Below are 57,671 nucleotides of genomic sequence, written 5' to 3'. Positions count from 1 at the left end.
GATACCAACGCCAATTACTCCAACAGCCATTGATAAAGAGAAGAGACATATTACCCTGGCTTATTTTGAAGAAAAGAGTACGGTGGATTATATCGGCGTCGTTCAGGGTGTGCCTGTTTGTTTTGATGCAAAGGAGTGTGCGGCGGATACCTTTGCGCTCCAGAATGTCCATGAACATCAGGTGAACTTTATGAAGGACTTTGAAGAACAGGGAGGGATTGCTTTCCTGTTGATTTATTATTCTAAGAGAAATCTATATTATTACCTGCCTTTTAAACGGCTGACTGAATTCTGGGAAAGGGCTAGAAGCGGCGGCAGGAAGAGCTTCCGATTTGAAGAGCTGGATATGGAGAATGAGATATCCTGTAAAAACAATATCTTTATCCATTACATTGAAAATATTGCAAAGGATATGGAAGACAGGGATGAAGCAGCAGCGGGGATGGACAGCAGCAGCGGGGCTGGGCAGCAGCAGAGGGATAGCAGCTGTTAGAAAGTCAATTGACAGGAGTATGTTACTGTTAACAGCATGGCCGCGCAGTGTCTGTTATAGATCATATCTTTACCTTCTTACCAGAACACCAGAGAAAAGTAAATTGTCGGTTAGCAGTTGACAGGGTGTAACGATTGTAATATAATAGTAAACATTACCATGGTAGCGAATTATCACGTTACTATAATAAAGCGACTGTATATAAGATTCATCTTTTAAGTGAGAGAATAATCCCTTATAAGATCGGAGGTAACTATGATAGAAAAATTACTACATACGCCGGAAGGTGTAAGGGATATTTATAATGCGGAATGCGAAAGAAAGCTCCAGTTACAAAACCGTCTCCACCATGTTATGGAGCTTCATGGCTTTAAGGATATACAGACCCCAACTTTTGAATTCTTTGATATTTTCAGTAAGGAGCGGGGAACTGTTGCAGCCAGGGATATGTATAAATTCTTTGACCGTGATGGCAACACTTTAGTCTTAAGACCGGATATTACCCCCTCCATTGCCAGATGTGCGGCCAAGTATTATAAAGATGAGATATTTCCCATTAGGTTATGTTATATGGGAAGCACCTTTATCAATAACAGCAGTTACCAGGGCAAGCTAAAGGAAGCTACCCAGTTAGGTGCGGAACTAATGAATGACGATTCTGTTGATGCCGATGCACAGATGCTGGCACTTACCATAGAATGTCTGTTAGAAGCCGGATTAAAAGAATTTCAGGTGGAAATCGGAGAAGCAGATTTTTTCAGGGGTTTGGTAGAAGAGGCTGGTTTTGATGAGGAAGAAGAGACTCAGTTAAGAATCCTTATTGAAAAGAAAAATATGTTTGGGGTAGAAGAAATTATCTTAAGTAAGAATATCAGCGATGAGTTAAAAACCGTTTTTCTGACTCTGCCGGAATTATTCGGTTCCTCCGACAAGCTGACAAAAGCCAAGGAATTAACGAAAAATATCAGGGCTCTTAAGGCGATAGAACGTCTGGAACAGCTATATACCATCCTGACGGCATATGGACTGGAGAAATATATCACCTTTGATCTTGGCATGTTAAGCAAATATAACTACTATACCGGGATTATATTCCGAGCTTATACCTATGGAACCGGTGATACCATAGCCAACGGCGGTCGTTATGATAATCTGGTAGGGCAATTTGGTAAAGATGCACCGGCAATTGGTCTGGCTATTTTAGTGGATCAGCTGATGCTTGCGTTGTCCAGACAGAAAATTGAAATCAAACAGGAAACGGTGAACACCCTGATACTATACAAACATAATCTGCTTGAGAATGCAGTGGTACTTGCAGGTCACTTTAGGAGTCAGGGGATGAATATTGAATTACTATGCATTAAGGAAGAAATACCCCTCTCTGAATATATTTCTTATTCCAGGCGTAATGGAAACGGGGGGATTTTATATTATGAAACGCCCTCTTTAATTAAAGTAATCAATGCCACAAGCGGAGAAATTAATGAAGCAAGAATTCAGGATTTTATGAGCTAGTTCACCTTGGAGGATTCTATGAGATATTTAACTTTTGCCCTGGCTAAGGGCAGGCTGGCAAAAAAGACACTGGAAATATTGGAACAGATAGGCTTTTCCTGTGAAGAAATGAAGGATCCCAATTCCAGAAAGCTTATCTTTGTCAATGAAGAACAGAAAATTAAAATATTCCTGGCAAAAGCCAATGATGTTCCCACCTATGTGGAATATGGTGCTGCCGATATCGGTGTAGTAGGGCGGGATACCATACTAGAGGAAGGTCGTAAATTATATGAAGTCATTGACTTAGGTCTTGGCAGGTGCCGAATGTGTGTAGCTGGACCCAAAGAAGCAAAGGAGCTCTTACAACACGGTGAACTTATAAGAGTAGCCACCAAATACCCAAATATAGCCAAGGATTATTTTTATAATAAAAAGCACCAGACCGTTGAAATTATTAAATTAAACGGTTCCATTGAATTAGCTCCTATCGTAGGACTTTCAGAAGTAATCGTAGATATTGTGGAAACTGGTTCCACCTTAAGAGAGAATGGTCTTGAGGTATTGGAGGAAATATGCCAGCTCTCAGCCAGAATGGTGGTAAACCAGGTCAGCATGAAGATGGAGCATGAGCGGATTACCAAGTTAATCAGTGCATTAAGGGAAGTTTTAACTACCAAGGAGGTGTAACAGTATGAAGATAGTGAAACTGGAAGCAGAATCGAAGAAAGACATACTTAAGAATTTATTAAAGAGAAGTCCGAACCAGTATGAGGCTTATGCAGAAACCGTGAATCAGATTATTGAAGATGTCAGAGTTAGAAAAGACCAGGCATTATTTGACTATACAAAACGTTTTGACCAGGCAGATTTAACTGCTGATACCATACGGGTTACAGAAGAAGAAATAAAGGAAGCTTATTCCTTAATAGACCCTTCGGTATTAGCTGTCATCAAAAAAGCAGCCGCCAATATCGAAACGTATCATGCCAAACAGAAACAATACAGTTGGTTTGACAGTGATCCTAGTGGCATTATCTTAGGTCAGAAAGTAACTCCCATTGGCGCTGTGGGTGTATATGTACCTGGTGGCAAAGCAGCTTACCCTTCTTCGGTATTAATGAATGTGATTCCGGCTAAGGTAGCAGGTGTAGAACGGATTGCCATGGTAACACCGCCGGATAAGGACGGAAAAATATATTGCGGTACCCTGGTTGCAGCAAAGGAAGCAGGAGTCACAGAAATTTATAAAGTCGGCGGAGCTCAGGCAATTGCTGCCCTGGCCCATGGAACTGATTGTATTAATAAGGTAGATAAAATTGTGGGACCGGGTAATATCTATGTCGCACTGGCAAAAAAAGCGGTGTATGGTCATGTAAGCATTGACTCTATCGCAGGACCCAGTGAGATACTTGTGATTGCCGATGAAACTGCCAATCCACGTTATGTGGCTGCAGATTTACTGTCCCAGGCAGAGCATGACGAACTGGCTTCTGCGATTTTAATTACTACCAGCAGGGAAGTAGCAGAACAGGTATCAACCAATGTAGATCAGTTTACAAAACAATTATCAAGAAAAGATATCATAAACAAGTCTCTTGATAACTATGGATACATCCTCTTAGCCGATAGCCTTACAGAGGCGGTGGAAACTGCCAATGAAATTGCTTCTGAGCATCTGGAAATCATTACAAAGGACCCGTTTTCCGTAATGACTAAAATTAAGAATGCCGGTGCTATTTTTTTGGGAGAATACAGCAGCGAACCTTTGGGTGACTATTTTGCAGGACCCAATCATGTCCTTCCGACCAACGGAACTGCTAAATTCTTTTCCCCTCTTAGTGTGGATGACTTTATTAAAAAATCAAGTATCATATCCTATTCAAGAGAAGCGCTTGAACCAATTTATCCGGATATTGTAAAATTTGCAAATGCGGAGGGTTTAACTGCCCATGCGAACTCAATTGCAGTCCGGTTTGAAGATTAGAAAGGGGGATATGAATTTGGCTAGAAACGCAGAAATTCAAAGAAAAACCAACGAAACCGGAATTGCACTTCAACTGGATTTAGACGGCACAGGAGTTGCGGATATCAATACCGGCATCGGTTTTTTTGACCATATGTTATACAGCTTTGCAAAACATGGTTTTTTTGATATGAAACTAAATGTATCCGGTGATTTATACGTGGACGGACATCATACTGTAGAGGATACGGGAATTGTATTAGGGAAGGCGATCAAGGAGGCTTTGGGAGATAAAAAAGGGATTAAACGGTACGGCAGTTCTTTTCTTCCTATGGATGAAACCTTGGTCTTATGTGCGATTGATTTGTCCGGCAGACCATATTTCGTATATGATGTGAATTTAACCACCGACCGCGTGGGATACTTAGACACGGAAATGGTGAAAGAATTTTTCTATGCAGTAAGTTATGCCTGCGGAATGAATCTGCATATAAAGCTGATTCACGGAACGAATAATCATCATATTATAGAAGCAATCTTTAAGGCATTTGCAAGAGCGTTGGATGAAGGATGCGGATATGATCCCAGAATATCAGATGTCCTGTCTACAAAAGGTACGGTAGACTAAGAATAAAGTGTTTGGAGGCAAAGCATTGTATAAAAAAATAATTCCATATATAAATTGTGAAAATGAACTAACGGCTAATATTGTTGCAGAAGCGGTCAAATATGAAATCGGCGGTGCCGATGAGTTATTTGTATATAATTATTCTGCGGATGAAGTATCCAGGGAAGAATTCCTAAGCGCAGTAAAAGAGGTGACCAAGCAGATTGATATTCCTGTATATATCGGCTGTTATGTGGAGCGGTTTGAAGATGTAAAAAAAGCATTATACACCGGTGCTTCTTTTGTTATGTTAAAATACTCCATGCTTAAGCAGCACCAGGTCATAAAAGAAGCTTCCGAGCGGTTTGGAAAAGATACCATTATTCTGGAACTGGATAATTATAAAGATATTTATAATCAGGAATTTATAAACTCCCTGTCAGAACTTGGGGTATATGCTTTACTGCTAAAACATGTGGAATTAACGGATGACTTACGTTATGCCATGGATGCCCAATCCATGTCTATCATTATACGGGACAGTTTATCTAATAATGATACATCCTCATTATTACAGCCGGACAAGGTAATAGGCATAGCTACCAGTTACTTTAAAGATAAGGATATATTTAAGGCAAAGCAGTCTTTAAAGGCACAGAATATAGAAGTTAATACGTTTGACAGCAGTATCAGTTTCCAGGAGTTTAAGTTAAACAGTGATGGTATGATACCGGTGGTGGTTCAGGAATATAAGACCAACGAAGTTTTAATGGTTGCCTATATGAATGAAGAAGCCTTTCAGAAAACTATTGAAACCGGGAAGATGACCTATTACAGCAGAAGCCGTCAGACATTATGGACCAAAGGTGAAACCTCCGGTCATTATCAATATGTAAAAGCCTTACTCTTAGACTGTGACAAAGACACCATATTAGCCAAGGTATTGCAGTTAGGACCGGCCTGCCACACGGGAAGTCCATCCTGTTTTTATACTGAACTGGTGAAAAAGGAATATGATGATACCAATCCGCTGACAGTCTTTAATGAAGTGTTCCGAGTTATTTTAGACCGGAAGAAAAATCCCAAAGACGGTTCTTATACCAATTATCTTTTTGATAAAGGAATCGATAAGATTCTAAAAAAATGCGGTGAAGAAGCAACGGAAATGATTATTGCCGCTAAGAATCCGGATTCGGAAGAGTTAAAATATGAAATCTCAGACTTCCTTTATCATATGATGGTGCTGATGGCTGAATGCAATCTGGACTGGTCAGATGTCGTAAAGGAGCTTGCTCATAGAAGATAACAGTTTACTTGCATGTATGCTTAAATCTAAAAATGGAAAATATTTTAAGTAAATAGCTTGCATTATATAGTAAACGGTGCTATAATAAACTAATGTAAGTAAGATACAGGAATGAATAGGAGTGGACGAAAGTCCACTCTTTATATTTGTGCAGGTGTATTGTGCAGGAAACTGCGATACAGGAAAATAAACTGTGTGTAAAAATCTGGAGTACTGCTGCACATGGTTAACAGCGGCAAGTCCATGGAGGTTATATGTCTAAGAAAGAAGAATACGAACAAAAAACTGAGAAACTATTAGAACCAATCATTCAACAAAACAATTTTGAGCTGGTAGATGTGGAATATGTGAAAGAAGGCGGTAACTGGTATCTTCGTGCTTATATCGATAAAGAGGGCGGTATAACCGTAGATGACTGTGAGATTGTGAACAGGGCATTAAGTGATTTGCTGGATGAGCATGATTTTATACCGGAATCCTATATCTTAGAAGTCAGTTCACCAGGTTTAGGCAGACAGTTAAAAAAAGAAAAAGATTATGCCAGAAGCATAAACAAAGAAGTGGAAATCAAACTGTATAAACCCATCAATAAACAAAAGGAAATCATAGGGTTTTTAACGGGTTATGATGCTGTAAATTTTACCATTCAACTAGAAGACGAAAGTACTATGGATATACCTCGTGCCGATGTGGCACTGATTCGTTTGGCTTTTGATTTTTAAATACAAACTTAAGGGATTGGATTCAAGAACAATTATGAGGAGGATCAGCAGAAAATGAATAACAACAAAGAGTTAATTGACGCATTAAATCAGATTGAAAGAGAAAAAGATATCAGCAAGGATATTTTACTGGAAGCAATGGAAAATTCCCTGGTTGCCGCTTGTAAAAACCACTTTGGCAAAGCAGATAATATCAGGGTGAATATAAACAGGGATACCGGTGCCGTTGGCGTATTTGCCGAGAGGGAAATCGTTGAAACAGTTACAGATCCCGTAACCCAGATCAGTGTTGTGGAAGCCAGATTAAAATATCCGAAAAATGATATCGGCGATATCGTTAATGTGGAAGTAACTCCGAAGAATTTTGGACGTATTGCTGCCCAGAAGGCAAAACAGGTAGTAGTACAAAAAATCAGGGAGGAAGAAAGAAAAGTTTTATTTAATCAGTATTACAGCAAGGAAAAAGATGTGGTTACCGGTATTGTGCAGCGTTACGTAGGCAATAATGTAAGTATCAATTTAGGTAAGGTAGATGCAGTGCTTACTGAGAATGAACAAGTAAAAACAGAGCATTTCAGACCGACGGATCGTATAAAATTATACGTACTGGAAGTTAAGGACACCACCAAGGGACCAAGAATTACTGTATCCAGAACACATCCGGAACTTGTGAAACGGTTATTTGAAGCAGAAGTAACGGAAGTAAAGGATGGAACTGTTGAAATCAAGAGTATTTCCAGAGAAGCCGGTTCCAGAACCAAAATGGCCGTATACTCCAATAACCCTGATGTAGATCCGGTAGGAGCCTGCGTCGGTATGAATGGTGCCAGGGTCAATGCAATCGTGAATGAATTACGAGGTGAAAAAATTGACATTATCAACTGGAGCGATGATCCTGCAATTCTGATTGAAAATGCATTAAGTCCTGCCAAGGTAGTATCTGTGTATGTGGAAGAGGGAGAAAAGAGCGCCAGAGTAATCGTTCCGGATTATCAGCTATCTCTTGCAATCGGCAAGGAAGGACAGAATGCCAGATTAGCAGCCAGACTTACCGGATTTAAAATAGATATTAAGAGCGAGTCACAAGCCGAAGGGTACGGATGGGAGTAGGTAATACATGAGTGTTGTAAAGAAAGTGCCCCAAAGACAGTGTATCGGCTGCGGGGAGATGAAAAATAAAAAAGATATGATCAGAGTTATAAAAACGCCGGAAGAGAATATAATTATAGACGCAACCGGCAAGAAAAACGGCAGGGGAGCATATCTGTGCAAATCAGTGGAATGTTTTCAGAAAGCCGTGAAAAGCCGAGGACTGGAACGATCTTTAAAGGTAAGTATTCCTCGCGAAGTCTATGAAGAATTAGAAAAGGAGCTGAGTGGACTTGAATTATGAAAAGGATAATAACGGGGCCAGTCCTATTGCCCAAAAAAAAGTATTTTCTTATATCGGAATAGCCGCTAAGGCAGGTTTTCTTACCAGTGGTGAATTCATGGCGGAAAAGGCTGTAAAGGATGGAAAAGCCAAGCTGGTAATTGTAGCTGAGGATGCATCAGATAATACAAAAAAAATGTTTACCAATATGTGTACTTACTATAAAGTGCCGATTTACTTTTTTGGTGAAAAAACAAAACTCGGTCATGCAATAGGAAAAGAATTCAGAGCATCTCTGGTTCTGCTTGATAAAGGCTTGGCTGATATGGTAGAAAAGCAACTGAACTCAATCAACAAGGATGAATGTATGAACCCATACATGGAATCGTAATTAGTGGAGGTAGTAAGTATGGCAAAAATTAAAATATATGAGTTAGCAAAAGAAATAGATAAACACAGTAAGGATATCATAACGTATCTGAATGAAAAGGGTGTGGAGGTAAAAAGCCATATGAGCAGTATTGATGACAGTGCTGTTAATCTGGTTAAAAATCATTTCTCACCCAAGGCAAGGCCTGCTGAAAGACCGGCTCAGAACCAGCCGAATACCGTAACCGAAGGAAGTGTAAGACAGTCTTCATCTTCTCAGGATTTGACGTCTGTGCGTTCCCAAGCCGTCCATGAGGGTACAGCAGAAGGACAGAATAACAGACCTGCTGGTACCGGTTATTCCTCTCAGAGTAACCAGGGTAACATAAGACCTAATCAGAATTATTCTTCCGATCAAAGACAGTCGGGACAGAATAATCAGAGCCGTCCATATAATAACCAGAATAACAGACCTTATAACAATCGATATCAGGGTGATCAGCAGGGTCAGAGAAACTCTGGTGATAATGGAGTGAGAACACCAGGTCAGGGTGGACAGCATTCTTCCGGACAGAATCGTCCTTATGTTCAAAACAATAATCAGGGACAGAACCGTCCCTATGGACAGAACAATCAGGGTCAGAACGGTCAGAACCGTTCTTATGGTCAGAGTGGAAATTATTCACAGCAGAATCGTTCTAATACGCAGGGTGGCAGCTATTCCTCAGAAGGTGGTCAGGGACAGAACCGTCCCTATGGACAGAATAATGGACAGGGACAGAACCGCCCCTATGGACAGAACAATGGACAGGGACAGAACCGCCCCTATGGACAGAACAATGGACAGGGACAGAATCGCCCCTATGGACAGAACAATGGACAGGGACAAAACCGCCCTTATGGACAGAACAACGGACAGGGACAGAATCGCCCTTATGGACAGAATAACAGCCAGGGACAGAACCGTCCGTATGGTCAGAATAATAATCAAGGTCAGAACCGTCCGTATGGTCAGAATAATCAGAGTGGTGGGCAGGGAAGAACCGGTGGTTACAACAATAATGGCGACAGACCGAATCAAAATTCCAGGCCATATAATTCACAAGGCGGCAGACCTGGTCAGTCTAGCGGATACAATAACTACAACAGATCCGGCAGTCAGGGATCCTCAGAAGGCGGTTATCAGAACAGAAATTATGGTTCTGGCTACGGCGGCATGAATAAAGATGACTATATTAAAGACGGTGATGCAAAAAAACGCACTCCGGGCAGATCAGACAACAGAGCAGGTGAAGCAAAGAAATTTGATGCACCAATTGGAATGTCCAGAAGTGATTCAGCAAGTAATAGAAACAGCAGAGCCAATAAAAATGTTAAAAACAATAAACCGGGCTATAACCATAAACAAATCGATGGTGACGGCTTAGAGGAAATCAAAGTACCGAAAAAAGGACAGTTCATTAAACCAAAGCCGGTTCAGGTCCAGGAAGCCAAACAAGATGATGTAAAAACGATTACACTTCCAGATATATTAACCATTAAAGAATTGGCTGACAAAATGAAATTACCCGCCTCTGCATTAGTGAAAAAGCTGTTCTTAGCAGGTAAAATGGTATCGATCAATCAGGAGATTACCTTTGAAGAAGCAGAAGAGATTGCGATTGAATTTGAAATCATCGCAGAACATGAGATAAAGATTGATGTTATAGAGGAGTTATTAAAGGAGAAAGACGAAGACGAAGAAAAATTAGAAAAGCGTCCTCCGGTTGTCTGTGTTATGGGTCATGTTGACCATGGCAAAACCTCCCTTCTGGATGCCATTCGAGAGACTAATGTAACTTCTCATGAAGCTGGTGGTATTACTCAGCATATCGGTGCATATGTGGTTGAAGTTAACGGTGAAAAGATTACCTTCTTAGATACGCCTGGTCACGAAGCATTTACTTCCATGAGAATGAGAGGGGCCCAGTCTACGGATATTGCTATTTTAGTGGTAGCAGCAGATGATGGTGTTATGCCCCAGACCGTAGAAGCCATCAGCCATGCAAAAGCTGCCGGAATCCAGATAATAGTAGCAATTAATAAAATAGATAAACCAAGTGCCAACATCGAACGTGTAAAGCAGGAATTAACAGAATATGAGTTAGTTGCCGAAGACTGGGGTGGTGATACGGTATTTGTACCGGTATCGGCCCATACCAGGGAAGGTATTGAACAGCTTCTTGAGATGATTATCCTTACCGCAGAATTGGTTGAATTAAAAGCGAATCCAAACCGTAATGCAAGAGGTATCGTTATCGAAGCAGAATTAGATAAAGGCCGTGGTCCGGTTGCAACCATTCTGGTTCAAAAAGGTACGTTACATGTGGGTGATTCCATTGCAATCGGATCAGCCTATGGTAAAGTAAGAGCGATGATGGATGATAAGGGCAGACGTGTAAAAGAAGCCACACCTTCTACTCCGGTAGAAATCCTGGGCTTAAATGAAGTACCCGATGCCGGTGAAATCTTTATTGCAACAGATAATGAAAAAGAAGCACGCTCTATCTCAGAAACCTATATTTCACAGGGAAGAGAAAGACTTTTAGCAGATACAAAAGCCAAGTTATCTCTGGACGGTTTATTCTCTCAGATTAAGGCCGGTAATGTAAAAGAACTTAACATTATCATAAAAGCCGATGTACAAGGTTCCGTAGAAGCAGTAAAACAAAGTCTTGTAAAACTGAGCAATGACGAAGTTGCAGTCCGCATTATCCATGGCGGCGTAGGTACCATTAATGAGTCAGATGTATCACTGGCAAGTACCTCCAATGCAATTATCATAGGTTTTAATGTTCGTCCGGATAACACTGCGAAGGAACTGGCAGACCGTGAAAAGGTTGATTTAAGACTGTACCGTGTTATTTATAACGCGATTGAAGATGTGGAAGCGGCTATGAAGGGAATGCTTGACCCTACCTTTGAAGAGAAAGTTATCGGTCATGCAGAAGTAAGGCAGGTATTTAAAGCCTCCGGACTTGGTACGATTGCCGGATCTTATGTGTTAGACGGTAAAATTGTCAGAGGCTGCTCCGCCAGAGTTACAAGAGAGGGAGAACTTATATTTGAAGGTGCTCTTGCGTCCTTAAAGAGATTTAAAGACGATGTTAAAGAAGTAGCCTCCGGATATGAATGTGGTCTTGTATTTGAAAAATTCAATGATCTCAAAGAGTTTGATACGGTAGAATTATATGTAATGCAGGAAGTTCCAAGATAAGGGAAGTCCTTATAATTCGAAAACTCGGACTAAGATAAAATAAGCGCAAAAGGAGCTGCTGCAAAATTCATTGCCGGGATTATCTGGGTTAGAGTCTTATTTCTAACAATTTTGCAACAGCCCCTGGCTTTATGAAAGCAACAAAAGCATGTGTATGATGTGAAGGTAAAAATTGTTCACATAGAGACAGGAAAGATACGATTGATATGGCTGAAAGAATAGAATTAGGGAAAGGAAATGCCATTACAGGTTCTTTCAGCTATTTGTTTATGGTAGCATAACAGGCAGAGCAGCATTTAGTAAGCAGGCGGCCCAGGATATGCAACAGGTATGAATATGAGAAAAAACAGTATTAAGAACACTAGAATTAATGGGGAAGTACAGCGGGAATTAAGCCAGTTAATTAACAGAGAAATCAAAGATCCCAGAATAAATCCCATGACCTCTGTAGTTGCCGTAGAGGTAGCTCCGGATTTAAAACATGCAAAGGTTTATATCAGTGTCCTGGGAGATTTAGAATCCCAGAAAAGCACATTGGCAGGCCTTAAAAGTGCAGCCCCTTTTATGAGAGGACAGTTGGCAAAAAGCATTAACCTGCGTAATACGCCGGAACTTACCTTTGTATTGGACCAATCCATCGAGTATGGTGTTAATATGTCCCGTCTGATTCATGAAGTAAATAAAGATATTGAAACTTCCGATACTCTTGATGAAAGTATCGGGGATGATTCTGATGGTGAAACTGACTTAGATGACGATACAGAGGATGAGGAAGATTAAGATTTTGGTCAGAAGGTGACCCCGGTGGGAATACCTAAGCTTATTGAGAAGGTATTAGGTGTGGAGGTTATTATGAAACACATATTGGAAGTACTAGGAGATGCCAGAACCATAGGAATAGCCGGTCATGTCAGACCTGACGGCGACTGTGTGGGTTCCTGTCTGGCATTGTATTATTATTTAAAAAAAGCAACAGGAGAAGGAATCAGGGTAGATCTTTATCTGGAGCCGATACCTGAAAAATTTAAGACCGTAGGAAATACGGATATAATTAAACAGGAAAATGAAGAAAGTATAAAATATGATCTATTCATTGCCCTGGACAGCGGAAGTCTTGACCGACTGGGATTTGCCCAGGAATACTTTTTAGCTGCCAATAAAACTTTAAATATTGATCATCATATTAGTAATACCAGGTTTGCAGGTACGAATCATGTGGAGGATAATGCAAGTTCCACCTGCGAAGTACTGTTTGGTTTGTTTGAAGAGGATAAAATCGATTTAACCATTGCAAAAGCCCTTTATCTTGGAATTATTCACGACACGGGAGTGTTTAAGCATTCCAATACCTCTGAAAAGACCATGATGATAGCCGGAAAGCTTATCACAAAAGGGGTGCCCTTTTCTCAAATGATTGATGAGACTTTTTATCTTAAGAATTATCATCAGAATCAGATGTTAGGACGTTGTCTTTTAGAAAGTATATTAGTACTACATGGTAAATGTATTGTATCCTCAGTCAGTAAGAAGACCCTTGAGTTTTATGATTCCACCTCGGCAGATTTAGATGGTATTATAGATCAGTTACGGATTACCGAAGGTGTGGAAGTAGCAATCCTTCTTTATGAAACAGATCTTCATGAATATAAGGTAAGTATGCGAGCCAACGGTTTTGTTGACGTTAGAAAAATTGCTGCTTATTTTGGCGGCGGCGGTCATATTAAGGCGGCCGGTTGTACCATGCACGGAACGATACATGATGTTGTAAACAATCTGACCGCACATATTGAACATCAATTATCCAATCAAACCAGTGAACAGGAGCAATAAAACTTGATTAACGGAATTATCAATGTATATAAAGAAAAGGGGTTTACTTCCCACGATGTAGTTGCAAAACTCAGGGGTATGGTAAAACAAAAGAAAATCGGCCATACCGGAACCTTAGACCCCGATGCCGAAGGGGTACTGCCTGTTTGTTTTGGAAATGCTACAAAATTATGCGATATGCTGACAGAGAAAAGTAAAACCTATGAAGCGGTTTTAAAACTGGGGATTGTTACAGATACCCAGGATATAACCGGTTCAGTACTTAATTCATTCCCTGTAACGGCGGACAGAGACCAGATAACAAAAACCATTCTAAGTTTTATCGGTGAGTATGACCAGCTGCCGCCGATGTATTCTGCAATCAAGGTAAATGGCAAGCGTTTGTACGAGCTGGCAAGAGCCGGTAAAGAAGTGGAAAGGGAAACCAGAAGAGTTAGGATCTCTGACATCCGTATTCTTGAGTTTAATGAAGCAGACCATGAAGTCAGAATATCAGTTGACTGTTCAAAAGGAACTTATATCAGGACCTTATGCCATGATATTGGGGAACGTCTAAATTGCGGAGGCTGTATGAAGACTCTGCTAAGAACAAGATCAGGAGCGTTTGCACTTTCAGACAGCTTAAAACTGTCCCAAATCCAGGTTCTGATTGATCAGGACAAGCTTACAGATATCCTCATGAAACCAGAGGATATGTTTCCAAACTATGAAAAGGTAGTAGTATTAGAAGAATTTACAAAAAACATTTATAATGGTAACAGTTTCCGTCTGGAACAGGCAGAACATCATACCGTTCTGTTTTTGGAGGGTAACAGTAATGAAATAGAGCGAATAGTCAGAGTATATGATCATGAGAGACAATTCATTGGCATATATGAGTATTGTTCAAAAGATAAATTATTTAAACCGGTAAAGATGTTTTTATAATAATAGGAGTAATTCGTATGGAATATATAACAGGTAGGACAGATATTAAACTTTATAATTCCGCCGTATCTTTAGGCAAGTTTGACGGAATCCATCGTGGACACCAACTTCTGTTAAATAAAATTCTGGAACAGAAAAAACAAGGTTTGCAGGCAGTGATGTTCACCTTTATGTTTCATCCGGACAACCTGTTTTCAGATAAAGAAATAGATACCATTTATACGGAAGAAGAAAAACGGTATTTACTGGAGCAAAGTGGTCTGGATGTACTGGTTTCTTATCCGTTTACGGAAGAAACCGCATCTATGGAACCGGAAAGCTTTATAAAAGATATCCTGATTGAAAAACTGGATGCAAAAATGATTGTAGTCGGTTCCGATTTTGGTTTTGGTCATAACCGCAAGGGTAACGTTGCCATGCTTAAGGAACTATCCGCAATTTACGGTTATGAACTGATTGTATATGATAAGATTAAAATTTATGATAATATTATAATGGAAGAACAGGTTATCAGCAGTACCCTTATCCGGAATGAAATAATAGAAGGACATATGGAGAAAGCAAATAACATGTTAGGAAAACCTTATACCTTAATCGGAGAAGTGCAGCATGGGAGAAAAATCGGTCGTACCTTAGGATTTCCAACGGTTAATCTAATTCCTCCCGCCCATAAACTGCTGCCGCCCAAAGGCGTGTATGCATCCATTACTACAATCAATGGCATAAAGTATCCGGGTGTTACGAATATCGGATACAATCCTACGGTGGGTACCACGCCGGAACCCAGGGTCGAAACCTATATTTTTGATTTTGATGAGGATTTATACGGGGCTTCCATTGAAGTTTCCTTATATGCCATGGAAAGAAAGGAAACTAAATTCGATTCCCTGGAGGGATTAAAAGCACAGATGCAAAAGGATATTGCTTTCGGACGGGATTATTTTTCTAAACACTTGTATTGATTTTGAGGGACTAAGTTTAATAACTTTATAGCTAGATTCATATAAGTTTTCAAAGATTTTATAAAAATGGCTGGAAACCTCATAGAACTAATTAGTGAGGCATTCCGGTCTTTACTATTTATGGAAAAGAATCCTGGAAAATAATTGACATATTTTGGAATGCGTGATATGATAAAAATTACATAAGTCGACTTATAAAACTATTAGGAGGTGTGTAAATGAAAGGTATTAAAAAATTATTTTGTATCATCTTATGTTTTTCCTTATTCTATATGAATGCAAATATTGCTTTGGCGGCTAGTTCGAGTAGAGAAATTTTTAGTGATGATTTAAGTGAGTCACGATACAATTCTCTGAAAGAATATGCTGAAGAATTTATAACAGCAAACAATTGTAAACAAAAAATAGTGGATGTTTATCCTTTATATAATTTAAATGATGAACTAATAGCTGTATTATTTAAATTGGATATAGGTTATATTATCATTAATATTAGGGATTTAAGCATTCCTGAATTTTCATTTATAAGTGAATCTATTTATTCGTCAGACGATGTGAAAAAATATTATAATGGTGCATTTGAGTATTTTGAGGAAAATGGAACAGATAAAAATTATGTGTATGATTTATTTGGTGAAAAGGAGGTAGATAGAAAAAATCTAAATACGTCTAATTTGTATGGCAGTGATAGTAGCGTCCTCGACCCTCAAACAGTGCCTAATATATTACAAATTAGTACTTCACCCAATACACAGACTGATTCTGCAAGAGCATCTGCCTCATCACAAACCTACTCGCTAAGGTACTCGTTACCAAACTATTCTTACAATCCTAATGGCATATGTGGTGCTAATGCAGCGGCAATGTATTTACGTTATTTAGATTTGCATCGTGATTCCAATATTATACCCAGTAATCTTTCATCTGAAGTAACCTTAATAAAATATCTTGAAAATTACATACCTGCATCAAGTGATGCTGGTGATGTATATTTTGGAATAATGAATTATTATAATGATCGAGATATAATTCAAGATATTTACTTGTCTACAACTAACTCAGCAGATATTGTTAGATGCTTATCATCTGATACTCCATACATAGCTGGTTTTATTGCTTCATCTTCGTTAGGTGCTCATTGGGCAACTGGATATAGTTTCATCGAATATTCAACTGGAAGTGCATATTTAATTATAAATAATGGGCATGGTAATTCAGGAATCTATATGAATATTACTCAAAGCGATATGATAATCGGTTAGATGAAAGAGTGGAAGACATAATGAAATCAAAAAAAGTAATACTTTCTTTACTATTTGTTTTAGTTATGGTAATTATATATCTCATATTATATAATAAAACTTATCATATAAAAGTAAATACAGATAATATATATGAGATTCAGGTAAAAACATCAGATGCTGATGGATTAAATACTAAGACGATAACAAATGTTGATGAAATTAAAGACTATATGGATGACGCGCTTAATATGAAATTTACTCATCCCAAATTCAATACAGGTAAAGGATGGGTAACGTCAGTAGATATTAAAATGAGGAAAAAGGATGGTAGTGAATGGATATATGGGTATACGCTTTTTGATGACCGGATTAATATAGGCTCAATTCAGTATAAAATTATATCGCAATAAAATTATCCATCATGTTAATTACAGACTGTTACATAAGATGACGGAAATATAGAATTTTTCAAAATAGTAACAGTAGAATTTATTAATAATAGAATTACTTATAGTAAGTTTTATACGTTGATACACGACTTTGTCCGCATTTTAATCATGACATTAAAAAAGCTGTTACATTTAAGTGTGAAATATGCTTAAATTGAGTAACAGCTTTTTTACATTTTCCAGGTAAATAATTTGACATTTTACTTGATATAGTCATATAATTAAATTAAATATATTATAAGCTTATGGTTAGGGCTTTTATTTTGGACATTAAGTTAAAGTATTCAATAACAAAGAGAGAAAAAATATAAGAGAAATGGTAAAAATAGACATAAAAAAATCTGTCAACAAAAATATGTAAAGGCAGTAGTATGAAACTAAATTAGATAAAACATTGTGGGTAATACAATAATCTGATAACTTACAGGAGGTTTTAATGAAGATAGTATATCGAAGTTTAATAGTCTTACATATTCTGGTTGGCGTAGGTGCATTATTTGGTGGTTTTGCGGCAATTACAGATCCGTTATCACCCCTTGGAGCCCCGGTAGATATGTTAAAGAAGTCACCTTTTCATGATTTTTTTATACCTGGACTGCTTTTATTTTGTGTAATCGGTCTTGGTAATTTATTTAGCGGAGCAATGTTTTTTGCTAAATCGAAATACCAGGGATATATAAGCAGTGTTTTTAGCTGGGCTTTGGTTATATGGATTGTAGTGCAGGTAATTATGCTGCAGGCAGTTGCGTTCCTCCATGTTTTGTTCTTTTTCATAGGATTGGTCCAGGCAGCTTTATCCATGGCATTGTTATTTGAGCATAGATTATTCCCGACGAATATCATTTTGGATATTTTGAAAAAATAAATAACGTAATAAGATAGAGTAATTAGATATAGTTAAAAGATAGTGTTAAAGATAGGCTAATAAGATAATGCAATAGGATAAGGAAATAAGATATACTGATAAAATAAAGTTAAAATTAAGGAATCACCTAACATAAAAATTATTTTAAATATCCTTTATAAGAATTTAAAAGATATATACAATTATGGATTAACAGAAATTGAATTTAATAAATAATTTTTAGTATTTTGGAAATAATATTATTATAAAAATATCGCATGAGGAAAGGGGGAATTTTATTCCCCCTTTCCTCATGTGTAGCATAAAGGTTTTTCTTATTTTGCATTTATTTTCTTTACAGGAACATAAATTTCCATAACAGTGTCTAGGCGTTGGTGACAACGTTCATCATAATATTCAAAATCAAGTTTTGTTTCATCATAAATATATCCGCTGTCTGTAAACCATTCGGTAAAGATATATTTCCAGGTACTTTTAATAATAGCTGCAAATTCATCCTGATCGGTATCCATAGTGGTGTCAACAGGGGGTGTTGTAAAAACGGCATATTCCGCTTCTGGTACTTCAATGGTGAGCATATCCTCAGTAACGTTTTCAAAATCGGTAACAATAACCCCTAAAAGATAAGTTAAAGTTCCATCCTCTGGGGAAGGTATACATAAGCCAACCTCACCGTGAGTCTCGGGATTCAGAATCTGATAAAGTTTTGATTCTAAGTTTTCACCTTCGTAATAGCTCCAAAAAGATGCAATATCTTTCGTATAACTGCTGCCGGTTACATTGGTTTTAATCCCGTAACCAGCTGCCTTAAAAGCTGCTTTTTTCATAATAACTGGTTTCATCATATAACCTCCGATATTCTGATCTGACTTTAACTCCAGAAATCCGGCCATCCGCGCTGCATACTGGGTAGGGCTGAAATGAAATTCTTTACGAAAGGCTTTGGCGTAACCACCCGGTGTTTCGAATCCATATTCTAAGGCAATGTCGATAATTTTTTTCCCTTGAAATAACTCAGTAGAGGATAAGGATAATTTCCTTTTACGCACATATTCCATTAATGGAATCCCTTTGCAGATACAAAATACACGGCAGAAATGATATACGGAATATCCCATTGCAAGAGCTATTGTTTCAGCAGTTAAATTATCCTTAATATGTTCTTCCACATAATCGATACATCGTTCCATATCCTTGCTGTAATTCAAGCTGTCACCAAACCTTTCTGTAAGTTATTTAAAGTATACCAGTCAGGAGCTTTCATTGCTGTTCCAGATTTGCTGTTTTTCTATAAATAATCCTTAAGAGCATGGTAAAGGGCTGAAATACCAGAGGGTATTCTATCCTCCGCTATATTGGCATAGCCAAGCAGAATAGAGGGGAAGCCAGACTCTGAGGGCAGAGTTATATAATGTTCACTGAGTCCATACAACTTAATATTACATTTGGCGGCGGCAGCAATCAGTTCTTTTTCCGTGGCGTGGCTTTTAAAGTGAAGAACCAAATGTAGTCCGCCGTTTTCCCCCTCCACTGTTACCTTATCTTTAAATACCTTTAAACTTTGAATCACCAGATCATGTTTGCCTTTATATATTTTTCTCATTTTATTTAGGTGCCTCTCAAAAAAGCCGTCTGTTATGAAGTGTGTAATAATATTCTGGTCGACTCTGGACACAGTAGAGGAATAATAATATAAGTGCTGTCTGTATAATTCCAGCAGTCTTTTGGGAAGAACCATATATCCAACCCGGATAGCAGGTGCTACGGCTCTGGAAAAGGTTCCAAGATAAATTACCTTATCCGACGAATCAATTCCCTGGAGAGACGGGATGGGTTTTCCTTTGTAACGGAATTCACTGTCATGATCATCCTCAATAATATAGCGGTCCGGAGATTTACCTGCCCATTGTAATAGTTCCATCCGCCGTTTGATTGGCATAACAATTCCAAGAGGATACTGGTGGGAGGGGGTTACATATACTACATCGGCAGGGGTATGTTCCAGATAATCGGTTTTTATACCACTTTGATCCAAAGCAATTGGGATTACCTGGTAGTGAAGTCCGGTAAAGATTTTATAAGCCCGTTTATAAGTGGGATTTTCCATGGCTATACTTCCGGTATTCGTATATTGGAATAACTGTGCTAACAACTGGAGGAGATAATCGGCACCGGCACCGATGAGGATTTGTTCCTCACCGCAGTTTACACCACGGGATTCGTGAAGATATCTTCCTATAGCAAGCCGCAGGCTTTCATCTCCTTGATTGTTGCCAAGAAGAAATAAGTCATTATTATATTCGTTCATACAGTTTTTGGATAACTTACGCCAGATATTAAAAGGGAAATTATTGATATCGATGGCAAAGGGTGAAAAGTCATAGTCATAAGGTATTTTTGCTTTAGCCGTGGACTTAGGTTTCTTAATCTGTTTTGGAGTTATATTTACTAAATCGGAAACCATGGCAACATAATATCCGCTTTTAGGGATTGCTTCAATATAACCTTCTGATACTAATTGGGCATAAGACATATCCACCGTATTGCGGCTGACCAAAAGATTGGCAGCCAGGTTCCTGGTTGAAGGCAGTTTATAGTGATAAGGCAGACTGCCATTTTTAATTTCATCTTTAATGTACGTATAGATTTGTTCATATATAGGAATGGACGAAAGGGGATCAATACCTACAGTCAGCAAAATTGTCACCTCCAAAGTGGTATGGTTAAAAATTTGATTTGTATATGATAGAAGAATACCAGTTATAGATAGATTTGGCAAGTTAAATGTTGAAATTCCAGAAAATGTATGAGATAATTAGATACTATTAATAGCTTGTTTAGCCGTTTTGGATTTTATGCTTTATATAGAAAAGGAAATTCGTAAAAGGAGATTTAATGCTTATGATTGAAGTTAAGAATGTTACGAAAAGGTATGGGAAGTTTTTAGCGAATGATTCCTTACTATTCACAGTAAGACCGGGTGAAATATCAATACTGGCCGGTCCCAATGGTGCGGGGAAGTCTACCATTATAAAAAGTATTGCGGGGCTTTTAAGATTTCAGGGAGAAATTCTGATATGCGGAAAGAAGAATAAATCCTTGGAGGCTAAAAGGAATCTGGGTTATATTCCGGAGTTGCCTGCCTTATATGATATGTTAACAATCTGGGAACACATGGAGTTTATAGCCAGGGCGTATTCGTTAGAGAATTGGAAGGAACGGGCAGAGGAACTGTTTGAACGGTTTGAACTAGACGATAAAAAAAATAAATTAGGAAATGAATTATCAAAGGGCATGCAGCAAAAGGTAAGTATCTGCTGCGGTCTGCTCCCTGCTCCCAGAGTCTTGTTATTTGATGAACCACTGGTGGGTTTGGATCCCCATGCGATTAAGGAATTAAAAACTATGCTGGTGGAATATAAAAAAGAGGGAAGATCGATTTTATTAAGTACCCATATGCTTGACAGCGTGGCAGAATTCTGGGACAGTGCCAATATAATGATGAACGGTAAAATAGCCGCCTCCAGGTCACGGGTAGAAATAGAGGGTACCGGTGAGGATCTTGAGAAATTATTTTTTGATATTACAGAGAGTGGCAGGACCAACAAAGGCAGGGTGAGCGAATGAAAGCTTTAGTATATCTCTTACGAACTACTGCAAAAAACCGAATCTTAAATTTAAGGAAAAAGCCGGCGTTATTAATCCTATATTTATTTATTATAGCAGTTATTACAATAATGATTGTTACATCCGGTTCCTCCGGCAGCCAGCCAGGGAACCCAAAAAACTTTAGTGATGTCCGTATTTTATATATGGTTACAGCCGGTATCGGTTTCTTATTTTTATATTCCTTTGTTACCACAGGTTTATCTACGGGCTCCACATTATTTAGTATGGCAGATGTAGGTCTATTGTTCGTAGCTCCGGTATCTTCGAGAAAAATACTGATCTATGGACTCATTAAACAAATGGCGACAACCTTTTTAAGTGCCTTATTTATTTTATATCAGGTCAAAACCATAAAAAGCAGTTTTGGTCTTGGTATGGGAGCTATATTTAATATATTTATTATATATGCGATACTGATCTTTTTCTGCCAGCTGCTGTCCATTGGAATCTACATCTTTTCCAATGGTGACCAGAAACGCAAGGAGTTAGTTAAGACGGTATTATATGGTTTATTTGTAGTTACGGCCTTGGGAATATATTTTCAGTATTTGCAGCATGGAGGTACCATATTTGAGGCAGTTTTAAATCTGATGAGTTATAAACCGTTTCAGTTCCTTCCGGTTACAGGCTGGACGGTTATGTTTATCTGTGCAACAGTAGAAGGTAATGCAGGTCTGCTTATCTTGTCATTACTTTTATTCTTTGGTAGCAGTATCATAATCATATCGTTATTTACTTCCGGGGAAGCGGATTATTACGAAGATGTACTGACTAGTACGGAGGTAGTCTATAATAAACTTCAGGATGCTAAAAACGGCAGGAAAACGGTAAACATCAGAAAGATTAAAGTAAAGGAGAAGGATACCGGTTTTCAAGGCGGCCAAGGAGCCAGTGCAATATATTATAAGCATTTTTTGGAAAAGAAACGAACCAGCAGGCTATTGTTTTTAGATACCTATACGGTATTGGCTGCAGGCGGGTCTGGGATTTTATGTTATTTTATGAAGGCAGAATCTTCCGTTTACCTGGTGCTTGGTATTTTGGTTTATGTACAGTTTTTTTTCACCATACTTGGGAGATTGTCCGATGAACTTACGAAACCATATATTTATCTGATACCGGAAAAGTCTATAAAGAAGATAGTCGCAGCCTCGATGACAACGATTATAAAACCTTGTTTTGATGCAGTAATCATATTTATTGTGGTTTGCATTGTAAGCAAAACATCGCCGTTATTAAATCTGTTCTTAGCCCTTGCATATGCCTCCTCCGGTATAATATTTGTCAGTTATACCTTATTGTGCCAGAGAATTTTTGGCGGGCAGCCTAATAAATTAATCTCAGCAATGCTTGGAATTAGTTTATTTATGCTTGTAATGGCACCTGGAATCGGAGCCAGTATAACGGCAATTTATTTGCTGCCAAAATCACTGATATTCCTGGGTACCTTACCGTTTACCTTCTGCTGTATTGTGTTATCTGTTTTTATATTTGTAGTGTGTGGGGATTTGTTAGATAAAGCGGATTATACCGGAAAATAAGCGGTATAAATTAATTCTCACAGTCAATATGAAAAATACCGATTTCTTTATAATGATCAATTTTATAATTAACGGTATTCAGACTGCTGTCTAACTGCTTCATTTGTGCCAGAATATGTTCCTTGTGCTTTATAAGAATCGCTTTACGTATTTCAACGGTTTCATTTCCCTCTAAACACAGGTTCATGAATTCTTTTATGTTTTCAATAGACATACCTGAATTTTTAAGGCAGCAGATTAATCCCAGCCAGTCAATATCGTTGTCGGAAAATTTTCTTATTCCGCTCTGGCTTCGTTTTACTAATGGCAGTAATCCTTCCTTATCGTAATAACGTAAAGTATATATGGATAGTCCGGTTTTTTCGGAAACCTGCTTAATTGTATATTCCATGTGTAACTTCCTCCATAGTTCATAAGGTGCTCTATCCTCTATAAAATAACATAATGTGATTTTAGTGTCAATCTTATAGATATACTTTTTATCACAAAATATATATAACCAGAAAACAGATAAAATACTTTAGCAAGGTGAATTGGGTACACATGGTATAACTTGAAAAAGTAGACTTGAAAAAGTAGAAATGATAAACCTGGCAAAAAACCATTGACCTATAGTTAACTCTATGGATTATACTTGTCTTATACCTAAAACAATATGGGGATTTGAAAGGAGTTTTATCATGAATTACAGGAAATTTGGAAAGACCGGAGAACAGATATCAGCTCTAGGTTTTGGTTGTATGAGACTGCCCGAATATGAAGAAGATGGAAAATGGTTCATTGATGATGAAAAAGCAGCCGAAATGCTGCTTCACGCTTATGAAAATGGGGTTAATTATTTTGATACCGCGCCGTTTTACTGCCATTCCAACAGCGAGCTTGCCGTCGGAAAAGCGTTGAAAGGAATCAGGGAAAAAGTCATGATATCCACGAAATGTCCGGTAGGTGACTGTAAAGAAACGGGAGATTATAGAAAGTTCCTGGAAAGAAGCCTTGCAAAACTGGATACTTCTTATATTGATTTCTATCATTTCTGGGGAATTAATAAGAAGGGGTTTGACGAAAAAATGGTAGGTCTTAATCTTTTGGAGGAAGCAAAAAAAGCAAAAGAGGAAGGCTTAATCAAGCATATTTCGTTCTCGTTCCATGATGAAGCACAAAATATCAAATACATAATAGATACTGCAGAGGAAATGGGGGTTCCTATGGAAACTATGCTGGTGCAGTATAATCTTTTAGACAGAAGCAATGAAGAAATGATAAGTTATGCTGCTTCAAAAGGCATAGGCGTAGTTGCTATGGGTCCTGTTGGAGGTGGCAGACTCTCAGCACCTACCGATCTATATGCGAAATTAACCGGAAAACCTTCAATCGCTACCTATGAGCTTGCATTTAAATTTGTACTGGGTAATCCGAATTTAAGCTGTGCTTTGTCCGGTATGCAAAACCTTGATATGGTAAAAAAGAATCTGATTATCGGCAGTGACAGCGGCATACACTCCGAAGAAGAATGGAAACAATTAGGCGATGCAGTAGAACAGCTTAAGAAGTTCAGTGAGTTATACTGCACCGGATGTTCCTATTGTCAGCCATGTCCGGTAGGAATCAATATACCCCATATCTTTAATATGTATACTTACCACAATGTATACGGGTTAACAGACCATGCAAAAGCAGAGATGAAAAAATATAAAGCAGAAGCCGGTAAGACCATTGCAGATTGTAAAGACTGCGGTCTCTGTGAAAAGAAATGTCCTCAGAAGCTTAAAGTTCGTGAAGAATTAAAACGCGTTGAAGATATTTTGGCAGCAGTATAAGTTTATAGCAAAGTTTAAGTTTTATACGTGTGCCATAGCACACAGATGGGAGATAGTATGAAGATTTTATTTATTGGTGGAACGGGAACTATAAGTACGGCGATTTCCAAGGCAATACTGGAAAGAGGAGATGAACTCTATTTGTTAAACCGTGGCAGCAGGAATGAGACACTGCCAGACGGAGTCAGAGAATTAAGGGCAGACATTAATGAGGAAGAAAAGGTTACTGATCTAATCGCTCAGTTAACGTTTGACGTGGTAGCAGATTTTATTGCTTTTGTACCGGCCCAGTTAGAGCGGGATTACCGTTTGTTCCGTGGTAAAACAAAACAGTTTATCTTTATCAGTTCAGCCTCTGCTTACCAGACCCCTTTATCTGATTACCGGATAACGGAAGGTACGCCTTTGTCGAATCCTTTTTGGGAATACTCACGTAATAAAATTGCCTGTGAAGATTACTTAATGAAACTGTACCGGGAGGAGGGTTTCCCGGTTACGATTGTAAGACCCAGTCATACCTATGACGACAGAAGTGTTCCTTTAGGGGTTCATGGTGAAAAAGGCAGTTATCAGGTAGTCAAGCGAATGCTGGAAGGGAAAAAAGTCATTATCCATGGTGACGGAACTTCTCTTTGGACTATGACCCATAATGCAGATTTTGCAAAAGGATTTGTTGGTCTTTTAGGTAATATTCATGCAATCGGAGAAGCAGTCCAGATTACATCAGATGAAACCTTGACCTGGAATCAGATTTATGAAGCAATTGCAGATGCGTTAGGTGTTAAACTGAATGCTATACATGTAGCTTCAGAGTTTTTGGATGCTGCCAGCAAGCTTGATTATAACGGGTCGTTACTGGGAGATAAAGCTAATTCTGTAGTCTTTGATAATTCCAAATTAAAAAGGCTGGTTCCGGAATTTACCGCTACCATACGTTTTGATCAAGGGATAAAAGAAACAGTTCAAAATGTTTTAAATCATACAGAATATCAGGTTGAAGATAAGGAATTTGATGAGTGGTGCGATAAAGTCATCAAAGCCCTGGAACAAGCAGTTTTGGATATTAATAAATAAATACCTAACATTAATTAAAAAATTACAATATAAATAGTGTCCTCGGTTTTTTTACCGGTGGCACTATTTTTGCTGTTAATTTGATAAAGCCGCTCTGAGGGAGAGATTTATAACGAGCTAAGGATATATGAGAGAATTTTACATTTAAAGGTAGCAGTAAGTTTATATAAGTGTTATAATAACTCTTAGTATTATAAGGAGTGGTTTCATCAGTAGCTTAAGGGTCTTGTGGTATGTTTCGAGCGGACTTGGAGCAAGGTTGGATTCCATAGCAGACCTAATTTTATGCGCGCTTATCTTATGTTCGATTTTTCTTTGGATGGGTAAGGTAGTTCTGTGGTTCGTGTGTATTCTTGCAGCAGTTTCGGCATTGGAGGAAACCATAATTCATATTACATCGGATAAGCTTGATTTAGACAGGAGAAGCATATTCAACAGATAAGTGTACTATTTTCCTATTTGGTTTATATTCATCTGATGATATAATAAAATTTTGGTGTATATAGCAGGATGAATATGGAAAAGACATGTTATCAGAAAAATCAGGCATTAATGACAAGGAGCAAAAAAGAATGAACTTACTGAGTAACATAATTATAGATGTATATTCTATCGGTATTGTAATAATTATTTATATTTTTTCACGAAAACAAAACGATGATGATACCCTTCAGAATAAACTTTATAAAGGTGTGCTGAAAATTACGATTCTGATGCTTATGGTTGATATATTAAGCAGATTTGACGGAAGACCGGATACGATTTATTCGATCTTAAACCAGGTCGGAAATTTTACCATTTTTCTGTTAGGCCCTGTTATTTCCTCTCTTTGGCTGTTATATGTACATGACCAGATCTTTAAAGAAGAAGAAAAAACGAAACGGCTGCTGCTCCCAATCTTTATTGTAAATGGGTTAAATATAATCTTCCTGCTCATTACACAGGTAAATGGGTGGTATTATTCTATTGATGCTGATAACATTTACCGCAGAGGACCAATGTTTTATCTAGCTGCATTTTATACTGATATATTTATGATTGCCGCCTTTATTTTAACATTAAAGAATCGGGATAAGATTAACCGGAAGCAACTGTTCTCACTGCTGTTTTTTGCGGTGCCCCCATTCATCGGTACCATTTTACAAATTGTTTTCTATGGGATATCCATTGTACTGAATGGAATCGTATTCTCAATTCTGATTGTCTCGTTTAATATTCAAAATACGAATATGTATACCGATTATCTAACCGGAGTTTATAATCGGAAAAAGTTAGAATCTTCTTTAAAGCAGAAGATTAGTACAAGTTCTCCGGCTAAGACTTTTTCTGCTATTATGGTGGATTTGGATAATTTTAAGTTAATCAATGACACTTATGGTCATGATGTTGGAGATAACGCATTACAGGTATGTACCACTCTGTTAAGAAATAGTTTAAGATCCAATGATATGATTGCTCGGTTTGGCGGAGATGAGTTTTTTGCTATACTGGATATCTCGGAACAGGATAAACTGGAAGAAATAGCTGGAAGAATCAGAATGTCCATCGATAATTACAACAGGACCAGCGGTAAACCTTATAAGATTGGTTTTAGTATGGGGTATGCGGTTTATGATCCTGCGTCTAATTTAAACGCTGAGGATTTTCAGAAACTTTTGGATACTTTGATGTATGAAAATAAGGTGTTTAATAAAGGGGTGGTGTATCGGGAAGAGGATAGTTGCTAGCAGAGACGCTTCGCAGTTTGGGGTGCGTTGGGTGCTTTATAACACAGCTTGGGAGTCTTTTGACTGCGAGCTGTTTTTCTTTGGCTCCTTCCTCTATTTGGACAATCTTACACTTGTTTTTTGACAAATATAACATAGTCTATTACTATTCAATCATTATTCTAAAACTACAATTCTAAGTCGAGTCTATCCTGCCTTACCTTTCAGAACGATGGAACTTTCATATCAGACATAGTTTGCCTAAGGTAAAATTCAATAAGAATAATTGGAAAGAAGCCCATATTCTAGACATGCAATCATTCAATTATAATTTTTCAATGTATGATTATACCATAAAAATATACAATAATAAGATTAAATATTAACAAAAGAAACTAATTCTTACAGGGACATATACGTGTTATAATAGTAGAAGAAGTAGATTTGTACATAAAAAGCATGTGTATCTGGGAGGATTTATGAAAATCATCAAAAACTTATCCGTACGTAAAAAACTATTAATCAGCATGCTTACCCTTTCGGTTTTTCTGGTTACCTTAATTACTTCCATTGCTGCGTTTATTACTTATAATACCATGCGGGATCAGTTGATTTATAATCGGAGGATGAGCGTCAGGTGGTTACAGGACAGGCTGGATATGGAGCTTAAGAATTATATTGACCGGTTTTATGAATTCGAAGTGGATAAAGAAATAAAGACAGATATTAATAAATGGTGCCAAGGGAAAGAGAAAAATGAATTGGATTATAAATCAAAATTGAGGTTGATTTCTGCATTAAATGAAACGATCAGTATGGACAGTAACCTAAATTCCATGGAATTATATAATTTATCCGGGGATTACGTACTGTTAGCAGAACGGTCAGGAGCTTCTTTGGTCCCAACTGGGGAAAGGCTTTCTTATTGGATGAACAGAGATGCTTCCCTTCAGACAAATCTGGTTTTTTTTAAAAGTGGTAAGGAGATTACCATTGCTCATCAGATTTATAATTTCTATAACAATAAGCCCATTGCTTTGATAACCATGCAGATGCGTCCCTTTGAAATACAGGATATTTTAGAGGATATCAAGATGACGGCAGATGAATCAATTATGATATTTAATGACCAGAATGAATTAATTGAGGCAGATTACGGCAAGGAGGCTGCTTTTTCCTCAGCTGAGGTAGAAGGAATCATGGAAGGTCTTGGCAAAGCCGAAACCCAGGAGGTGTTTACCGGAGGTAATTTCTGGTTTTATCGGTCGGTTAAGGGGGGCAAATTAAAAGTATTGTTAGCGGTACCAGATCATACAATTCTGGCAGCTCTTAGTAATACTTTGCTGGGCGGGTTCATGGCGGCGGTAATTGCGGTAATTATCTCTGTAATTGCATCCATACTGTTTTCCAGGGTATACAGTAAGCCTATTATTGATTTATCTGCCAAAATGCGGACGGTAATGCTGAACGACTTTGCAGGTGTAAAATCAGAAGGCAGACAGGATGAAATAGGAATTTTACAGGACAGCTTTGGAGTCATGCTAGAGAGAAACCAGAAATTAATCATGCAGGAGTATCAGAGCAAGATTGATAAAAGGGATGCACAGCTGCAGGCACTGCAAGCTCAGATCAATCCTCATTTTATGTATAATACCCTGCAGGTAATCGGAGGTATGTCTTTAAAGAAACAGGCACCAGAAATTTATACGGTTACCACTGCATTAAGTGACATCATGCGGTATACCCTGAACTTCTCAGGGGAAATGGTCTGTTTAAGGGAGGAAATCCATTATCTGCAAAGCTATCTTATGATTCAGGATGAAAGGTTTGGAAACCGCATTGAGTTGGTGTTAGATATTACAAGAGATTTAATGGACTGCCGGATACCAAAATTAATTTTACAGCCAATACTTGAGAATAGTTTTGAACATGGTCTATCCAATAAATCCGGTAAATGGAGTATATGCCTTAGGGGACAGTTAACGGATAAGAAGGATTTGCTCTTAACCGTGAACGATAACGGAATCGGTATACCTTTTGACAAGCTGAAAGAACTACAGGAGATGCTCTTAAATGATGCAGAAAATACCCTGAAGGCGGAATCCCACATAGGGCTATGCAATGTAAATTCCCGTATTCGGTTAAAATATCCCGGAGATAACTATGGTGTTACTATAAACAGCAGGATAGGGGAAGGCACTACAGTTAAGGTATTATTAAAAGCAGTAAAGGAGATCAAACCTCATGAGCAAATATAAAGTGGTTATCATCGATGATGAGCCTTGGACCAGAGAAGTAATTAAAAGTCTGGGGGAATGGGAGAGTAAGGGAATCGAAATTGCGGGGGAGGCCTCTGATGGGGAGTATGGGCTGGAATTGATACGGCAGGTATCTCCGGATATTATATTGACAGATGTACGAATGCCCCAGCTTAGCGGAATCGATTTAATTGATATAATCAGAAAAGAAGGCAACCAGGCTTTCGTACTTTTTATCAGTGGCTATGATAATTATGACTATATACGCAGTGCACTAAAGCTTGATGCGGTGGATTATCTGCTAAAGCCCATAAAAAAAGAAGAACTGAATCATCAGCTGGATCAGTGCATAACCCTTCTATCCAAAAGAAATGAAACGGTTCGTTTGGAAACCAATACAGAAGCAGGTTTTTTAGACGTAAACTGGGCCGGTAAGTTTTATGCTCTTCGGGATGCCTTGTATGATTCCCTGTGTTCTAGTAACCTTCAGGTTATAAAACAAAAATTTGATGCCATCAGGCTGTTGGTTACCACAGAAAATGAAACAAAGAATTTATCCAAGGGAAATATGATCTGTATTTATTATACCCTTATGAATATCTTAGAGCGTTTTATCCAAAGACAGGAGTTCATGCCTGGTGAAATATATAAAGAGGAAGCAACTACCTTTGTGTTCAGCCGTGAAAGTACCCTGGAAGAAATGTTGTCCTTTGTTTTAAGGCTTTATTTAAAGGCCTCCGAAACCATACAAGAAATTACACGCAGCCGTAATAAGCTGGATCTTGAGAAAATCAAGAAGTATATACAGGAAACTTATACGGAAGGGATTACCCTGGAACAGACCGCTCAATTTTTTTATGTCAGCAAGGAATACTTAAGTAAAAGCTTTAAGGCAGCTGTCGGAAGGGGATTTTCTGAATATGTCACGGCCCTTAGAATGGAGAAGGCAAAGGAACTGATTCTGGAATACAAGATACCTATCAAGGAAGTCGGCAGCTTAGTTGGATACGTGGATCAGGCCCATTTTTATAAAACCTTTAAAAAATATTATAACCAGACGCCCGGTGAAATCAGAGGTTAATAATTGACAATAAATAATAGCGGATTTGGAAAATGCCTTTTTATAGGATCGGCTGTATGATAATAGTATCGTTTAATAGGAAAGTATTAAGCGTATAAGGAGTAGCTACCCTGAAAAACTATAAAATGTAAAAGGAGCATGGAGATGAAGATTATGAGAAAGGTAATTGCACTTACTCTGACCCTTTGCCTGACGGTAGCACTTACTGCCTGCAAACAGTCAGATACCGCAAGCGGGGATAAGGTCACCAAAGAAGCTGAGTTAAACATTATGATGAGTTTCCCTCAATACATGGATCAGTGGGAGACTTACTGCAAGCAGTTTGAAGATAAGATGTTAAAAGAGGAAAATATAAAAGTAAAAGTCAATCTTGAGATGCCAAGTTCTGACCAGTATGACAGTGTATTACAGGCGAGACTGACCGGGGATGACGCACCGGATTTATATACCATACACAGTAATAATATTCCTGCTTATGTAAAAGCAGGCAACCTGACTGATATATCCAAAGAAGCTCTGGCGGATAAGATTTATGAAAATGTACGGGAAACTGTATCTACTGACGGAAAACTTTATGCTGTGCCAATTGAAAGCCAGGCATGGGGGGTTTTATATAATAAAGATATATTTAAAGACTGCGGGCTTACCGCACCGGATACCCTGGATGACCTGAAAAACATTTGCCAGGTGCTAAAAGGAAAAGGATATACCCCCTTTCTTTTAGCATTTCAGGAACAATGGGTACCTCAGCTGATGACCGCGTTAACCATAGGCGGTAAAGTATCCGGCGAATCAAAAGACTGGCTGGAGCGCATGTATAAAGATCAGGCTTCCTACGAAGAAATAAGTGATATTTTTGATCCGATTGATTTAATTATTGCCAATGGCACCGAGCGAGCCATGGAGGAAGGCAGTGAAGCTGCCAGTGCAGACTTTGCAAACGGTAAGGCAGCCATGTTTGTACAGGGAACCTGGGCAGCCCAGACCATTATGACTACCAATCCGGATATGCATATGGGTGTATTCCCGTTACCGGTTAATAATAACAAAGACTGTACTTTGGTTAATTTATCCACCTCTACTACGTTAGGAGTATATCCAAACAGCAAGGAGCTTGATTTGGCTTTAAAATTTGCGAATTATGTACTGGATGATAAGGATTCCTCGAACCTCTTTAAGTCCTGTTCCTTTAATCCCCTTGCCACCTGTCATAAATATGAATCCTCCTCCTGGGTAACCGAAGCCTCCAAATATGTTGAAGAAGGACGCTCTTATCAGGATCTGGTACTTCCGTCTTCTGTGACGGATGAACAGGGAAAACTGTTACAGGCTTACTATGTAGGTTCCACAACCAAGGAAGATATCATAAAAGATCTGGATAAAACCTTTAAGGAAGCGAATGCTTTAAATTAAGGTAAATCCTTGAAAGGGAACGCGAAACTGTCAGTAAACTAACAATTAGCTTATAGGGCAGTAGGTAAGGAGTAACAGATTTGGGCTGTTGTAAAATACGATTTATAGTTTATTAAGTGATAAATAAATACCTTATTACCAGTATTTGCAACTATTGAGATTTTACAGCAGTCCTATTTACGAATAAAGGAGATTAGAACAAATTGACAAAGAAGAAAAATAAGAATCTAAGTTTGCTGCTGTTTGTGGCTCCGGCACTGGTTGTTTACATTATATTCAAGCTGTTTCCAGCAATATCAGGGGTTTTTTATTCCATGACAGACTGGAATGGTCTGAATAAGAATTATCACTTTGTGGGGTTAAACAATTTTCTGGAAATATTTCAGGATACTGACTTTTGGAAATCCATGTTCTTTACCCTAAAGTATGTAGTGGTAATGGTGTTTGCAGCTAATATCCTGGCATTGTTACTGGCAGTGGGAATTGAAAGCAGACGTAAGGCAAAAGGCTTTTTCAGAACCCTTTTTTATATGCCAAATATGATTAGTATGATTATAGGCGGCTATATGTGGACATTTATTTTTACAAAAGTATGTTATTATCTGGCAGATAACTGGGGGCTTAAATTTCTGGATAAATCCTGGATTGGTGATCCTAAATACTCCTTTCTGGCAATTATCATCGTGTCTGCCTGGGGCTCTGTTGGTTATCTGATGATTATATATATGGCTGCACTGCAGGGAGTTCCGGCTTTTTTAATCGAAGCTGCCAAATTAGACGGTGCCAGCAGCTGGCAGAGTTTTTGGCGGGTTACTTTTCCTATGATTCGTCATGGGGTAACCATCTGTATTTTCTGGACTTTAAATTCCGCCTTCCAGGTATTTGATGTTATATATTCCTTAACCGGTGGAGGTCCGGGCAGGGCAACCCAGTCTGTTGCAATCAATATATATGAAGAAGCTTTTACCGGAAATATACGGTTTGGTTATGCCACTGCCAAGTCTACCGTATTATTTTTAGCAGTGCTCTTAATAACGGCAGTTCAATTGTCTGTCATGAAAAGAAGGGAGCAGGAATTATAAAATGAAACTGAAAAGATTATGGAAGAATACAGCCATATACACACTTCTTTCCTTGATGGCAGTATTTTGGCTTTATCCTTTGCTTATGGCCTTTATGAACTCCTTTAAGACCAACGGGGAACTCTTAACAAATGTAGTATCTTTCCCGTCCTCCATTCATTTTGAGAATTATATCCGTACCATTAAAAAAATGCATTTTGTAAGGAGTCTTATGAATACAGCATTTCTTTCCTTTACCGGTGTAGCTATGATTATTTTATTCTCTGCCTTAGCTGGATGGAAGCTGTGCCGTACTAAAACAAAATTATCCTCCTTCCTATTTGGTCTCTTTGTAGTCTCTATGCTGATTCCGTTTAGTTCGATTATGATTCCTTTATATAAAGTGGTTTTGTTCTTTCATATTAAGAATTCGCTACTGGGGCTTTCTTTTGTGTATGCAGGTCTTGGAGTCAGTATGGCAATTTTTTTATATCATGGCTTCGTAAAAGGGATTCCACTGGAGCTTGAAGAAGCAGCTGCAATAGACGGTGCGTTCCAGCTTAAGACCTTTATCTATATTATTATGCCTATGCTAAAACCGATTACGGCAACAATCTGTATTACCAATGTTCTTTGGATGTGGAATGATTTCCTGCTGCCCCTCATCACGATTTCAGATAATAAAAAATACAGCCTTCTATTATCTACCAATACTCTGTTCGGTCAGTATAACAGTGACTGGACTGCTATCCTCAGCGCATTGATCCTGGCAGCAATCCCGGTCATTATCTTTTATGCTATATTTCAAAAGCAGATATTAAAAGGAATTGCGGATGGGGCAATAAAGGGATAAAATGAGATCATAAATACTTGTTTGGTATAGCAGGGGCAGACGAAGGGAGGAATAGAATATATGGCTTTTATAAAAGCAGAGAATGAGGGAATTTTCTGTGGTGGAAAACCGATTTTACTTAGAGGTTTCGGTCTTGGAGGATGGTTTTTACCCGAGGGGTATATGTGGAAACTCTATACAAAATGCGACCGTCCAAGGCGGATGGAAAAAATGCTGATCGAGCTTTGCGGCAGTGAATATGCCGCTTACTTTTGGAAAGAGTATTACGACCGCTACATAACAGAGAAGGATATTGAGTTAATTGCAAAGGAGGGGTTTAATTCTGTAAGACTGCCCTTAAATGCAAGACACCTTTATGAAATAAAAGACAGAAAAATGGAATTTATCCCGGAGACGATTGCACGGGTAGACCGGTTAATTCGGTGGTGTAAAAAATATCAGATCTATGTCATACTGGATATGCATGGAGCACCCGGAGGACAGACAGGTCAGAATATAGACGACAGTGAAAAGGATGAACCCGGTTTGTTTCTGGAGGAGCAGTATAAAGAAGAACTGCTTTCCTTATGGCAGATGCTTGCAAGCCGGTATGCCAAAGAAGAAATCATTGCCGGTTATGATTTATTAAATGAACCGCTGCCGGAATGGAATAAACAGTATTATAATCAGCTGATACCACTCTACCGCAGGCTAATGAAAGAAATAAGAAAGGTTGATCAAAATCATATGATTATTTTAGAAGGTGTCCATTGGTCAACTGATTTTACTATATTTGATGAACTAACGGAAGAAGAAGCGGCAGAGAATATTATGCTGCAATTCCATAAGTACTGGAGTAATCCGGATAAAGAAAGCCTTAAAGAGTTCATAGATACTGCCAAACGTCTGAAGGTACCCTTGTATATGGGAGAAGGCGGGGAGAATAACTGTGACTGGTATACGACAGCATTTCCTTTATTTGAGCGCTTAGGGATAAGCTGGTCTTTCTGGTCGTATAAAAAAATGGATTGTACCAATTCACCAATTACTTTTTCTGAACCGGAGGGTTTAACAGAGATAATCAACTGGATTGACACAAAGCAAGAGATAAAGCGGGAAAAAGCAATATGGATTTTTAATAATTTCTTAACAGCCATTGCAGAATACAAAGTAAATGACATGGTATTCCACGCACTTAAAAGACAAGTGCCGGTAATCATTCCCTGTGAAGCATATGATGATTATCAGATTTATTCCAGGCGCATGCCGGGAGCAGACCTTCGTAAGTCTGAACCAGTGACAATACTGTTTGAAAATGGTAAAACCGGTGAGGTAGAGTATAAGCGTTACGGAGGAGAGGAACAACCCAAAGAAGAGAATCTTGTTCTACAGTTATATGACAGGGATAGCGTAGGTTATGCATTTTGTAGTGATAAAGAGGTGGTTACGGCTGTTGTGATGGTAAGCGGAAACGGAACTATTAGAATGGAGCTTAATGGGCAAGAGCAGGTGATAAAAAAGGAGATTGCAGGAGTTAATAGTTTTACTGGGGTATTCCGGTGTGCTGCCAGCGAAAGACATATCATTCAACTAATCTGTGAGAAAGGTCCCCTTGTGGTTGATACGATTCATTTATTATAATGCGGTAATAAGCGGCGTATCTTAAAAACTTTTAGAGACACTTTTAAACGGTGTAATCCAGTCAGTGTTAGTTTATTGGTTATTAAGAATGCTATGTAGTTGTTTTTTAGGAATTTTCTTTACAAAATATTCTTTTAATATGCAATAAAGTACACAAACTGCGGTTAAAATGGAAATAATTACGTAAAATATGAATTTTTTAACCAGCTCCTGCATAGAATATGCTGTTTCATAATAATAGGAGGGGGTTGAAACCTTGAAAACGATTCAAATTTTAATTAATTCCACTGATCGGATAAAAGAGTTTGTTAGCGATACCAGCAAGATCAATGCAGATCTGGATCTAGTATCGGACCGGTATGTAATTAATGCTAAGTCAATTATGGGGATCTTTAGTTTGGATTTAGCAAAACCGGTGAGGCTTGACATATACGCGGAAAAGGAAGAATTAGATGAAATAATGAAAAGACTTCGGAAATACATGGTGAAATAATTATTGCAATTCGTACTGCAAAAGGCTACAATAAGATATCAGCCTTTGAAGTACGAAAAATGCCGGCAAAACCTGGGGGTAATTATGTCAGACTGTTTTATTAGTTGTAGTGAAATCAAGAGAAAAATCAGAAACCTAAAGAAAGTGGAACTTAAAATACGATTTCATGTGGTGGATTTCTCGGAAAGTAATAGCAAACTGGCTGCACTGAAAAAACTGAATCAAATAAGACTAGTTTGGGATGAGTTTTTTGATCTCCATGAAGATACTTCAAAACCGGTTAAATATCCTTTAAACCGTTTAGTTAAAATGAATAAAGAGGAACTTAAAAATATCATATGTGAGTATTATTATGGTGTTTATTATCAATTATATAAAGACAATGGATTGCTTGATAAGAGTCTCTATGATCCTGATATCCTTGCCCAGTTTGGACTTCCCTTTGATGCAGACACAGGTGCTGTTAAAAAGAAGTTCAGGGAACTTGCCAAACGGTATCATCCGGATACCGGCGGAGATGGTGCCAAGTTTATTGAATTAATTGAGCAGTTTGAGTCACTTCATATAAAATAACCAGCAGGTATTAAAAACGTGATCCGACAGACGGAAAAGTATCATATACTTTTAGGCTGCGGGTCATTTTTAATTTTATTATAGACATGATAGACAACCATGTACTTTACTGTTACTATGAATACAAAAGGAATAATCTAGTAGATTTAAAAAAAATTGAAATAAAAAAATGAAACAAAAAAATGAAGCAAGAGAATTAAATCAATAGGATTGAAACAAAAGGAGTATAATAATGGATTGAAAGAAATGGATTGATAGAAATGAATTGAAACAAAAGGATTTCAGATATGATAGGATACAAAAGAACATAGGCTAAGAAAGAAGGATGTAGGGATGACTCAATTCAAACGACTGCCCCGCCATATTGGTATTATACCTGACGGAAACAGAAGATGGGCTCAAAGTAACGGTTTAAGCAAGGAAGAAGGTTACGGACACGGTATCGAACCGGGGTTTTTACTTTACCGGGAATGTATTAATTTGGGTATCAAAGAAATGACCTTTTACGGTTTTACCCAGGATAATACAAAACGGCCTTCCGTCCAGACCCTGGCATTCCAAAAAGCCTGTGTGGATTCTGTTATGCAGTTAACAAAGGAAGATGCCAATCTTCTTGTAATCGGCAATACCGGTACTCCTTTATTTCCCAAGGAACTGCTTCCCTTCACAAACCGGGTAACCTTTGGAAACGGTCTAATGAATGTTAATTTTTTAGTCAATTATGGCTGGGATTGGGATTTAAGCCATTCTTTAAAAGCAGAAAAAGATAGTTTTACGGCAGGGATTGCCTCTTCTGATATATCCAGAATGGATTTAATAATAAGATGGGGTGGCAGAAGGAGACTCAGCGGCTTTTTGCCGGTTCAGTCCATCTATGCGGACTTTTATGTTATTGATGAGATGTGGCCGGAATTTAAGATACAGCACCTATATGATGCGCTTGATTGGTACCAGAATCAGGATATAACACTGGGCGGTTGATCAGTCAATATATATAGATGGTGTTGTAAAGATGAAACAGGAGTTTAGTGTTCTGATACGATCAGATTAACCCACAGAAAAAAGAGAAGATATAATGGATATTCCGATATAGGAGATTTGTAAAGGTTATTAAAGAAATAAATAGATATAAGTTTCATCAAGTTATTAAAGAAATAGATAGTTATAAGTTTATAAAGGTTATCAAAGTAAAAAATAGTAGATTTATAAGGGAGTTAAGAATATGTAGGGGATTCATATAGGTTATTATTCTATATGATATCCCGGGGATTATCAGAAAGGACTGATAATTACAGGCTGGATCTGTTTGCCTTCCAAGGCGCTTTCAAGGGTAAGTTTCAGCAGATGGGTATGGGCTATCATGGATTTTGGTTTGCTTTCCGGACTATCCTGACCAAATGGAACAAAATAGATATCCTTGGCATTTAATAAGGCACCGACATTTTTTAAATTCATTCCGAGTGCATCATTAGTAGCCAGGGAGATTACTAGAGGTTTATTATTCCTAATATGGGCTTTCGCAGCCATAAGCACCGGAGTGTCGGTTATACCATTTGCAAGTTTTGCCAGTGTATTACCGGTGCAGGGAATAATGGCCATAATATCAAACATGTTTTTTGGTCCCACAGGTTCTGCATCCTCAATGGTGGTGATGGGATCCCTGCCGGTAAGCTGTTTTAATCTTTCATAAAAGTCAGCAGCTTTGCCAAATCTACTATCAATTTTTTGTGCGTTAAAGGATAGAACAGGGTAAACATTTGCATCTTCTGTTAAAAGATGTTCAATTTCTTCAAATGCCTTATCAAATGTACAAAAGGAACCGGTTAAGGCAATTCCTATATTTTTATTATGCAATGACATACGAATCACTTCTTTCTAGATTAGTTAACAGGTAATCAATTAAAAAGTACGCCGAGGATTTTGGTGCATATTTACCTGGAAGTCCGAGGCAAAGTTTTGCAGCTCGTTCTAATTCTTTGGAGGCAGCGAAATCAACTCCGCCCGGTGCCGATGAAATATCGATAATGATCACGTCCGGGTTTGTTTTAACAAGGATCTCTCTTGTAAGTACAAGAGAAGGTATCGTATTAAATATATAATCGTACTGGTCGATTTTTTCCTCCAGGGATGAAAGCAAAACAGTACCAAGAGAAGCTGCATTTGCAGCCGCAAGGGCAAGGGGAGATCGTGCCGCAATATCAATATGACCGCAAAGGCCTCTTAATTTATCTGCCAGGGTACGGGCGCACCTGCCATAGCCTAAAATAAGGCAGGAACTTCCGTGGAGGTTGGTAGTACTGGAAAGAATGGCCTCTGCAAGGGTACCTTCTGCCGTAGCAATGGTATTGAATAAGATGACTTCCTCCTGTTCCATGAAGTCATGATAAAATATATGATTGCTGTCACACTGCTTTTTGATTTCCTTTGTTAAGCAGCCGCCATATAATTTCTGACCCGGAGAGAGTAAACGGAGTAAATGGTAGATGGTTAAATCAGGTTGTGCTTTTTGGGAAATAATTGTTTTGCCATCCTTTGAAACAGGAATGGGGGTGAGTATGATATGACTGGAATCTATAGCATCTGCCAGGGAATCTGCGGCAGTGCAGGATGAATCTAATATTGGATCCAGAAGACCGTATACAATAACAGAGTAATTACGGGCGACTAACTCATTTGCCATATAAATCTGCCTCATATCGCCGCCGATAATTGCAAAATCATAACTAACAGGATTCATATATTGCCTCCCTTAAAACTTAAGTTAATAGTATTGCATGCTTCAATATATGGATTTTACAGTAAAAAGTTCGTACTTTCACAAGTGCAGTTATTTACAAAAAAGTTGTTTTTATGATGTTTTACGTAAATTCGGCTGCCGGCGGTTATTATTCTTAAGACATAGCAGACTAAAAAGTAATTGATCTGGCAGGCTTCCATTACTATAATTAATTTTAAGGTGTTTGCTTCAATTAACATAATTTGTTGAGTTTCCTTCAATTAGCATAATTTATTTGCTTTGCTTCAATTAGCATAATTTATTGTTTACATTTCTTTTATACTGTGTTATGATATAAGTCGTATGTGATTGTCTCAGAATATGAGAAATCCCATCAGAGAACAAAGTGGCAGCTGCCACACATTTCAGCCAATACTCAGAATAAGGACACTCCGACCTTAATCTTAGTATGAGGCGTTTCAATTTTAGGAGGAAAAAAACATGATTAGTAAAGAAAAGAAACAAGAAGTTATTGCAGCTTACGGAAGAACCCCAGCAGATACTGGTTCACCTGAAGTACAGATTGCTCTTTTAACTGTAAGAATCAACGAATTAACAGAGCATTTAAAGATTAATAAGAAAGATCATCACTCAAGAAGAGGTCTTCTTAAAATGGTTGGTCAAAGAAGAGGATTACTTGAATACTTAAAGAATACGAACATCGAAGGATACCGTACTTTAATCGAACGTTTAGGATTAAGAAAATAATCGGTGGCTTTCAATTAATCGGTTTGGTAGTGTGGTAATGCAGATAATTACTTCATGAGCATTCTAATTTTAAAAGTAAAAGAGTGGATTTTGTCCACTCTTTTTTAATTTATAGGAAAGTTCTAAGAACTTTCCTATAAATTAAAAAGCCTTCCAGGCAGGATGCGCATGACGCACTTAAGGAAGATTGTCACTGTCGTGACAGCGCGTCAGCGCTAGAGTCTGGCGAGCCAGACTCTTTGTTCTTTTATACGAGGAAAGTTCTCCGAACTTTTTTGCTGAATTCCAGGTAAATAAAATATTTGCAAGGAAGATTGTTTGTTATAAAAATAAGACGAATGGATGACAACTATGTTCATAATTAACAACATAAATGCAATTATAAAGGATAAAGCTTTTTTAAGGAAGACAGTAGCGATCGCGATACCCATTGCGTTACAGGGGCTGCTTAATACTTCCCTTAATTTTGCTGATATCCTAATGATTGGAAAACTTGGTGAAAATGCAATTGCCGGAGTAGGGCTTGCGAATAAAGTGTTCTTTGTTTTTACTCTGCTGGTTTTTGGTATTATAAGCGGTTCGGGAGTTTTAACCGCTCAATATTGGGGAAAGCGGGAAGTAGTGAATATCAGGAAAGTACTGGGCATTTCCTTGGGCTTGGTTTTGGGGGCTTCGGTTTTCTTTGTAATACCATGTATCGTTAACCCTCAATTTGTTATGAGTATTTTTACTAATAGTAAAGAAACTGTAAAGCTTGGAGCAATCTATCTGTCCATTGTTGTAATCAGCTATCCATTTACGGCAGTGACCAATGCATATGTGTCTCTGCTTCGAGGAGTGAATCAGGTAAAAGCCCCGGTGGTAATCAGCAGTATTTCGATTTTAATTAACCTTATATTCAATTATTTGTTAATTTATGGTAAGTTCGGATTTCCTGAACTTGGTGTAGCCGGTTCGGCAATTGGTACTTTAATTGCCAGAATATTTGAATGCACGATACTGCTTACTTATGTGTATAAAAATAAAGGTCCTGCTGCAGCGGGATTAAAGGATTTATTTACCCTTGATAAGAATTTTATAGGAAAATATTTTACAACTGTATCACCGGTTATTGCTAATGAGTTTATGTGGGGTCTTGGTGTTACATTATATTCTCTTGCCTATGGAAGAATGGGAGATTCGGCGGTAGCTGCGATTACCATAACCCAGACCGTAGAGCAGTTGGTACAGGTGATTTTCATGGGGATCAGCAATGCTGCCGCCGTTATCCTTGGGAATGAAATGGGGGCCGGTCATTTAAAAGATGCAGAACGGCATGCTAAAAATCTTATCTTTATACAGCTTACCTTAACGTTCCTTGTTGGTATTTTGTGTCTTATTATAAGACAGCCGGTAATTAGTTTGTTTGGCGCTGAACAAGAGGTTGCGGGTTATGTCAGATTGTGCTTTTTAGTATTTATCCTGTATCTTCCTTTTAAAATGTTTAATACCATTATTATTGTAGGTGTATTAAGAAGCGGCGGTGATACGAAAGCTTGTTTGTTTTTGGACTGTACTGGTGTTTGGTTTATTGGGATACCGATGGCTTTTATCGGTGGACTGATACTGCATTTTCCGATTTATATCGTTTATGCAATGGTCTTAATCGAAGAAGTCTATAAGTTTATTTTAGGAGTATTCCGCTACCGAAAGAAGAAATGGTTAAGAAATCTGGTGGCTGGATAATTATTTCCAAAGTTTTTCCTTTGGATTAAAACTGAGGATACCAAGTAATATAGATTTGGGAAAATAATCTTTGTCTTTAATCTTAAAGCCAAATCAACATAGGGGATAACAAAAAAAGTTTCCGGCGATTGATACCGGAAACTTTTTTATTATGATATAAAATATGGTTAAGTTGATAATTACTGATAAATTAAACGACCTTTTCCTCAGCCATTTTGGTCAGGATACTTCTTGCTGCACTGATGCCGTTGGCAGATGCCTGCTGCAAGCCTCTGGTTACCGATGCACCGTCGCCGATAGCACGAAGACCGTTTATACTGGTTTCAAAGTCTTTATTAACCACTACCTTGTTGGAATAGAATTTTACTTCCACACCATAAAGAAGGGTTTCGTCACTTGCTATACCTGGGGTTACTTTATCCAGGGCAAGGAGCATCTCTTTAATGTCTACCATGATCCGGTGAGGGAATACTAAGGATAAGTCGCCGGGAACCGCATCTTTTAAAGTAGGAATTAAGTTATTTCTGCAAAGTCTTTCTTCTGTAGTTCTTCTGCCTCGCTGAAAATCGCCGAAAGTCTGAACCAGAATTTTGCCGTCGCATAACATGTTACTTAGCTGGGCAATGTATTTTCCGTAATCGATAGGGGTTTTAAAGGGTTTTGTAAAGTTCTTGGAAACAAGGATTGCAAAATTAGTATTGTTGGTTTTGTATTCCTTGGATTTATAAGCATGACCGTTTACAACTGCAAGACCGTTTTCATAATATTCCGTAGCGACCTCGCCGGAAGGGTTGGAGCAGAATGTACGAACCTTATCGTCAAAAGTTGGAGTATAGTAAACTAATTTAGCTTCATAGAGATTTTTATTTAAAAATTCCATTACTTCATCCCTGACTTCCACCCGGACACCAATATCTACCGTACCTACTTTGGTTTCAATTCCATGGTTGCCGCAGATGTGGCTGAACCAGTCGGAACCTTCACGGCCTATGGCAGATACGATTTCATCTGCATAATAAGTAGTGCCGTCACCAATTAATATTCCTTTTGCCTGCTGATCTTCTATAATAATATCCTGTACCATGGTGTTAAAAAGCATCTCAACACCGCTGTCCAAGAGATGTTCCTGTAAACGGGTATAAATCTTATAGCCTTCTTCCGTACCAAGATGTCTGATTGGACATTCAATCAGCTTTAGGTTGGCATTGATGGCACGTCTTCTGATTTCGTGAATTTCTTTTTCTTTATCTATTCCGTATACATTGGTATCTGCGCCAAATTTAAGGTATATGTCATCGGATTCTTTTAATAGTTCAATGGTTTTTTCATAGCCTAAAATATCCGGCAGGTTACCGCCTACATCTGGGGAGAGTGAGAGTTTACCATCTGAAAAAGCTCCTGCACCGGCAAAACCTGTTGTGATAGAGCAGGGTTTGCAGCCCACACATTGTTTTGTGGTTCTCTTGGGGCACATTCTCTTTTCAATAGGTCTTCCCTTTTCCACCATTAATATTTTTAAGGCTTTGTTTTCTTTTATTAACTCATAAGCACAAAAAATACCGGATGGACCGGCGCCTATAATTATTACATCGTATTTTTGCATTCGCAACACTCCTTCTGTGTTTATGTCTACCTAACGCATAACCAACGAAATTCTATCATAAATTCTATAAATATGCAATAGTTGCTTTCATATGATAATAGGTAATTGTGTTATAAACTTAATGTAAAATATTTAACAAAAAGTAATCTTTTATGACTTTGTAGAAAAAATGTCTGCCTATCGCAATCGTAATAGTGGAATTAATAACCTTCTATACTTAGTTAACAGCAAAATGATTATGAATTTTTATTTGAGATGTTAATAATTAATGAAAATGGGAAGGATTAGCGGATAAAATTGAAAAATTTAGTAGTAATTTAAACGCTTTAGTGCTATAATATATTATTGCAGGAGCATTTTTCCTGCAAAAAGTGTATGTTGGAGATATCTCCCGAGACTTCTGAAAAGGTTATCGGAATAGGTATAAAAAAATTATTGTCTTATATAGTTTTTAATTCGGTGAATTTTTCAGTAGTTTCGGCATCTCCAGCAAAATTATTCTTTCAAAGGAGAGCAAAATATGTACAAAAGTTTTTCCATGGAACTTGCCGGAAGAACTCTGACTGTTGATGTAGGCAGAGTTGCGGCACAGGCCAATGGTGCTGCCTTTATGCACTATGGTGATACCGTAGTATTATCAACTGCAACAGCATCCGATAAACCAAGAGAGGGTATTGATTTCTTCCCCTTAAGTGTTGAATATGAAGAAAAATTATATGCAGTTGGTAAAATACCGGGAGGCTTCATTAAAAGAGAAGGTAAGGCATCAGAGAATGCAATTCTTACTTCCCGTGTAATTGACAGACCAATGAGACCATTATTTCCCAAAGATTACAGGAATGATGTTACCCTCAATAATCTGGTTATGTGTGTGGATCAGGACTGTAGTCCTGAATTAACGGCAATGTTAGGTTCTGCTATTGCTACGGCAATATCCGATATTCCTTTTGATGGTCCGACTTCTTCTACTATGGTTGGTATGGTTGACGGAGAATTCGTATTTAACCCCACCAGTGCACAAAGAGAAAAGTCAACGTTATCCTTAACCGTTGCTTCTACCAAAGAAAAGGTTATTATGATTGAAGCCGGAGCGGATGAGCTTCCGGAAGATAAAATGATCGAAGCAATCTTTGCCGCTCATGAATTAAACCAGAAAATCATTGCATTCATTGAAACGATTGTAGCGGAATGCGGTAAACCGAAACATGATTATGTAAAATGTGATACTCCGGATGATTTATGGCAGGATATGGTTTCCTTTATTACACCGGAAGCTATGGAAGAAGCCGTATTTACCGATGTTAAGCAGGTAAGGGAAGAAAATATCAGAGCAATCAAAGATAAACTGGCTGCAAGATACGAAGAATCAAACCCGGAATGGCTGTCTCTTATTGATGAAGCAGTTTATAAATTCCAGAAGAAGACAGTTCGTAAGATGATTTTAAAAGATAAAAAACGTCCTGACGGAAGAGATATTACCCAAATCAGGCATCTGGCAGCCGAAGTTGATATGCTTCCAAGAACACATGGTTCCGCAATGTTTACCCGCGGACAGACTCAGGTTCTTACCATAACAACCTTAGGTGCTTTAGCTGAAATTCAGAAATTAGACGGTATTGACGAGAATGAAACCTCTAAGAGATATATGCACCACTATAATTTCCCTTCTTATTCCGTTGGAGAAACCAAACCCTCCAGAGGACCGGGAAGACGTGAGATTGGTCATGGCGCATTAGCGGAGAGAGCATTAGTTCCGGTACTTCCTACGGAAGAAGAATTCCCTTATGCAATCCGTACGGTATCCGAAGTTTTAGAATCCAATGGTTCTACTTCCCAGGGTAGTATCTGTGCCTCTACCTTATCTTTAATGGCGGCAGGCGTACCCATTAAGAGCATGGTTGCCGGTATTTCCGTTGGTCTTGTAACAGGGGAGTCCGATGATGATTATATTATCCTGACCGATATCCAGGGTCTGGAAGATTTCTTTGGAGATATGGACTTTAAGGTTGCTGGTACCCATAAAGGTATTACTGCAATCCAGATGGACATTAAAATCCATGGATTAACCAGAGAAATCATAGAAAAAGCGATCTATAGAACCAAAGAAGCCAGAACTTATATCTTAGATGATATTATGGCTCCTTGCATTGATAAACCACGACCCGAAGTTGGACCTTATTCACCGAAGATTGTGCAGATCAAGATTGATCCTACCAAGATTGGTGATGTAGTTGGTCAAAGAGGCAAGACTATTAATGCTATTATCGACCAGACCGGAGTAAAGATTGATATTACCGATGACGGCTCCGTATCTGTATGCGGTATTGATGCGCAAAGCATTCAAAAAGCAATTAAGATTATTCAGACCATCGTTACTGATTTTGAAGAAGGTCAGATTTTTGAAGGTAAAGTAGTAAGTATTAAAGAGTTTGGTGCCTTCCTTGAATTTGCTCCTGGTAAAGAAGGTATGGTCCATATATCTAAAATTTCCAAGGAAAGAATTGACAAGGTTGAAGATGTCCTTTCTTTAGGCGATATGGTTAAAGTTGTCTGCCTCGGCAAAGATAAGATGGGAAGAATCAGCTTTAGCATAAAGGATGTTAAATAATAACCCTTTGCAAGTACGTTTGATCTGAGCTATTGTGTTAATTTTCAATAAATGAATAAATAGAAGTATACTCCGGCAGCGATGAGGTTGTTGCCGGAGTATTTTTTATGCAATAATAAAGTGAGTCCTATTATATAAAAATACGCTCCGCTATGGATGCGCACCTCGCGGAGAGGATGTTATTGCTGCGCAAACCACTCGGGTGCGAAAGTATTAGTTTACTGAAACTTTGTTTTAATTGAATAATAAAAATTCACTGTGGACTTTTGTATACTTCTTAATGCTGATATTATGGGTTAGTATGCAAACAATGGGGTAAGAGTCTCATTATAAGTAAGAAAATAAGCGAATATCAGTAAGGAAATAGATTCATATCTGTTGACAAAATATTCTTCTGCAATTATAATTTGTAAAAAATGATTAAATTACGGCTGTTTTTCATAATAGTAAAGACTGCATGCTGATTAAGCCTTTCTTATTGGCGGTACGGCTGTCCCGGCAGCTGCAAATGTCCCATGAAAATCTGGAGAATATGATAGTAATCCACTCCGGCTTACAAAAAAGGAGCTTACATTGAACGAAGAATTATATACACCGCAGGAAGTTGCCGACTTATTAAAAATTAAAAAAAGTACCGTTTATGAACTCATAAAACGTGGGGACTTAAAATGCAGAAAAATTGGCAAGCAATTCAGAATCCGCAGAGATGAGCTGGAAGAGTATATTAATTCTGCAGACAATGATATGCAGCCAGAAGAAACTGCCAATCTAAATGCTGTAGAAGAAGCGTCACCTTATAATTTGGCTGAAGCCTTGGAGACAGATGAGATTGACAGAAATCAGACAAGGAATCAGACTATAAATAAAGAAATAAATAAAGAAATAAATAAAAATTTAATCCATGTGGAAAGAAATAACAATCACCCCCCCATGGGTAATATAATCAACCAGGAGATGAAAGAAGGGCCAGCAATGGAATCCGGTATGAACAGGGGTCTGATAATCTGCGGTCAGGATATTTTGTTGGAAATACTATGCAATTATCTTGCTGGTCAGTTACCGGATTTACCGATATACCGATCCTATCTTGGCAGTTATAATGGCTTGTATGCATTGTATCAGGGAAAAGTTGATGTTGCTACCGCTCATTTGTGGGATGGTGAGACAGGGGAATATAATAAAGAATTCGTAAAAAGAATGTTACCAGGTATCGCTTACCGCAGGATACATCTGGTAAGCAGAATGCAGGGCTTTTTTGTAAAGGAAGGCAATCCGAAACAGATTAAGGGATTTCTGGATTTAACCAGAGAGGATGTTACCCTGATAAATCGTGAGAAGGGAAGCGGAACCCGTATTTTATTAGATCAGTATTTAATGAAGGCAGGAATTGAACCAGAGAAAGTTAAGGGTTATGAAAAGGAAGTGAATTCCCATCTTGCCTGTGGAGGGGCAGTTGCCAGGGGTGGAGCAGATGTGGCCATCGGCAATGAAAGAATCAGCAGAGAATTAAAGGGTATAGAATTTATTCCGATTCAACAGGAGAGCTATGATTTGGTGGTGAAACAGGAATCTATGAAATTTACTTGGTATCAAAGCTTAATGCAGATTATTAACTCCAAAGAATTTAAAGAAGAATTGGAACGGTTATCCGGTTACGATACGAGGGATATTGGAATGGTACTAGATTAAATAAAATCCATGAAACACAATTTAAGCAATGCAAATGTGTTTCATGGATTTTTTTCTACTACTACAATTCCTTTTTGAGTACCATAATAGAAAAGGCAGATTCGCTATACTCTTTATTCCCATATATTCCAGTAATGCTATTAAAACCATTTTTAGTCCAAAACCGGACACCTAGCCAATTTTTTAGGTGTACACCCAGTCCAATTGATTTCCAGCCTGCCGTCTTACATTGTTCAAAAATGGATTCCACAACTTCTTTACCATAAGATTTACCCCGTGTTTCCTTATCGATTAAAAAAGTGCTGATCCATGCGGTTTTATCATCCGGGTACCCATGATATACGTCAAAAAAGCCGATAATCCTACCATCGGTTTCTTGTAATACCTTAAACGCATAATTAGACAAATCTGCATTGCTAACAGGTGGTAAGTCTCCTTTTGTAATACAATCTTTTATGTAGTTTTCGGGAAAATCCTCTCCCTCCAACAAAAGCTTATTATCCCAGGACGCACAAACTTTTTCTAACGCTGTGATATCCTCTGAAACAGCTTTCCTTACCAACAATCTTTTTGTATTCCAGGTATCTTGAATGTTCATATAACTCCTAACTGTGCTTTTGCAGTACATACTCAAAAGGGCTATATCTATCATTGCCCTAATAATCAGTGGCATAATTTTTTGCTATAAATAATTTAAAGTTCCAAAGTCAATTCCGTGAAGATTTAAAAGTACTTTAAGTTTATTAACCGCGAAATGTGAATAAATAGTAAATAATGCCAGTAGTTTAACACGTTATACATAAGTTTGTAAAGAAATATATTCAGAATTTTCAGAATACTGGATTGGAGAGGAATTTATTAACCTTAGTAGTTTATACTCCATCCAATATATAAAATTTGAACAGAAATTTAAACAGAAACAAAAAATTATAAAATAAACAAATAATTATTAAGTAAACAAAAAATTATTAAATAAATAAACAAAAAATTATTAAATAATTATTGACTTTCTAGAATGAAGCGTGTAAAATACAAAACAATAAATGAACGAAACTTAAATAAACCGAACAATAATGAACAAAACACGATATAAATGAATTTTTAAAATTTAAAAGTAATCATAATTTCATAAATTCAGCTTACCTTTAAAACGATAAATCAAGTATGTATGACAAAGATGTCTAAGACAATAAAGTCTTGGACATTTTTTATTTTACAGAAAGTTCTCTGAACCATCCTGTAAAATAAAAAACAACGAAAAAGGTATTATTCAGGCAATTATGTAATTTTAACCCGCATAGAAAGTGGTGGTTTTCAATTACATTTGTATAAAAATAATTTCATAAGGATAACGAGTTCTTAACGTTTGATTTTTCAGTTTGGATGCTGATTAAAGCGGTTTTGAGTCGGGCGTGGAACATTTTCAACATAGTCACGTTTACAATCCTTTATGAAAACCATGGATATGAAAGGAGCTTTATTATGAAAAAGTTGAAACAAATTTTATTACTGGCAATTTGCCTGGCAGTTGTACTGATGACTGGATGCAGCAACAAAGATACCAATAAGACGGACACCAGTGCGGCAGGAAACTCTTCGGAGGCAGTTACGGACGCTAATGATAGCAGTGACACTGCACAGACAGAAGAAGTAACACAGACACCGGATACAGCAACAGAAGAAGCTGCACAACCGGTTGAAATCTTAGTGGCTGCAGCAGCAAGTCTGCAAAATTCAATGGAAGAACTGGGTAAATTATACCAGTCGGAATATCCAAATGTAACCGTTACTTTTACCTTTGGAAGTTCTGGGACATTGCAGGAACAAATAGAGCAGGGTGCACCAGTAGATGTATTTATGTCAGCGGCATTAAAGCAGATGACGGCACTAGAGGACAAAGGACTTATTCTGGAGGGCAGCAAAAAGGAATTACTGGAGAATAAAGTTGTACTAATCGTTCCTAAAGATAGTAAGCTTGGAATTGCAAGTTTTAAGGATATACTAAAAGCCCCTACCATAGCCCTTGGTGACCCGGAAAGCGTGCCGGTAGGACAATATGCGGAAGAAATATTTTCCTCCCTCAACATGTTAGAGGACGTTAAGAAACAGGCTAATTATGGTAAGGATGTTACCGAGGTACTTACCTGGGTCAGTACCGGTAATGCGGATGCCGGAGTTGTGTACGCTACCGATGCAATGTCCAGTAAAGATGTAACGGTTGCAGCAGAAGCGCCAGAGGGAAGTACTTCCAAGGTTATCTATCCGGCAGCGGTTGTAAAAGATTCAAAAGTCCCAGATGCAGCAAAAGCTTTTGTTGACTATCTGGCTTCGGATGAAGCACTGGGTATCTTCGAAAAGTATGGGTTTTCACCAAACAAATAATTTTGGATCAAAAAATGAATCTAAAGCCTAAAGCTAATCCTAAAACCTAAACCTAAAACTAGAACTAAGTCTAAAACTAGAATTAGCCTAAAACTAGAACTAAATCTAAAACTAGAATTAGCCTAAAACTAGAACTAAATCTAAAACTAGAATTAGCCTAAAACTAGAACTAAACCTAAAAATATAATTAAACCTAAAAAAAGAACTAAAATAATTGATTCTAAAAATTAAACCCAAAATCTTAAATAGCAATTATTAGTTAGATATAAAATAAATATTAAAGCTTAACTTGCTTATAAGTGATAACTATGATAATCTGGATAAAATCTGACATGAACGGAAAAAGAGGATAAATGTCATCGGAAGGAGAAACTAAATGGACTGGTCACCTTTACTAATATCTATGAAAACTGCTATTGCGGCAACTATAATTACATTTTTTCTGGGAGTATTTGCTGCACAGAAAGTAATGAAATTAAAAGGCAGGTTGGTGTGGTTTTTAGACGGTTTATTTACCCTTCCTCTTGTACTGCCACCTACGGTTGCAGGTTTTTTCCTGCTTGTACTGTTTGGAAAGCATGGACCCTTGGGACAGCTTTTATCAAGGGTCGGAATCCAGATTGTATTTAAATGGTCAGCCACTGTAATAGCAGCCGTTGTGATTGCTTTTCCTCTAATGTACCGTTCTGCAAAGGCTGCTTTTGAACAAGTCGATATGAATTTAATATTTGCAGCAAGAACTTTGGGAATGTCTGATATTAGAATCTTCTGGAAGATAACTATGCCGTTAGCACTTCCGGGAGTTATATCCGGAGGTATATTGGCATTTGCCAGGGCACTGGGCGAGTTTGGGGCAACTCTTATGATTGCAGGTAATATTCCTAAAGTTACACAGACAATGCCTGTTGCCATCTATATGGCAGTTCAGGGCAGCAGAATGGACAGGGCGGTAATTTGGGTTGCCTTGATTGTTATCATATCCTTTATTGTGATTTTTTTCATGAATTATCTGCCTAACCGAAAAAGAAAATTCGGAATAAAGGAGGGAAAGAAATGAGTCTATTCGTTGACATTACGAAAAAGTTCAAAGGGTTTTCCCTCCGAGTAAAATTTAGTACGGACTCTGAAAGAATGGGTCTATTGGGGGCTTCCGGCTGTGGTAAGAGTATGACTTTAAAGTGTATTGCCGGTATAGAAAAACCCGATGAGGGCTGTATAATTCTAAATGATAAAATACTGTTTGATTCAAAAAAGAAAATTGATCTCACTCCCCAAAAGAGAAAGGTTGGATATCTGTTTCAGAATTATGCCTTATTTCCTAATATGACCGTGGAAGAAAATATTGGGTGTGGTTTAAAAGGTTCCACAAAAGAGAAGCAGCCTAGAATCGCCCAAATGGTCGAGCTGCTCCATTTACAAGGCTTGGAACGGCGATATCCCATGCAGTTATCGGGAGGACAGCAGCAAAGAGTAGCCCTGGCCAGAATTCTTGCTTATGAGCCGGATGTGCTGATGCTTGATGAACCTTTTTCAGCACTGGATGCATATTTGAAGGAAAATTTACAGCAGGAGTTATTAGCGGTATTAAAGGATTATTCCGGGGATACCCTGATTGTTTCCCATAACAGAGACGAAATCTATAGTTTGTGCGAAAATATAGCAATTATTGATTCCGGTACTCTGGTGTTGTCCGGAAAAACCTCAGATATCTTCCAGAAACCCATTAAACTGGCGGCTGCTAGATTAACCGGCTGTAAAAATATTTCAAAAGCGAAAAAGATATCGGAATATGAGTTAGAAGCTGTGGACTGGGGAATTGTCTTACAGACGGCAGATAAAATTACAGACCGAATTAACTATGTGGGCATCCGGGCCCATGATATCCGGGTCACAGATTGTTTAACGGATGAGAATGCAATACCTTGTAAGCCGCTGCGAATCGTTGACAGCCCCTTTGAACGGAACATAATATTAGAATGCGCATCAAATGAACTTTGGTGGAAGATAAGCAAGGCATATTGGAGGAACACCTTATCGGAAAAAATGCCGGACTATATTAGATTGCCGAGAGAATCTCTAATGCTATTGGAGTAAGCTTTAAAATCGTTTGATATTAGTTTTAACTATTATCAGACGGTTTTTTTGCATAGTTTTTTAATTTCTGCAAATATTAAGTATATAAAAAACGACATATTTATGGAGGTTAAAAAGTGCTTGATAAATGGGAAAATAGTAAGGATAAAGCAGTTGGAAAAATAAAAGAAACCGCAGGAAAATGGACGGATAACAATCAGCTGGAGTTTCATGGTAAAGTGCAGGGAATAAAAGCCGCTATTGGTGATAAAACAGAAGACATGAAAGACAAGGTTTTTGATAAAGCGAATGATTTAATTGATAATGCAAAGGTGGTAGTTGAAGATAAAAAAAATAAGCGGTAATATCTTTTATCGTCAGTTTAGGATTTTAGACTAGGGGGCTGTTGCAATTTAAAGTATGTCATCCTGGGCATAGAATAGGGATTATGTTTTACAAATATTTCGTTCCAAGTTCGCGTGGATATGCGGCTGCATTCTCTTTCTTGCAGCCATTCGTGCATACTTTCCATAAAATATTTGTAAAATATAATCCCTATTCTTCACAGGAAATTGAGTTTTGATTTGCGACAGCCCCACTTTTGTTTCGCTGCAAATCCATGTATTTAGGGGTTGTGGTAAATCGGGTTTTATATTACTATTAAAAGTAATGAAATCAGGTAGAAGAAGAGGTGCCATTATACCATGAAAATTGACCGGTTACTGGGAATAACCATATATTTATTAAACCATAAAGCAGCGAGTGCAAGAGTGTTGGCAGAGGAATTTGAGGTTTCTGTAAGGACTATATTACGGGACATAGAAACCCTGAGTCTCGCAGGAATTCCCATAACCTCTCTCTATGGCTCCGGCGGTGGTTATAAGATTATGGAGAATTTTAAATTAAACAGCCAGCTTATGGATGGTGAGGACTACAGTTATATTCTTACCGCCCTGGAGGGGCTGAAATCCGGTCTACATAACAAAGGAATCAAGGATACCTTTGAAAAAATAATGCATACTGCAGCTGATAAAAAGATGGAACAGAATATATTTTTGGATTTTTCTGTTATGCATGAAGGAATTAGTCTGGATCAATATCTGGAACTATTGGAAAAGTCAATTATCGAAAGGAAGGTCGTACAATTTGCCTATACCAATGCCTCTCATGAGACGTCGGATAAAGCAGTGGAGCCGATTGCACTTAAATACCGCTGGTATGCCTGGTATTTACTCGGGTATTGCCCCACGGTTAATGCTTACCGCTGGTATAAAGTAATAAGGATGAGAAATCTGACGCTAACGGATTTGCCGTTTTTAACTGAACATGAACCGGCCAAGCTCATCATGGAGCGCCTGGAAGCATCTGATAATCAGGACTATATTACGATTTTAGTAAAATGTGATGTTTCCGTTAAAGTTCCGGTAGAGGAGTATCTAAAAGGTGAGGTTATTTCCGAAAATGATGGGTATTTTATACTCCGTCTTAAGGAAATAGCGAAGGAAAGACTTTGGTATTCCCTGCTTGTGGGTTTTGGTGATAAAGTGGAGGTATTAGAACCGGAATCCCTACGGAGGAAAGTAAAAAAAATGGCTCACGATATTTACAAATTGTATGAGTAAGGTTTCAAGCTGCTTATAATACTATAGATGAAAGTTTTCTTAAAATATCCCATGAAAAAAGATATCTGACATACTGGTGTCGTATATCCTTTGTTAGAATTAAGTTATAACAGAGAAATGAATGCATTCTGTCGCTGTAATATACTTTATTTTATGGAGGATAAACGATGATAAACAAAACAATGAATCCCTTTGAACACTGCCCGTCTTTTCGGACGGAAAATTATATCTTCAGGCAGACAAGCCTGGAAGATGCCTGTGATTTATTCGAATGTTACTCGGATAAGGAGGCAGTACGGTTTTTTAATTCAGATAACTGCCATACTGACTTTTATTTTCAGACTCTTAAGGATATGAAAGCATATATGCAGATTTGGGAGCAGGAATACCAGGATAAGGTTTATGTAAGGTTTAGTATACTTGCAAAAGATAGTAATAAAGCGATAGGTACCATAGAATTCTGTCCCTGGAATAAAAAAACCGAAGGTTACGGCAAATTAGCAGTACTGCGGATTGACCTGGCTTCTTCCTACGAAAAAGAGGGTGTAATAACGGAAGTATTAAAAGCTGTTGAGGATAATCTATATGATTTATTTCAGGTCGAGCAGGTCTTTACAAAAGCAGTTCCGGAAGCCACTGCACGTATGCAGGCGCTGCTTAATTGTGGTTATCAAAAAGTAGCAGAGGGGACAATTGTACCTTTTGGAGATTATTACATACGGTAAGAGTATTGAGGGTTTAACTGTGAGGAGTATATGGGGAAGTAATCCGTAAGTTATTAAGACAAAACAAACATAAACAGCTGCCCGCCTGGGCAGAGAGGAGTATTCATGCAGCAGTACAATCTGACAAACCGCCAGGCCAGAAGATTTATATTGTTAAAACAAGGTCTGATTGGCGGACATAAATTTGCAGGCAAGGAAGGAATAAAGCAGTTTATAAACCAGGCGGGCTGTGTTCAGTATGATCCCATAGACATCTGCGGGAAAAATGCGGAACTGGTTTTGCAGGCAAGGATAAAAGGCTTCAGAAAACAGATGCTTTATGACCTTTTATATAAAGACCGGGCTTTACTGGATTATTATGATAAAAATCTTGCCATCATCAGGACTGGGGATTGGAAGTATTTTAAACGAATCAGGGATTATTTTAAAATCCATAGTTTAAATCTCCAACAAGTAGAAGCAGTATCTGAGCAAATCAAGGAACTTATCAGGGAAAAGGGATCGGTATGCTCAAAGGATATTGATTTTGGACAGAAGCTTAACTGGTATTGGGGCAATGATACCAGTCTTTCAAGAGTTGCCCTGGAAACTATGTACTTTATGGGAGAACTAATCATTCACCACAAAAAAGGCACCATAAAATACTACTGTCTGTCGGAGGATTTTATACCAGAAGAGGATTTGCAGGCAGAGGATCCAAACCCAAAAGACGAGGATTATTTAGAATGGAATATATTGCGCAGGATCTCTGCCGCAGGGCTTCTCTGGAATAAGCCCTCCGATGCCTGGCTATTTATCCGAAATATGAAGGCGCAAGACAGAAATAAGATTTTTCTCAAACTCCTTAAGGAGAATAAAATTATAGAAGTTTCCGTTGAAAATATGAAGGAAAAACTGTATTGTCTGGAAGCTGATAGGGATCTTATAGAAGAAATCCTAAAGGAGCCAGTGTTAAAGCCAAGAACTGAATTCCTTGCACCTCTCGATAATATGATTTGGGACCGTAAACTGATAAAGGCACTTTTTAATTTTGACTACAAATGGGAAATATATACACCGGAGTCAGAGCGCAGATTCGGTTATTATGTGCTGCCGATACTTTCAGGTGATAGGTTCATCGGCAGAATCGAAATAATCAATAACCGAAAGATAAGATGCCTCCAAATAAAAAATATATGGCTGGAGCCAGATATGAAACAAACGAAAAAATTATCGGATAGCCTTAGGAAGACCATAAATCGATTTGCTAAATTTAATGATTGTGAGCAAATTGAATATAGCAGTTCATTATTTTTCTGGAATGAAACTTAAAAATGAAATACTATTTTATAATGAAACTCTATTCTAAAATAAAACTATATTTTAAAATAAAACTATATTTAAAATGAAACTCGGGAATAAAATGCTATGATGTTACTCTTAAATAATATGTAAAAAACAAAAATAAAATATAATCTGTGTCAAAAGGCTTCTTAACTTGTATTTTATGAATACCTTCGTATTCATTCAAAACACAAAATTAACCTTTTGACACACAAATCAAATATAAGAAAATAAAAAAAGTAAATAAACAGGTAAATAAAAATAGTAAAATAAAAAAATACAAATAAAAATTGCAAAGATAACAAATTACAAATTACAAAGATAACCTGAAAGATAACCTGAAAAGATAACCTGAAATGCCCTTGACATGGAGTTGACTCCGTAAATTATAATAATTTCGTAATGACCACTAATGTATCAGTTGGGAGATAGGCAAAATATGAGAATTGGTGAATTTTCAAAAAGAACAGGTTTTGGGATAGATACGATACGCTATTATGAAAAGCTTGGTTTGCTTGCACCTGTCCGGCAGGGTAACAACCGTAAGGAATATACAAAAAAGGAGGAGGATATTGCTGATATGATTAAAAAATTAAAAGCTATGAATCTTTCCCTCCAGGAAATTGGCGTCTTTTTAGAAGCTGATTCAAGTATTATCGGACCCGAAGAATTAAATGAAGGTAATTTAAAAAATCTTGGGGAATGTATTCGTATTCTTGGCAGAATAAATCAGGAACTCCTCCAAAAAGAGAAGGAAATAAAAGAATCCAGAAAGCTGATCGATACATTACAGGTTAAACTTCAAAAAGCGTATAGACTTTTCGAATAACAGCGAGGATTGAATATGGGAATAATTACGGAGTCGGAACGAATTGCAATCAGGGATATTGAACTTAGTGACACGACACAGTTTGTGAACTGGTGGAATGACGGGAATTTAATGTCGGTTATGGGTTTTAAGCAGGGCATGGGTATAACAGAACATGAATTATGGGAAGAATTCAAGAATGAAATAACAGACCAAGATCCAAATAGGTCCAGACGCAGATATGTGGTAATAGATCGGTTTAGTAAAAGACCCATAGGGGAAGTGGTTTATGGAGAATTGGATCTAAAGAAAAAGAAGTGTGGAGTGGGTATTAAGTTATGTGAGGTGAGTTTACAAGGTCAGGGTTTAGGGAAAGAAACCCTGATTGCTTTTATGAACTATTTATTCAATCATTTTCAGTTAGAGCGGATTGAACTGGATTCTATACAGGATAATATCAGGGCACTGTCTTTATACAAAAAGCTTGGGTTTAAAGAATATAAGACAATAGAGAATTTCTGGACGGATCCGTCAGGCATTTCGCATCATCTCATTTTTTTAGGAATTGATAAAAAAGACTGGAGTTATGCCTGATCCGGTAGAATTTA

The 57,671-nt window shown here is 37.9% G+C and carries 54 protein-coding genes (1 of these 54 running past the window's edge); 46 read left to right on the top strand and 8 right to left on the bottom strand.

Going from position 1 to position 57,671, the window contains the following annotated elements; translation table 11 throughout:
* The 18 genes from QA584_RS15025 to QA584_RS14940 form a co-directional block, all read left to right on the top strand.
* On the top strand, positions 1–493 hold the 3' portion of the coding sequence (locus QA584_RS15025) for a Holliday junction resolvase RecU (protein ID WP_278269860.1). Its footprint begins 104 nt before the window's first position; 493 of the gene's 597 nt are visible here — the last part of the coding sequence; the start codon falls outside the window, past its left edge; the stop codon is at positions 491–493.
* Positions 494–748: 255 nt separating this feature from the next.
* On the top strand, positions 749–2,008 hold the full coding sequence (hisZ, locus tag QA584_RS15020) for an ATP phosphoribosyltransferase regulatory subunit (RefSeq protein WP_278269859.1): 1,260 nt from the start codon (positions 749–751) through the stop codon (positions 2,006–2,008).
* 18 nt (positions 2,009–2,026) lie between these two features.
* Complete coding sequence (hisG, locus tag QA584_RS15015) at positions 2,027–2,677, top strand: ATP phosphoribosyltransferase (RefSeq protein ID WP_278269858.1); 651 nt, start codon at positions 2,027–2,029, stop codon at positions 2,675–2,677.
* Positions 2,678–2,681: 4 nt separating this feature from the next.
* Entirely contained in the window at positions 2,682–3,974 is a 1,293-nt protein-coding gene (gene hisD, locus QA584_RS15010) for a histidinol dehydrogenase (protein WP_278269857.1), read from the top strand.
* Between the two features lie 16 nt (positions 3,975–3,990).
* Complete coding sequence (hisB, locus tag QA584_RS15005; protein WP_278269856.1) at positions 3,991–4,581, top strand: imidazoleglycerol-phosphate dehydratase HisB; 591 nt, start codon at positions 3,991–3,993, stop codon at positions 4,579–4,581.
* A gap of 25 nt (positions 4,582–4,606) precedes the next feature.
* Positions 4,607–5,866, top strand: a complete 1,260-nt coding sequence (hisIE, locus tag QA584_RS15000; RefSeq protein ID WP_278269855.1) for a bifunctional phosphoribosyl-AMP cyclohydrolase/phosphoribosyl-ATP diphosphatase HisIE — start codon at positions 4,607–4,609, stop codon at positions 5,864–5,866.
* 254 nt (positions 5,867–6,120) lie between these two features.
* A complete protein-coding gene (rimP, locus tag QA584_RS14995) occupies positions 6,121–6,588 on the top strand; it encodes a ribosome maturation factor RimP (RefSeq protein WP_278269854.1) in 468 nt (155 codons plus the stop codon).
* Between the two features lie 54 nt (positions 6,589–6,642).
* The gene (gene nusA, locus QA584_RS14990; RefSeq protein WP_278269853.1) at positions 6,643–7,698 is read left to right on the top strand and encodes a transcription termination factor NusA; all 1,056 of its coding nucleotides are present in this window, start codon (positions 6,643–6,645) and stop codon (positions 7,696–7,698) included.
* Positions 7,699–7,705: 7 nt separating this feature from the next.
* Positions 7,706–7,981: an RNase P modulator RnpM gene (rnpM, locus tag QA584_RS14985; protein ID WP_278269852.1), complete on the top strand. Its 276-nt coding sequence runs from the start codon at positions 7,706–7,708 to the stop codon at positions 7,979–7,981.
* Positions 7,971–8,351: a ribosomal L7Ae/L30e/S12e/Gadd45 family protein gene (locus QA584_RS14980; RefSeq protein ID WP_331487615.1), complete on the top strand. Its 381-nt coding sequence runs from the start codon at positions 7,971–7,973 to the stop codon at positions 8,349–8,351. Before rnpM ends, QA584_RS14980 begins: the two co-directional genes overlap by 11 nt.
* A gap of 18 nt (positions 8,352–8,369) precedes the next feature.
* On the top strand, positions 8,370–11,585 hold the full coding sequence (gene infB / locus QA584_RS14975) for a translation initiation factor IF-2 (RefSeq protein ID WP_278269851.1): 3,216 nt from the start codon (positions 8,370–8,372) through the stop codon (positions 11,583–11,585).
* A gap of 336 nt (positions 11,586–11,921) precedes the next feature.
* The gene (rbfA, locus tag QA584_RS14970; RefSeq protein WP_278275181.1) at positions 11,922–12,365 is read left to right on the top strand and encodes a 30S ribosome-binding factor RbfA; all 444 of its coding nucleotides are present in this window, start codon (positions 11,922–11,924) and stop codon (positions 12,363–12,365) included.
* Positions 12,366–12,437: 72 nt separating this feature from the next.
* Positions 12,438–13,415 carry a DHH family phosphoesterase gene (locus tag QA584_RS14965; RefSeq protein WP_278269850.1) on the top strand — a complete coding sequence of 326 codons (978 nt, stop codon included), beginning with the start codon at positions 12,438–12,440 and terminating at the stop codon, positions 13,413–13,415.
* 3 nt (positions 13,416–13,418) lie between these two features.
* Complete coding sequence (gene truB / locus QA584_RS14960) at positions 13,419–14,342, top strand: tRNA pseudouridine(55) synthase TruB (protein ID WP_278269849.1); 924 nt, start codon at positions 13,419–13,421, stop codon at positions 14,340–14,342.
* Positions 14,343–14,359: 17 nt separating this feature from the next.
* Positions 14,360–15,304 (top strand): bifunctional riboflavin kinase/FAD synthetase, encoded by a 945-nt coding sequence (locus tag QA584_RS14955; protein ID WP_278269848.1) that lies wholly within the window; start codon positions 14,360–14,362, stop codon positions 15,302–15,304.
* Positions 15,305–15,522: 218 nt separating this feature from the next.
* The gene (locus QA584_RS14950; RefSeq protein ID WP_278269847.1) at positions 15,523–16,566 is read left to right on the top strand and encodes a hypothetical protein; all 1,044 of its coding nucleotides are present in this window, start codon (positions 15,523–15,525) and stop codon (positions 16,564–16,566) included.
* A gap of 20 nt (positions 16,567–16,586) precedes the next feature.
* Positions 16,587–16,958: a hypothetical protein gene (locus tag QA584_RS14945; RefSeq protein WP_278269846.1), complete on the top strand. Its 372-nt coding sequence runs from the start codon at positions 16,587–16,589 to the stop codon at positions 16,956–16,958.
* A gap of 475 nt (positions 16,959–17,433) precedes the next feature.
* Positions 17,434–17,862 carry a hypothetical protein gene (locus tag QA584_RS14940; RefSeq protein WP_278269845.1) on the top strand — a complete coding sequence of 143 codons (429 nt, stop codon included), beginning with the start codon at positions 17,434–17,436 and terminating at the stop codon, positions 17,860–17,862.
* Between the two features lie 314 nt (positions 17,863–18,176).
* On the opposite strand, the gene QA584_RS14935 is transcribed toward QA584_RS14940, so the two are convergent.
* Both QA584_RS14935 and pdxR read right to left on the bottom strand, forming a co-directional pair.
* The gene (locus tag QA584_RS14935; protein WP_278269844.1) at positions 18,177–19,070 is read right to left on the bottom strand and encodes an AraC family transcriptional regulator; all 894 of its coding nucleotides are present in this window, start codon (positions 19,068–19,070) and stop codon (positions 18,177–18,179) included.
* A gap of 80 nt (positions 19,071–19,150) precedes the next feature.
* Complete coding sequence (pdxR, locus tag QA584_RS14930; RefSeq protein ID WP_278275180.1) at positions 19,151–20,563, bottom strand: MocR-like pyridoxine biosynthesis transcription factor PdxR; 1,413 nt, start codon at positions 20,561–20,563, stop codon at positions 19,151–19,153.
* Positions 20,564–20,763: 200 nt separating this feature from the next.
* On the opposite strand from pdxR, the gene QA584_RS14925 reads away from it, so the two are divergent.
* On the top strand, positions 20,764–21,489 hold the full coding sequence (locus QA584_RS14925; RefSeq protein ID WP_278269843.1) for an ABC transporter ATP-binding protein: 726 nt from the start codon (positions 20,764–20,766) through the stop codon (positions 21,487–21,489).
* Positions 21,486–23,072 carry a putative ABC exporter domain-containing protein gene (locus QA584_RS14920; protein ID WP_278269842.1) on the top strand — a complete coding sequence of 529 codons (1,587 nt, stop codon included), beginning with the start codon at positions 21,486–21,488 and terminating at the stop codon, positions 23,070–23,072. Before QA584_RS14925 ends, QA584_RS14920 begins: the two co-directional genes overlap by 4 nt.
* A 10-nt stretch (positions 23,073–23,082) precedes the next feature.
* Here the strand turns inward: QA584_RS14920 and QA584_RS14915 are convergent, their stop codons facing one another.
* Positions 23,083–23,463: a MerR family transcriptional regulator gene (locus tag QA584_RS14915; protein WP_278269841.1), complete on the bottom strand. Its 381-nt coding sequence runs from the start codon at positions 23,461–23,463 to the stop codon at positions 23,083–23,085.
* A gap of 289 nt (positions 23,464–23,752) precedes the next feature.
* On the opposite strand from QA584_RS14915, the gene QA584_RS14910 reads away from it, so the two are divergent.
* The 13 genes from QA584_RS14910 (at position 23,753) to QA584_RS14855 (ending at position 38,002) form a co-directional block, all read left to right on the top strand.
* Positions 23,753–24,889 carry an aldo/keto reductase gene (locus QA584_RS14910; protein ID WP_278269840.1) on the top strand — a complete coding sequence of 379 codons (1,137 nt, stop codon included), beginning with the start codon at positions 23,753–23,755 and terminating at the stop codon, positions 24,887–24,889.
* 57 nt (positions 24,890–24,946) lie between these two features.
* On the top strand, positions 24,947–25,963 hold the full coding sequence (locus QA584_RS14905; protein WP_278269839.1) for an SDR family oxidoreductase: 1,017 nt from the start codon (positions 24,947–24,949) through the stop codon (positions 25,961–25,963).
* A 226-nt stretch (positions 25,964–26,189) separates the two neighbouring features.
* Positions 26,190–26,405 (top strand): CDP-alcohol phosphatidyltransferase family protein, encoded by a 216-nt coding sequence (locus QA584_RS28860; RefSeq protein WP_442870336.1) that lies wholly within the window; start codon positions 26,190–26,192, stop codon positions 26,403–26,405.
* A gap of 130 nt (positions 26,406–26,535) precedes the next feature.
* Complete coding sequence (locus QA584_RS14900) at positions 26,536–27,690, top strand: GGDEF domain-containing protein (RefSeq protein ID WP_278269838.1); 1,155 nt, start codon at positions 26,536–26,538, stop codon at positions 27,688–27,690.
* Positions 27,691–28,148: 458 nt separating this feature from the next.
* Entirely contained in the window at positions 28,149–29,927 is a 1,779-nt protein-coding gene (locus QA584_RS14895; protein WP_278269837.1) for a sensor histidine kinase, read from the top strand.
* Positions 29,914–31,008, top strand: a complete 1,095-nt coding sequence (locus QA584_RS14890; protein ID WP_278269835.1) for a response regulator transcription factor — start codon at positions 29,914–29,916, stop codon at positions 31,006–31,008. Before QA584_RS14895 ends, QA584_RS14890 begins: the two co-directional genes overlap by 14 nt.
* A gap of 144 nt (positions 31,009–31,152) precedes the next feature.
* On the top strand, positions 31,153–32,421 hold the full coding sequence (locus QA584_RS14885) for an ABC transporter substrate-binding protein (RefSeq protein WP_278269834.1): 1,269 nt from the start codon (positions 31,153–31,155) through the stop codon (positions 32,419–32,421).
* Between the two features lie 203 nt (positions 32,422–32,624).
* Positions 32,625–33,503: a carbohydrate ABC transporter permease gene (locus QA584_RS14880; protein ID WP_278269833.1), complete on the top strand. Its 879-nt coding sequence runs from the start codon at positions 32,625–32,627 to the stop codon at positions 33,501–33,503.
* A 1-nt stretch (position 33,504) separates the two neighbouring features.
* A complete protein-coding gene (locus QA584_RS14875; protein WP_278269832.1) occupies positions 33,505–34,335 on the top strand; it encodes a carbohydrate ABC transporter permease in 831 nt (276 codons plus the stop codon).
* A 60-nt stretch (positions 34,336–34,395) separates the two neighbouring features.
* Positions 34,396–35,955 carry a glycoside hydrolase family 5 protein gene (locus QA584_RS14870; RefSeq protein ID WP_278269831.1) on the top strand — a complete coding sequence of 520 codons (1,560 nt, stop codon included), beginning with the start codon at positions 34,396–34,398 and terminating at the stop codon, positions 35,953–35,955.
* 256 nt (positions 35,956–36,211) lie between these two features.
* On the top strand, positions 36,212–36,448 hold the full coding sequence (locus QA584_RS14865; protein ID WP_278269830.1) for an HPr family phosphocarrier protein: 237 nt from the start codon (positions 36,212–36,214) through the stop codon (positions 36,446–36,448).
* Positions 36,449–36,532: 84 nt separating this feature from the next.
* Positions 36,533–37,021: a J domain-containing protein gene (locus tag QA584_RS14860; RefSeq protein ID WP_278269829.1), complete on the top strand. Its 489-nt coding sequence runs from the start codon at positions 36,533–36,535 to the stop codon at positions 37,019–37,021.
* 333 nt (positions 37,022–37,354) lie between these two features.
* A complete protein-coding gene (locus tag QA584_RS14855; RefSeq protein WP_278269828.1) occupies positions 37,355–38,002 on the top strand; it encodes an undecaprenyl diphosphate synthase family protein in 648 nt (215 codons plus the stop codon).
* A 291-nt stretch (positions 38,003–38,293) separates the two neighbouring features.
* Here QA584_RS14855 and QA584_RS14850 read toward each other — a convergent pair whose 3' ends face one another.
* The 3 genes from QA584_RS14850 to QA584_RS14840 are packed head-to-tail and all read right to left on the bottom strand — an operon-like array spanning position 38,294 to position 39,997.
* A complete protein-coding gene (locus QA584_RS14850; protein ID WP_278269827.1) occupies positions 38,294–38,881 on the bottom strand; it encodes a dipicolinate synthase subunit B in 588 nt (195 codons plus the stop codon).
* Positions 38,868–39,758, bottom strand: coding sequence for a dipicolinate synthase subunit DpsA (gene dpsA / locus QA584_RS14845; protein WP_278269826.1), 891 nt, complete (start codon positions 39,756–39,758; stop codon positions 38,868–38,870). Before dpsA ends, QA584_RS14850 begins: the two co-directional genes overlap by 14 nt.
* 56 nt (positions 39,759–39,814) lie before the next feature.
* A complete protein-coding gene (locus tag QA584_RS14840; RefSeq protein WP_278269825.1) occupies positions 39,815–39,997 on the bottom strand; it encodes a hypothetical protein in 183 nt (60 codons plus the stop codon).
* A gap of 241 nt (positions 39,998–40,238) precedes the next feature.
* Between QA584_RS14840 and rpsO the strand changes: the two genes are divergently transcribed.
* Together rpsO and QA584_RS14830 are read left to right on the top strand one after the other, a co-directional pair.
* Entirely contained in the window at positions 40,239–40,505 is a 267-nt protein-coding gene (rpsO, locus tag QA584_RS14835; RefSeq protein ID WP_278269824.1) for a 30S ribosomal protein S15, read from the top strand.
* Between the two features lie 351 nt (positions 40,506–40,856).
* Complete coding sequence (locus QA584_RS14830; protein ID WP_278269823.1) at positions 40,857–42,230, top strand: MATE family efflux transporter; 1,374 nt, start codon at positions 40,857–40,859, stop codon at positions 42,228–42,230.
* Positions 42,231–42,420: 190 nt separating this feature from the next.
* Here the strand turns inward: QA584_RS14830 and QA584_RS14825 are convergent, their stop codons facing one another.
* Complete coding sequence (locus tag QA584_RS14825; protein ID WP_278269822.1) at positions 42,421–43,833, bottom strand: NAD(P)/FAD-dependent oxidoreductase; 1,413 nt, start codon at positions 43,831–43,833, stop codon at positions 42,421–42,423.
* A 520-nt stretch (positions 43,834–44,353) separates the two neighbouring features.
* Here QA584_RS14825 and QA584_RS14820 point away from each other — a divergent pair.
* Together QA584_RS14820 and QA584_RS14815 are read left to right on the top strand one after the other, a co-directional pair.
* Positions 44,354–46,441: a polyribonucleotide nucleotidyltransferase gene (locus QA584_RS14820; protein WP_278269821.1), complete on the top strand. Its 2,088-nt coding sequence runs from the start codon at positions 44,354–44,356 to the stop codon at positions 46,439–46,441.
* 573 nt (positions 46,442–47,014) lie between these two features.
* Positions 47,015–48,130, top strand: a complete 1,116-nt coding sequence (locus QA584_RS14815; protein ID WP_278269820.1) for a helix-turn-helix transcriptional regulator — start codon at positions 47,015–47,017, stop codon at positions 48,128–48,130.
* A 61-nt stretch (positions 48,131–48,191) separates the two neighbouring features.
* Here the strand turns inward: QA584_RS14815 and QA584_RS14810 are convergent, their stop codons facing one another.
* On the bottom strand, positions 48,192–48,728 hold the full coding sequence (locus tag QA584_RS14810; RefSeq protein WP_278269819.1) for a GNAT family N-acetyltransferase: 537 nt from the start codon (positions 48,726–48,728) through the stop codon (positions 48,192–48,194).
* A gap of 884 nt (positions 48,729–49,612) precedes the next feature.
* Between QA584_RS14810 and modA the strand changes: the two genes are divergently transcribed.
* From modA to QA584_RS14765, 9 genes are all read left to right on the top strand, one after another.
* On the top strand, positions 49,613–50,512 hold the full coding sequence (modA, locus tag QA584_RS14805) for a molybdate ABC transporter substrate-binding protein (RefSeq protein ID WP_278269818.1): 900 nt from the start codon (positions 49,613–49,615) through the stop codon (positions 50,510–50,512).
* 376 nt (positions 50,513–50,888) lie between these two features.
* Complete coding sequence (gene modB, locus QA584_RS14800) at positions 50,889–51,569, top strand: molybdate ABC transporter permease subunit (protein WP_278269817.1); 681 nt, start codon at positions 50,889–50,891, stop codon at positions 51,567–51,569.
* Entirely contained in the window at positions 51,566–52,606 is a 1,041-nt protein-coding gene (locus tag QA584_RS14795) for a sulfate/molybdate ABC transporter ATP-binding protein (RefSeq protein WP_278269816.1), read from the top strand. Before modB ends, QA584_RS14795 begins: the two co-directional genes overlap by 4 nt.
* Before the next feature lie 116 nt (positions 52,607–52,722).
* Complete coding sequence (locus QA584_RS14790) at positions 52,723–52,950, top strand: CsbD family protein (protein WP_278269815.1); 228 nt, start codon at positions 52,723–52,725, stop codon at positions 52,948–52,950.
* A gap of 339 nt (positions 52,951–53,289) precedes the next feature.
* A complete protein-coding gene (locus tag QA584_RS14785) occupies positions 53,290–54,207 on the top strand; it encodes a helix-turn-helix transcriptional regulator (protein WP_278269814.1) in 918 nt (305 codons plus the stop codon).
* Positions 54,208–54,374: 167 nt separating this feature from the next.
* Entirely contained in the window at positions 54,375–54,932 is a 558-nt protein-coding gene (locus QA584_RS14780) for a GNAT family N-acetyltransferase (protein WP_278269813.1), read from the top strand.
* Positions 54,933–55,037: 105 nt separating this feature from the next.
* Positions 55,038–56,243, top strand: a complete 1,206-nt coding sequence (locus QA584_RS14775) for a winged helix-turn-helix domain-containing protein (RefSeq protein WP_278269812.1) — start codon at positions 55,038–55,040, stop codon at positions 56,241–56,243.
* 451 nt (positions 56,244–56,694) lie between these two features.
* Positions 56,695–57,084, top strand: coding sequence for a MerR family transcriptional regulator (locus QA584_RS14770; RefSeq protein WP_278269811.1), 390 nt, complete (start codon positions 56,695–56,697; stop codon positions 57,082–57,084).
* A gap of 15 nt (positions 57,085–57,099) precedes the next feature.
* Positions 57,100–57,657, top strand: a complete 558-nt coding sequence (locus QA584_RS14765) for a GNAT family N-acetyltransferase (protein ID WP_278269810.1) — start codon at positions 57,100–57,102, stop codon at positions 57,655–57,657.
* Positions 57,658–57,671: the final 14 nt, after the last annotated feature.

It is taken from the genome of Anaerocolumna sp. AGMB13025, assembly GCF_029689925.1.
Lineage (GTDB): Bacteria > Bacillota > Clostridia > Lachnospirales > Lachnospiraceae > Anaerocolumna.
The sequence above is the reverse complement of the archived record's forward strand: the minus strand, read 5'-3'. Positions and strand labels throughout refer to the sequence as shown.

What these genes read in the sequence shown, in the direction of transcription:
- QA584_RS14900 (WP_278269838.1), top strand. Translation starts at nt 26,536, where the DNA reads ATGAACTTACTGAGTAACATAATTATAGATGTATATTCTATCGGTATT.
- QA584_RS14850 (WP_278269827.1), bottom strand. Translation starts at nt 38,881, where the DNA reads ATGTCATTGCATAATAAAAATATAGGAATTGCCTTAACCGGTTCCTTT.
- QA584_RS14785 (WP_278269814.1), top strand. Translation starts at nt 53,290, where the DNA reads ATGAAAATTGACCGGTTACTGGGAATAACCATATATTTATTAAACCAT.
- QA584_RS14920 (WP_278269842.1), top strand. Translation starts at nt 21,486, where the DNA reads ATGAAAGCTTTAGTATATCTCTTACGAACTACTGCAAAAAACCGAATC.
- QA584_RS14810 (WP_278269819.1), bottom strand. Translation starts at nt 48,728, where the DNA reads ATGAACATTCAAGATACCTGGAATACAAAAAGATTGTTGGTAAGGAAA.
- QA584_RS14770 (WP_278269811.1), top strand. Translation starts at nt 56,695, where the DNA reads ATGAGAATTGGTGAATTTTCAAAAAGAACAGGTTTTGGGATAGATACG.
- QA584_RS14910 (WP_278269840.1), top strand. Translation starts at nt 23,753, where the DNA reads ATGAATTACAGGAAATTTGGAAAGACCGGAGAACAGATATCAGCTCTA.
- QA584_RS14795 (WP_278269816.1), top strand. Translation starts at nt 51,566, where the DNA reads ATGAGTCTATTCGTTGACATTACGAAAAAGTTCAAAGGGTTTTCCCTC.
- rnpM (WP_278269852.1), top strand. Translation starts at nt 7,706, where the DNA reads ATGAGTGTTGTAAAGAAAGTGCCCCAAAGACAGTGTATCGGCTGCGGG.
- QA584_RS14915 (WP_278269841.1), bottom strand. Translation starts at nt 23,463, where the DNA reads ATGGAATATACAATTAAGCAGGTTTCCGAAAAAACCGGACTATCCATA.
- QA584_RS14765 (WP_278269810.1), top strand. Translation starts at nt 57,100, where the DNA reads ATGGGAATAATTACGGAGTCGGAACGAATTGCAATCAGGGATATTGAA.
- QA584_RS14780 (WP_278269813.1), top strand. Translation starts at nt 54,375, where the DNA reads ATGATAAACAAAACAATGAATCCCTTTGAACACTGCCCGTCTTTTCGG.
- QA584_RS14965 (WP_278269850.1), top strand. Translation starts at nt 12,438, where the DNA reads ATGAAACACATATTGGAAGTACTAGGAGATGCCAGAACCATAGGAATA.
- modA (WP_278269818.1), top strand. Translation starts at nt 49,613, where the DNA reads ATGAAAAAGTTGAAACAAATTTTATTACTGGCAATTTGCCTGGCAGTT.
- nusA (WP_278269853.1), top strand. Translation starts at nt 6,643, where the DNA reads ATGAATAACAACAAAGAGTTAATTGACGCATTAAATCAGATTGAAAGA.
- rbfA (WP_278275181.1), top strand. Translation starts at nt 11,922, where the DNA reads ATGAGAAAAAACAGTATTAAGAACACTAGAATTAATGGGGAAGTACAG.
- modB (WP_278269817.1), top strand. Translation starts at nt 50,889, where the DNA reads ATGGACTGGTCACCTTTACTAATATCTATGAAAACTGCTATTGCGGCA.
- rimP (WP_278269854.1), top strand. Translation starts at nt 6,121, where the DNA reads ATGTCTAAGAAAGAAGAATACGAACAAAAAACTGAGAAACTATTAGAA.
- QA584_RS14825 (WP_278269822.1), bottom strand. Translation starts at nt 43,833, where the DNA reads ATGCAAAAATACGATGTAATAATTATAGGCGCCGGTCCATCCGGTATT.
- QA584_RS14840 (WP_278269825.1), bottom strand. Translation starts at nt 39,997, where the DNA reads ATGTTAATTGAAGCAAACACCTTAAAATTAATTATAGTAATGGAAGCC.
- QA584_RS14925 (WP_278269843.1), top strand. Translation starts at nt 20,764, where the DNA reads ATGATTGAAGTTAAGAATGTTACGAAAAGGTATGGGAAGTTTTTAGCG.
- QA584_RS14875 (WP_278269832.1), top strand. Translation starts at nt 33,505, where the DNA reads ATGAAACTGAAAAGATTATGGAAGAATACAGCCATATACACACTTCTT.
- QA584_RS14885 (WP_278269834.1), top strand. Translation starts at nt 31,153, where the DNA reads ATGAAGATTATGAGAAAGGTAATTGCACTTACTCTGACCCTTTGCCTG.
- QA584_RS14940 (WP_278269845.1), top strand. Translation starts at nt 17,434, where the DNA reads ATGAAGATAGTATATCGAAGTTTAATAGTCTTACATATTCTGGTTGGC.
- QA584_RS14775 (WP_278269812.1), top strand. Translation starts at nt 55,038, where the DNA reads ATGCAGCAGTACAATCTGACAAACCGCCAGGCCAGAAGATTTATATTG.
- QA584_RS14870 (WP_278269831.1), top strand. Translation starts at nt 34,396, where the DNA reads ATGGCTTTTATAAAAGCAGAGAATGAGGGAATTTTCTGTGGTGGAAAA.
- QA584_RS14890 (WP_278269835.1), top strand. Translation starts at nt 29,914, where the DNA reads ATGAGCAAATATAAAGTGGTTATCATCGATGATGAGCCTTGGACCAGA.
- infB (WP_278269851.1), top strand. Translation starts at nt 8,370, where the DNA reads ATGGCAAAAATTAAAATATATGAGTTAGCAAAAGAAATAGATAAACAC.
- dpsA (WP_278269826.1), bottom strand. Translation starts at nt 39,758, where the DNA reads ATGAATCCTGTTAGTTATGATTTTGCAATTATCGGCGGCGATATGAGG.
- QA584_RS14895 (WP_278269837.1), top strand. Translation starts at nt 28,149, where the DNA reads ATGAAAATCATCAAAAACTTATCCGTACGTAAAAAACTATTAATCAGC.
- QA584_RS14905 (WP_278269839.1), top strand. Translation starts at nt 24,947, where the DNA reads ATGAAGATTTTATTTATTGGTGGAACGGGAACTATAAGTACGGCGATT.
- QA584_RS14860 (WP_278269829.1), top strand. Translation starts at nt 36,533, where the DNA reads ATGTCAGACTGTTTTATTAGTTGTAGTGAAATCAAGAGAAAAATCAGA.
- QA584_RS14855 (WP_278269828.1), top strand. Translation starts at nt 37,355, where the DNA reads ATGACTCAATTCAAACGACTGCCCCGCCATATTGGTATTATACCTGAC.
- QA584_RS14950 (WP_278269847.1), top strand. Translation starts at nt 15,523, where the DNA reads ATGAAAGGTATTAAAAAATTATTTTGTATCATCTTATGTTTTTCCTTA.
- hisG (WP_278269858.1), top strand. Translation starts at nt 2,027, where the DNA reads ATGAGATATTTAACTTTTGCCCTGGCTAAGGGCAGGCTGGCAAAAAAG.
- rpsO (WP_278269824.1), top strand. Translation starts at nt 40,239, where the DNA reads ATGATTAGTAAAGAAAAGAAACAAGAAGTTATTGCAGCTTACGGAAGA.
- QA584_RS14830 (WP_278269823.1), top strand. Translation starts at nt 40,857, where the DNA reads ATGTTCATAATTAACAACATAAATGCAATTATAAAGGATAAAGCTTTT.
- QA584_RS14945 (WP_278269846.1), top strand. Translation starts at nt 16,587, where the DNA reads ATGAAATCAAAAAAAGTAATACTTTCTTTACTATTTGTTTTAGTTATG.
- QA584_RS14955 (WP_278269848.1), top strand. Translation starts at nt 14,360, where the DNA reads ATGGAATATATAACAGGTAGGACAGATATTAAACTTTATAATTCCGCC.
- QA584_RS14820 (WP_278269821.1), top strand. Translation starts at nt 44,354, where the DNA reads ATGTACAAAAGTTTTTCCATGGAACTTGCCGGAAGAACTCTGACTGTT.
- hisD (WP_278269857.1), top strand. Translation starts at nt 2,682, where the DNA reads ATGAAGATAGTGAAACTGGAAGCAGAATCGAAGAAAGACATACTTAAG.
- hisZ (WP_278269859.1), top strand. Translation starts at nt 749, where the DNA reads ATGATAGAAAAATTACTACATACGCCGGAAGGTGTAAGGGATATTTAT.